The sequence below is a fragment of the Sediminibacillus terrae genome, from assembly GCF_009602435.1.
In the GTDB taxonomy this organism is placed as follows: domain Bacteria; phylum Bacillota; class Bacilli; order Bacillales; family Amphibacillaceae; genus Sediminibacillus; species Sediminibacillus terrae.
In genome coordinates, this window is sequence record NZ_VZDQ01000001.1 from 1 (window position 1) to 57,671 (window position 57,671).

Below are 57,671 nucleotides of genomic sequence, written 5' to 3' on the forward strand. Positions count from 1 at the left end.
CAGTGGTTGTTTATATTATTAACTACTTTCATCAAAGTGGCTCTCACCCCCGCACTTAATGGCTCAGTTGACCGCAAACAGTGGCTCAAATCTCCACACTAATGGCTCAATCTCTCCGCAATACTCAGTCAAATTTATTTAGCATGTTTGAAATAATCCGTACAATACCCACAAAAGTCCACAATGTCCTCATGTCTACTGTAGATTATCTTTTCGTTTTATCTTGGCCCAGTGCATGTTGTTAAGTCATCTTGAGTTGGTTTTATCCCACAGGTCAAACTTGGTGTCCATCAAACATGAAAATGAAAAGTTCCAAATCGCATTCAGGACACTCATATATTTAGCCACTTTTTATCAAGTACAACTTTCAAACTCGCTTCTTTAGGCACTATTTATGGTACGGTTCACCGTGGTGATTTAAGAGGCAAAAAAGAGACGAGAGTTGACTTTTCAACTCTCGTCTCTAAACTTTCTTTTACAAAAAAATAGTCCTTGGGCCAATTTGAATTCTACATTACTTATGATGTGTTCAACTAAGTTACAATACAAAAACTTTCTTCAGCTTTTCTGTACTTTAAACAGTAATATGGATGATAGGAATCGAACTATCCTTTATAATGCCGGAACACCTAGAATATACTTGAATCTTTTCAAATCAATACTAGATTCCAACCAAGCTAGTAGTATTCACTATTGCTTAACTTAATTTTGTAGTTTTTGTAAAACTTCATCTGCAACAGCTTCTTCTATTATCCCCTTTATATGTCTCATATTTGTTAATCCTTGTACATTATCAATAAGAAGACCCTGTAAATTCTCCCAATCAACCATTGAAGCATATTTTTCAAGGATTGTTTTTTTGATCCGCTCAATAGACCGTTTTATAATCAGTTCCTTTTCGTCATTATTAAAATCTTCATACTTTATTAAAGCATCAAAACGGCTTAATAAAGCATTATCTATATTTTTCTTCATGTCTTCTTCGGTCAAGAAATTAGAGGTACAAATGATAATTGATTTTCTCATATCAACACTATAGTTATTATCTTCATATATCCCTTCATCAAACATTTGAAGAAAGCTATCTTGTATATATGATGGTGAACGAGCAAATTCATCTAACAAAATTATATTAGAAGTTCTATTTATCAACTTTTTTGAGAATGAATGTTCTGAGTGATGTGTGGACTTAAAGTATTTCAGACTTTCTTCACCGTGTACCATAGACATTTGCTCTCTAATTATCTCACCCTCATTTAACTGTTTAGCTAAAAACTTTGCTGTCTCAGTTTTTCCAATCCCCGGATTTCCATATAGCATAAGCACAAGTGGTTTATCATTAGTTCTTATTAATAGTTTTAAAAGGTTTCTAATAATTTTTTTCTTTGCAGTGATTTGACCTATTATGAAATTATCAAATTCACTTTCGACCTTAACTATTTTCTCTTCAGATACACTTTGTAATAAATAGGGTTCATTTATTTCTAACTTTAAGGTGCTTTTTAGTGTTTTTAACGTCGTTTTGGTTGGATTATTAATATAAACGTGCCTAAAACCATAAATAACCTGTATGTGTTCAATTAGCCTTCCGATATTTTCCATAACATGATTATTAACACCAGACAATTCATTAGAACTAACGACAAATAAATCATAGTTATCTTCAAGATTAATAATATCTTTCCGCTCATTATCTTTAGCCCTTATATAGTCCCCAAAATAGAGAACACTTTCAAAGCTATTTAATCTTTCTATAAATACATTTTCAGGTTCAAAAAATACTGTTATTTCCACTTATATCCCCGCCACTATAACATCAATTATTTTATATCTATTTTCCTTATAATCTTGATCTGGTAACTTATTGTTATGATGTGAGCTTTGTCTTTGCATCTCTTCATAGCTCAATTGTTTTTGTTCAGTTTTTTCCTCTTGTAACATTTCATTCATCTCATTAATAAAATTTAAGTCTATACTCTTTGCCCAGCCTACTTCAATACCATATATACTTAAATTCATTTTAGTCAAATCATACAAACTATAATTATTCCTCATCCCATTGATGTTGAAACGTATTATTACTGTTTCATGTTCTTTATCATCTGATACTATTTCTCCTAAATATTCATAATACCCTCTAGCATCGTCAAAGATAGTGTCCAACTCTTGGTGATTGAGTCCTTTTAATTCTTCTGCATTTTCAAATTCTCCTGTGTCGTCAATCATCTTTATAAACGGCATAAGATTCCTAAAATAAGTTGCTGAATTCTTTACGATTTTAAGGTTTATATGTTTATACTTTTTTATCTCTTCTGCTTCTTTACTAAGTTCAATAAATTTATTATAAATAGTTCTTGTTACTTGCGTTTCTATTATGCTATTGTTTTTTTTGTTCATATTTCCTGATAAACCAAATTTAAAAAAACTAAAAAAACCCTTTCCGGCTTCCCCACTAAAACCCAGATCCTTGTTTTTTTCGGTTACTACTTTCATTATCTCTGAGGAGCTTCCCGATTCTTTTATTTCAAGAAAATCGACTGCTGCCTGCTCATCAAAATATGCTAATTTTAAAATATCCTTCATAACTCTGCCCCCACAATTTTAGTAATTCAAAGTTTAAGAAAAAAAGTAAAGATTGGTTATAAAAGGAACCCCTCTTTACTATTTAGTCTCAAGCATGATAATAAATTATCCAAATCTCCCGAGTTTTCTACACTATCTTAAAAATGTATAGTACCTTATTATACAAGTTTTGATAGATTATCATTCGCTTTCAATAAGGTCGTTTATAATTTCAAGCATCTTCTCATTGTTTGTTTGCCTTATATAAGAAACGCTAATTCCTTTTCCTCGCAACACATCACCTAGATCTTCGAATTTTGTTTGTCCTCCATACTCATCATTAGCTCCTACCTCTTTAACCATATCAAAGAGTTTATTAGCAGCTTCTATTTTATGATCTTCTGTACCTCTAAGATCTTGCTTTTTATTTACTCCTTTACTCTCAACAACTAGAGTAATTGTAGGCTTTCCTTCTTTATCCTTAATTACATACATAAAGTCCGGGCTATACGTGCTCCCATCAATGAAAGGTATTTGCATGGTGCGTTTTGGTATTTTTCCATATACCTCAACACTACTGATATTCTCGTTTATGTTATTTTCCTCAATTTCAGAATCAAATAAAATGGTGTCATACAAGTAATTATCCAATGGTGTACCTTTTCTCTCATTCACACCTAGATAAGCGGAGGTCTTTACGAAGTCTCTTGGATTACCATTTTCTTCAGTTAATTCTGTAGGATGTACTGTTGTGTTAGGTAATTTCTTATAGGAATAAATTTTTAGCAATTCATCATAAATCCGCTGTTTGAAATAAATAGAGAAACTTCTTACCGTATCCTTTGTAAAGAAGGCATTTTCTATCGTTTTCAATTTAGATGCTCTTACCATACCTGCATGAATTAAAGGAATAGAAATATTTGTGTTCTCAGCCACAGCCTTTAAAAATGTTCCGTAATTTAAAGTATCATCATCTGAACTATCAATTGAATCTAGGGTCACATTAAAAATTAGTTCTCCTTGTACCATTTCTGATGTTTCCCTTTTGGTTCGTCTGGCAGTTGTAGTTATCAAGTCCTCCGTGATTACATAAGAGACAATACCAATTAGTACATCATCAGCTATTGTGTCAAAATGTAAATAGTATTTTTCGTTTAACTTTTCCCATAGGTCCTTTAATTTCAAATAGTTTTCCTTGCGAATGGCTACCTTTTTATTTTTATCAATATTTCGGTCGCTGACTCTATTTTTATCAAGTTTCTTAAATATTTCAGGGTATTCGTTCATGAATTCTTGTAGCTTGTCCGTTTTTATTTCTCTATCAAAAGAAATAAAACCTTTACTCATTAGGTCTATAAGAACTTCTTCTTTACTTAATCCTTTATTTGTAGCTATCTGTTCAATTTGCTCAGGTGTAAGTTCCTTTTGATCAAAGGATGTTTCTCCATAAATTTCTTCTTCTAGCTTTTTCACAAAGTTCTTTTCCGTAAAGTCTACGATATAATTAAGCGTAAAGGTCTCATTTTCGATTCGATTTCCTGTTTCATCTACCGGTAAACGTAACCCACGTCCTATTTCTTGTAATTTACTGTTATCACTTCCACTTGAACGTAACTTCGCAATTGTAAAGATATTCGGATTGTCCCATCCTTCTTTTAACGTCCATTTTGAGAAGATAAAACGTGTTGTATTTACTTTACCGTTCTTATCTACTAAACTCAGAAGCCTTTCCTTATCAAAAAGAATTGTGTTCACTTCTTTTTCAATTTCTTCTTCAGTAGATACATTGTCTTGTGAGAAATACCCTGCATGTGTTTCTTTAATATTCGCAAGGGACTCTTCAAGAAACTCTCGATATTTTGATTCGAACATATCACAATTATTAATTTCTTTCTCTAGTTTTCTCCTTAATTCTTCTTCAAAGATATTCTTCAGATATGGTTCCTTTATGTCATTATCCCTGTAGGAATGAATGTCATCAATAAAGAATAAAGCTAGTGTTTTGATTTTGAACTTTCTCTTGAAGTTTTCCCGCTCTGTTTCAAAATGCCTTTTTAAAGCCAAACGTATGGATTCTCTGACATAAGAAGTTGCAAACACATCCGCAAAAAATACATCTCCTGTAAACTTTTCTTCCCCATTACTCAAATTGACTTTAGTAGCCAAAATACCATCTATCGTAATACCTGAAAATTTTGGGGATAGAAGACTCAATGAATCATGTAGTTTCAAATCTTTTGTTGTTTTTACTGTTTGATTTTGCTCATTTAGAGCTGTTTTTTGGAACCTAACGAACTCGCCCTTTTTCATTGTTAGGATTTTGAATACTTCTTCTTCACTATCTGGACTTTCAACATGCTCTTTTGCTACGCCTTTAATAAGATTTTGGTCGAAAGCCTTATGAATATTTAAGTCGTATATTAAGTTTTGGTAATCCTTTACTTCAACTCTATTTCTACCTCTACCAATGAATTTGCTAGGAAAGGTTGCACCAAAGCGTATAATCATTTGAGGTTTTACCTGTTCCTTAATAAATTTATACGTAGCATTCTCACGGTTAAAGCGGTGTGGTTCATCTATTAGCAGAATGGGTCTAGTGGCAGAAATTGCGTCAATCGGTCTATAGTAACCTTCAATATGGGAATCGTAATCATCACGTACCAAAACCCCACTTTTACTTTCCCTCAAGTGCTGCATGTTTACTAACAACACTTCTATCGTATTCCTTTGGAGATTTGAGGATGTTACGAAGTCACGAATACTGTTTGGGACATATTTCTTTGAACCTTTTCTTGTTTTAATACTTTCCACTGTTCTTAGCTTTATCTCCGTCTTATAGCCACATACATTTTTAAAATGGTTAATATTGCTTTGAATTTTCATAAAGTTTTCAGTTCCAGCCTTAATTGCCAAAGAAGGAACCGCAACAATGAACTTTTTAAAGCCGTACAATTTATTCATTTCATAAATAGCTTTAGTATACACATATGTTTTACCTGTACCAGTCTCCATTTTTATATCTACGTTCAAATAATCTGTTTCATCTTGACTGAGTTCTTGCATATTAGAAGGAAGACCTTCCTGAAGCCGATTTATGTTCTGATATAAATAAGGACTCTTTAAATCAATGATTGGATTTTCAATACTTTTCATTGGTTTTTGTATACCGACGTTTGAGAAGATTGAACAAAGCCTCTCAATCGGAATCGTTTGATGTGCTAAATTTCTTTTTAATACCAAATCCAACTTTGTTCACCTCAATATCGTTTAATTAAAGATACTTCGATACTTTTCTCTTCATTTCTCAATTGTTTTAAATTCGTTTCTAGTTGTGTCAATATGTTAAAATCTGTGAAGTTATAACCATAAATGACTACATTTGTGGGATTAAAGTTTTTATCTTCGATTATTTTGGATAAAAGGGTATCAACATTCTGTTGTGTCAATCCTTTGTCCAATAAATAAAGATAATCTTCCATATAATAACCTATATACCCACCTAAATTGACTTCCTCCAAGGAGCGGGTAAGACCATGGCCATCTTGATTCATCCAAGTCACCAGGATTGTCTCCTTATCGAACTCGACTTCTAATTCAGATGCTAATAGATTAGGATCAAATTCTTTAATTTGATCAATAATACTTTCATTCAATGCCTTCGCATAATAATGTTTAAAACCATAATCAATATCCGCATTTGTTTTCTCTTCAATCATTTGTGCTGCACGAATAATTCTTTCTCTGCCTATTTTATCTATTGTTTTAAAACCTAGCTTTTCAGCTTCTGAATCTTTTTTTACGGGCTCATTTAATTGAACAATAATGAATTTAAGATTTCTCTTCTTTTCAGCATTTAATTGCATAACTGCTTGTGCTGTTGTGCTGGAACCACCAAAAAAATCTAATACTATATCATCTTTTTGTGTTGTAAATTCAATCATCTGTTGAATCATGTTCAATGGTTTTGGATTTTCAAATACAGCTCCTCCAAACAAATTATTAATCAATCTAGTATCTGTGGAATTATCATAGTACCAAAAGTTGTCTACTACGGTTGGGCTATCGCTATTAATATAATCCTTTAGACCTGGGGGTGTACTTGGATCTCCATAGTAAATCATATCTTCTTGTTGGAATCTTAATAAATCATCCTTTGATTTCCCCCAACCTCTATTTGGCACTACACATTCTTCACCAGTTTCTGGGTTAATAATTGTATAATCTGTAGGTCCACCTGCTCTTGATAAATCTGAATCTTTAAATACACCCTTATCATCTACTTTGTTCCAACGGCTCAAATGACTATATTTTGGTCGTTTATACATTTCTTTTACTTCTTCAAGAATATCTTCATTTGAGTAACCATCATTTTTTAATCTTGTAAATAGACTATGAACATCCCTTGTTCCTTTTTTTTGCACTCTCCATTTTATATTTTCGAGAGCACTCAAGTTTTTTACATAACAAAAAACATATTCAGTTGAAACACCAATTAAATGTGTTTGGTTTTTATTTGAATTATTCTTATGAATATTCATAGCAATAAAGTTTTCTTCACCATAAATATCATCACAAAGCATTTTTAGTTGAGCTTGTTCATTGTCATCAATAGATATAAAAATTACCCCGTCATCTCTTAAAAGTTCTCTTCCTAAAAGCAATCTGGAATACATAAAGGTTAACCAAGCACTATGAGATGAAGAATTAGAAGAAGTCATATTCAAGATGCGTTTCGCTTCTTCTTCTTCTATATCAAGTAATTTCATTAAATCATTGATAGAGAATTTGAAACTATCATTGTATACGAAATCACCACTTCCAGTATTATATGGAGGATCTATATATAGCATTTTGATCTTACTCGAATATGATTTTCTTAGATGTTTCAGAGCATCTAAATTATCTCCAGTAATATAGACGTTATCTGATTTGTCATTTTCTAGCTTAGAGTTATGCTCTACATTTGGTACCAAAACTGTTTCTGTATCTATAGAATCCGCAATGTATTTTGCATAATTCTTACCTAGAAAGTTCATTTCATACCCTTCCGTAGAAAAATCTATATCTTGGTTTATCTCCCTTTTAAATTTCTCAATATCAAGAGTATCCCCTGAGAAACAATTAGGAAAGTTCTCCCTCAGTATCGAAATTTTCTTATCGTTAAGTTTTCCCTGTTCATTATTATCAAGCGTCTCTTTTATCATTTTTACTCCTCCGCTTTTTGATTGGTTTATGTAGTTTCAGTAATCTCTATTTCCCGTTTGATAGAGTAAATAGTATTTCTGGATAAACCCGTTTTACGATGAATATCCATTACACTCATATTTTCGTTTAAACATCTAACCACTTCATCATAAATAACTCTATCCCTACCTTTAGCATCCTTATGATACCTCTTTTTTCCTCCTTTAAATTTGCCAAATTTTTTAGCGATTGCTATACCCTCTTTTTGAGCAGTTCTTATACGTGTTCTTTCCTCTTCAACCATCCATGATAATAGAGTAAGCACAAGATCTGAAACTAACTGCCCCACACCCTCAAGTTCTTTATACTTTCGTGTATCCAAAATGGGCATGTTTAACACAACAATATCAATTTCTTCTTCAATAAGAGCTTCCCATTCATCTTTAATTTCTTGTTTATTTCTACCAAATCTACTTAAATCATGAACAACGAGTACATCACCAAATCGCATTTTCGAACGCATTTCTCTATATATTGGTCGATTAAAGTCTTTGCCCGATTGCTTATCTTCATATATCCGATCACAACCATACTCTTTTAACTCTTGTAACTGCCTTGACAAATTTTCGCTTTTTGAGCTTATTCTTACGTACCCAAAAATCAAATTTCTCACCTCTATGTAATGAACAAGTCTGTTTGAACAAATCTATATACCTATTTTACTACATTCTTATCAGTTTGCACAGATTGTACTTATTTTGAACAAAGAGTAAATACTATTTTTCTCTTTGTTGTAGATTGGAATAAATCAAATATCATTCATCTATAATATTTTATCTTACAAATAGAAAGGGGATGTGCATATGGATAAAGAAACTTTCTTTTCAATGCCACCAACAAAAAGAGTACAAGAAGTAAATAAACTGCTACAGGAGCATGATCAAAAGAAACTAAGTAAACTCCTCGGAATTCCTTCGAGTACATTCAGTAAGTATATGAGAGAAGGAGACTACTTGTATCATAAAGCTGACAAAAGGTATTATCCATTTGTTCGTTCAGAAAAGGAAAGGATATCCAATTCCGATACCGATTATAGTGATGAAACTACCTTTATCAAAAATAATGTAGATGCTCTGAAAAAGGTGATTCAGCACTTTGAAGAACATGGACTTTTACTCCTTGATAAACGCATTCACAGTAAGGAGGCCAAGTTCGTCAATAAAAGCATCAGAATGAATAGCGACATATACGAGGATTTCAGTGGTTTTTGCGAAGAATACTACCCACACCTTAAAACCCAGGACGTGATAGCACAAACATTGATTGATGCCATGAATAAGTATAAACCAGAAAGCAAACGAGAGCAGTAATAAGCTCTCGATTTTTTTTAACTCACCCTTTAAATAAGTGGCTATAACGTGGGAACCTAGCACTATAGAACACTTTGACTATACTTCTCCATTAAAAGTTGGAAAGTATGTTACCCAATGCCGATTCTCTCTTCGCACCTTAAAGTATATTCTTTACTCTTGAGGGAAAGTAACATGAAAAATGTGGACCTTTTAACTAAGAGGTTGAGAGAATTATATTCCTTACCTGTTTGGAGTTGTTTTCGTTTAAAGCCCAGAAAATAAATAAGCTCAAATTTTGAATGGATTTTTTAAGCAGTTCGGAAAGGCCTTATAGTTTTTGGTGACGAGGTTTTTCGGTATGAGGATGGGAGAGATTCCAAGACTTGTTAGGTCACGAATATATTGTCGGTAAGTGGGGAGAGACATATGTTTTTTGGGGGTATCTATACTTCCCTTGGAGATCATAACAAGGAATTCTCGCAGGCTTTCTTTTTTTCTTTTTGAGAATGAACTGTTTGTAATTATTTTTTCTGCTTCTGTAATCTTATAATAGTCTCCGGCATGGACGATGGGAAGTACATGCTTTTCCATATATTCTTTCCATAGCTGGTATGAAAAGTAGGTTTTCAGCATCTTTGTCCTCCCTCTTCCTCCTTTATCTTGCCTTTTCATACTGTTTAAATGATTGTTTTTTAATCTCAACTCATATCTAATTATATTTTCATCGTATGGTTGAATTTCTTCCGCATTAGCTATCCTTTCGTCCTCTTTACTATAGATTATCAATTCTGTGCTCTTACATTTGTGATACTGGGACGTTTCATATTTTTTTGGATTATCATTTTCATCCTTCCCCCATTTAATTTTCTCTTTATAAGCAAATTTCACCGTGTATTTCTCCAGTAAATGAAATAGCAACTCACGATCTTTTTTATCGGATAGCTCTATGTCCAATCTATAGTCAATTCTTGTGAGAGTATGGGAATCAAAGTAATCAGAATGGCCAAAATGTCGGGTAAGGAATTTACGAATATCTGACTCTACCAAATCATAGTCTTCTTCTTTGATTGTCCCTCTATTCAATAACTTTACTGCATCAATCTTCAATTGCAAATTCCAATCACCATTTGGTTGCTCCCAAGATCGTACAACAGCATAAGCAGGGAAAAACTTCTTTATTTTTCTGTTAAGCTCTTTTACGGCTGCACGGACGTAACGGAATTTGTTTAAATTTACATCGTACTTGAAACAGATATGTTGAAAATCTTCATAGCTTATGAATATCATCAATTCGAATGTGTGTATCAATGAAACCATCTCCTTTTTGTTAAGAGGAATAAGAAAACCCTTTTGTATCAAGCATTTTAAGAGGTTAACTTTTCCCGTCCCAAACTAATTTATAAGACTCCCCATCACATTGGTAGAATCCAATGTGATTTAGAAGTATTTCATGCTATGTAGTTGTAAGAGAAATATTCAATGGTGCACTGAAAAAGCAGTTCAACAACAGTACATATGTAAAGGAGAAGTACTTCCCTTATACATAAAGAAACAAGTGGTTAAAGTATTTACGATTTAACTGATTTACTTTAGTAATCGATATTATGAAAGACGCATTGCTTAACTCCCAGGTCCATAAGCCACTAAATGTTGAGTACACTTCACGCTTTGACAATCTGCAAACACAAGCACGTCCTTCCGTACATATTGCAAGTTTTCATGAAGTTTGGATTAATTCTCCCTGGCAATCTGCATTTTTTTAGATGTTTCATTTTGTCTAAAGGCAAAACGTGAACACATCCTTCCGTTATAAACTGCAACTTTAAACTTTGGATTGGTTATCTCTAATAATTTTCTTTTCTTCTCATTTTAGAGTTTTGCTTTTGTATAAAAGCAATACACTCGACATTCAAAAGGACTACTAGAATAGCTAGTAGTCCTTTAAGAAAATTAATCAAGTATCTTTCTCAATGTCTCTTTATTTTCAATCACTGTTCTTAAATACAGTTCTGCCTCTTTTTGCTTACCAAAACCGTTCAAAAGAATGTTTAATTTAGTTGTTAGCTCACAACCACGATAACCCTTAATGAGCCTATAAATATAACTTGGCGATAGATTTGTCTTATCCGACAGCTCTTGCAAGGTGTCTCCCCGCTCTTTCTTTAACAATTCCACTAATTCTCCAAAACGATCATCAATCATTCCTATGATGTCCATTCTCTCCTGATTAATCATTTATTTTCCTCCTAATAGTAACTGTTTATTATTACAGTGCCTTTGTTTTGTTTAGCCATATATACTAAGCAACTGTTTCATGAACTATTACTACCGCCATTAGATAAGAAAATTAAATTTATTGGATAAGATATGGGTAAGCAATTACAAATGATCCATTAGAGTAACAATTTACATTCATTTTATTAAATCTACTGACCCCCTTATGCCAAAATCAAAGTATTCAGTTGGTCCATAAGTATTTGTGGTTTTTTGGTTGAACTCAGATTCAGTATATGGCAATTGCAACTGTTGCCAAAACGGTTCTTCCATCTTCTCATTATTCTTTATAACTAATAATTCGTAACTTTCCATATTACTATTAATTAATTCACAGCTGCCTTCTCCATTCTTTAATGCTGCTATATATGTTTCTATCATCGTAAGCAATCCTTCGCTAGATACAACTAAAGTACTTGCAAATCCAGGCTGATCCTGTGCATAAATATTAGCAACTTTTCTATTATCGTTATTCAACTTACTTCTCCCCCTTAAACATGCTTCGTCTAATTTAGTAACTAAAATGTTTTCCATTACATGAATCAAATATTATCGAACAGTTCTTCCAGTTCTTCAATTTCTTCTTTAAGTAGTTTTCTTGGTTTTAGTTCCTCTTGTTTCACTTCTATAGACATTCATACTCACCTCCTTTAAAAATGAATAGTATTTATTTGAATATGAAACTTCTTTATATAATTATGCTATTGACTATAAACAATAGAGAATTAAAAAACTCGTATCCATTATTTAGATACGAGTTTTGAAAATTTATAAGTTTTATTATTGGTTAAATAAATTCTATTCATATTTTCCCTACTTTTACTTCTTTCATTTAATTTAAGGCAAAAGCACTTATATTTACATGACTTTAATCAATTTTTAGTTTACGCAAATAAAGTAGGATAGTCAAATGTGATTTTTTCCAAACATGATAAAGATTAAAATACTGAAATTATAAGGTTATTGAAAGCCAGAATGTTTAGTATGTACCTAGATACACTAACAATCTTTATAGCAATAAAGTATAATAATTATATAAAACACTAATAATAATCACTTCAGGTAGCGAAATTCAAAATTAAGGAGGAAAAAGAAATGCCTATTGGAGAAATCTTGAAAAGAAACCTAGCTAAAAACGCTAAAGAATTCCAAGATCTATACCAGCAATATGTTAAAAGTTTAGAAAGTTTCCAATTAAATAAGAGAGAAAAGGAATATCAACAAGATCAAGAAATATTAGAGCGATTAAGAAGAAGGGATTAACACCGATTCATATTGATAACATCCAGGCTAGGACCCTTTTATTGTTATAACTTATCATAAACTTTGGATTATCCTCCGTTATAAACTGCTCTTTTCTCCTACTTAATAATTTCCCTTGTTTTGACTAATGGCAAAACTGGTGACAACACTTCCGCTACATCTTGCAGTTTTTCATTAAACTTTGGATTGATTCACCGTTATAAATTGCATTTTTCCCCTATTTTATAATCCCACGTTTTGACTAATGACAAAACCGGGACAATTCCTTCCGCTACATCTTGCAACTTTTTCGTAAACTTTGGATTGATTCTCCGCTATAAACTGCAACTTTTTTGCCGAAAGTCAATAAAAGTATCATTAATTCGTGCTTTGTCTGTAAAATATTTGCCGAAAGTCAAAACTGGGGCAATTCCATCGTTATAAACTGCAACTTTTCATAAACTTTGGATTGGCTTTACGTTATAAACCCCAACTTCGGTCGGGATTTTCAATTGTAACTTTGACTCAATAAGCTACCCAGGCCCCTTTTTGTTATAGAACATTTGGAATCTTTCCTAGCAGCATGCTATATTATAAATAAGAAAACCCCATGCTACGAACATGGAGTAATCATATGTAGCTTGCTCGAAGTGAGAGGCTACTCTATTAAATAATTAAAAGAGAAATCACCCTTCAGCTTTTGGACGAGCGTTTCGGGGTGGTTTTTTCTTTAGATTTTTTACTAGAACCCTTTCTTAGCCACCCTCCATACCACTCTTACTCTCTATCTCCCCCTACACTTTCGGATTAACTTAAATAATCCAAATGGACCATACTCCATCCGGTTTAACTCCCTTACAATTCTTTCGTTTTTCTTCCTAAGTTTCCTCGAGCGATTACTTTCCATAATTTTTGGTAGCGTTACGTTTGCTCTTTTATATTTCTTTTTCGTACTATCAATTGTCATATTACTACAATCGTTACGTTGATGACTTTTTTGAATAAAACTTAACCACTTTTCTCCTTCCTTTTTCGCAACATCAGGTGAGTGTTTATTAAATTGTAAATTCATACTGGAATGAATCTGTTGAACTTGATCTAAGGAATAACCCAGTTGCTTGCAAGCCAAGAGCAAAAAGCCCAATGCTTGCTCTTCATCCATCCCTTTTTTAGTGGGTTCTTGGTCTGTCATACCCATCACCTTCCTTTTACCTTCTTCATATATAATTACAAATCTATTAACAAAGTATTGTCTTAACCAAGTCCTCATCCTTCTCTGTCACAGAATCGGTACCCTATTGTAACTTCATCGTGTCATACAGGTATAAAACAAGTGCCCTTCAAATTCCTTCTGTTATATCTTAAATTACAAGGAAATGCTTTTTTAGATGATTACAATTAGCTTATCTACTTCATACATGTATAGGGTTATGATTTGGTCATCCTGTTTTTAATTACATCTTTGTCAACTTCTCAACTTGTTCTAACTAGATTGATCACTAAGCACCGGTTAGCACATTACAAAAGAATTAATTTTAATTTCAATTTACAATCTATAATATATAAATGCTTTTCTCATCCGCTTCAGTTCTTGTTCCAGCCTTCTACTTATTTAGAGTCCAAACCTTAGATGGTTTTAGCTTTTTTATGCTGGATTTTCCCTTAAATTAATACCACTACCAGACTATTTTTAAAGGAACACTCAACACTTTTACCACTTTCTAAATGTGTTGATACCCTGTAAGCTAGATCCCTACTAAATCACGGTTTTTTGATGAAAAAGTATCACCACCCATATCTGAAAATAGCTATCTAGTTTTAAAGACGTGTTGACCACTAATGTTAGGATACTCATGAAATGTACAGTCTCCACTTTTTTACACACCCTAAAAAGGTTATATACTGTGATTATAAGATAAATAATCATACGATTCTTATGTAGTTAGGTTGAACACTACATAAATTCGTTTAATAATGTTCTGAATTAAAATCAAGGAGGATGCAGAATGACTATCGGACAAGAATTGAAAAGAAACCTATGCAAAAGTTATAGTAACAGTAAAGAGTTACATCAAATATTCTTAATGAATTTAGAGAGTTATCAACAATATGATAAGGAAAAAGAGTATCAGCAGTTACAAGCAAGTTTTGACAAGTTATTAAAACATCCATAACATCCTCATACTCATTATTGTGAAGCTAATCAGTTTAAATTAAAGTAAAGGTCAAAGATCCAGACAGGCAAAATAGGCAGTTCAATCATTTTCCTCTTCTGAAAAGGGAATGATTTCCCCATTAGGGTATTCTTTTACCCACTGTCCATTCTTAATATAAACTTCGTATCTTCCTTTCGCCTTAGCCTGTGCTCTAGCCATCTCTCCTGAGAGTTTTATCCACTTATCTAAATGAGCGTATTTTCGACCCGGGTTACTTATTTTTTTCGTTTTGAACGTTTTAGACGAATCATTATTATTATCTGTCACGTATATCCTCCTCTTTGTTTTCGAATTCTCTCCATATAAATAATTATAAGTCATCTGAAATTCACTTACATCAACCGACCTGGCTTACTATCACTCATGGATATCGCAGACTTAGCAATATATTCCCAACTAGATTTTTGGAGTTCTTTTTATTGTGATTTCCGATTCTTTCTCTTCCAATTTTTTGATCGCTTCTATTGCGACTAATATATGTTTCTCTTTAGGCTTTGAAGTAAAGAGGAGGTATTGTGCAGCTTTACCAATGACCACTACTATATCCCATGCTATTTTCGGTTTACACTTCCATAACTCATATCCAATACTCCAAGATAATAAAATCACCCATACTGAGTCACCAAATACCATCTGAAGCATTAAAAAACAGATAAAGATAGATGTAATAAAATTTGTACCACAATCTTTATGAGTCCTCGGTTGGTCTTTCTCTGTTTCTAACGTTAAATTCAGGTTCTTTGTATAAGCATGAGCACACATGTGTTCCGCTCCATGGAGCTTACCAATCGGTGTTATTTTTATGACAAGACTGACTAAAACTAAAAAACTGGATAAACCCAATAAGGAATTATTAGAGAAAACAGTTAAGAAAATAGAATTTGATTCCATGTTTAATACTTTTTCAAACAGAAATAAGATAATGAAGGTAGATAACAACTGCTTCCATCGATTAATTATTAATTCAATGAACAAAGAATAAGAACGAGCAAAGGGAATCCTCGAAAGAATATCAGTTATTTTCCCACCTTCTTTCTTAGGCTTGATGTATGTTGTGATCTCGTTATTCTTTATTTCTGAAACTGCATAGTATCTTTCTCCCGTAAAACTTACTGAATTAAAACCTGCCCTACCTCCGTATATTTCCATGTAATCTCCTCCTATACAATTACTCTCGGTATTTGGGTTTTCTATTGACTATAAACAATGGAAGCAATAAAAAAACCCGCATCCCTTATGGAATACGAGTTTTAAAAAATTCTATTCTAATTTCTGAATGAAAGCTATTTCTGTCCATTTATATCACCATTACTTTCATTATATATAACACCTTTAATTATAAAGAAACCAATTGTATTAATCAAAGTTTCTCAGAATCATTACACAAAATTTGGATAGCTTAATTATACAATTATGGTCAACTATCTATAAAGACTTCATCCGATCTTCTTATCAAACTTTTCCGTCTATTAGTCCAACTTGGTAATAGTTAAGAAAAATATTCGAAACCGCTGGATAATCTCCAGCTGCACAATACAGCTAAATATAACAGATATAGGATGGCGTTATATTCCGTGCTTTCAGATTAATTCCGATTTAATTCACTCGAAGTGAATAAACGCATGGTTGAGCTATTGCTCTTTCATTCAGTACTTCTAAGAAGTAGATTTATTAGAGAATAATTGAGCTAAATATAACACTTTTAGGATGAAATAGAGACTTGAAACGAAAGAAGTGTAGCAATTGTAGGATGGTGTTACAGTTAGGAAACAAACTGAATGGAGATTGGAAATCCTACGGACTTAGGCATTTTAAAGGCGATTGAAACCCTTATTGGTCAAAGGTATTGGACAGATACTGGGCCTAAGAAAAAGACTGGACCCGTATTGGACCCAACCTGAATTTGTATTGATTTTGCAATTGAATTATTAGGAAGAGCCGGGTTTATTTTAGCAGAAGAAAATTCTGTCTTTGAGAAATTGGGTATTTTGTTCAAAACGGAATTTATGACCCAATTGATATTGATGAATACTTATTGGCATTTGATCAGCCAGCTATGTTTTCTGTCACTTAACTGAAACGAAGAACCATATGTAGTATCTGCCAAGCCTGATGTACCAAATCGAAGAAGGAGTACAATAAGCCGTATCAGTATAAAGCATGAGAATTACTTTCTCGACTGTTTTTTGTAAATGCCTATATTTCTATGAGTCTATAAATATTAAAAATAATATGTACCAATTCACAACATTTTTTAACTCTTTTCGGATTTGTGACTTGTCAGGCAACCCTTTAGTACTTAGCTACAGATAAAATCGACTTATAGATATATTAACTTCCTTACATTTCAATCCAATAAAACTTGTAAAGGTAGAACCTAATTTTTTGGACAGTGATATAACAGTCTACTAAAATTATATATAGAGTGTAAATAGTCCAAACCAAATAACTATTAATTCCTCACCTCTAACTCCCAATCAAAAATTCTACGAAAGACAAACTCAACAAGAAAGGAAGCCCTCGTATGAAAACATCAATAAACATTGATTACAATGAAGAATTCGAAGAACAATTAATGACGGAAGAGGAAAAGGACAAAGTAAGAGCAAAGAAATTCATAAACTTGCTATCTGAAATGTTCTTAAAGTATGAGTCCGATATTGAAAAACAATTGATCAATAATCAAGGAGGTAATTAAAATGCCTAGAGCAATAGGATACGTGAGAATTAGCACAAATAAGCAACTAGGAAATACTTCCCTAGAAAAACAAAAAGCGGAAATAAAAAGATACTGTGAGGAAAATAATCTTAGTCTTGTTAAAATATATGATGAAGGAGCAAGATCAGGTGAAAATATGAAAGACAGACCTGTTTTTAAAGAAATGTATCACCATGCGTTTGATAAAGAAGAAAGAATTGATTACGTAGTTGTATTTAAGGCAGATCGTATTTCAAGAGACAACTTAGACGCCCTATATATATTTAAAAAATTGACTCAGGCTAATAAGACCCTAATCAGCATAGCGGATAATGTTGATACACGAGATCCACAAGCCAAACTACTTTATCATATTATGGCATTAGTATCTGAACTGGAAAAAGATCTAATTAGTTTTCGTACTACAACAGGTATGGAAAAAAATGCGGAAGACGGGAAATTCAATGGAGGAAAGATATACGGATATTATTCAGAAAACAAAGAGTTGAAATTAATCCATGAAGAAGCGAAAGTTGTACAATATATTTTCGAGAAATACACTTATGATCAATGGGGTTATCGTAAGATTGCCTCTAACCTTAACGACCAAGGTTTTAAAACAAAAAATAATAAACATTGGGGTATCACTGCAATAAAAACCATACTAAATAATCGCTTCTATAATGGAATGACTAAATGGAAAGGTCAGTACAAAAAAGGAAAACATGTAAAAATAATAGATGATGAACTTTGGTATCAAACACAAAAAATGCTAAAACTTCGAAGTAGTGAGCCAACAAAAGTTCACCCTGGTAACTATCCACTTTCTGGTCTGATGAAATGCCCTCAATGTGGCTCCCCGATGGTACAAGGAAATAGTAGCCCTAGATACAAATACTATCAATGCAGCAAAAATAAAAACGGCGGTAAGAGCGTCTGCTCCTCTAATCTCGTAAAAAAGGAATACGCTGAAGAATTCGTTTACAGTAAATTCTTTACCACATTAAAATCCCTCGATATTGCTACACCCATTATTTCAACAACCATCTCCTCTTTGCAAAGTGAAGTTGAACCTCTCAATGAGAAACTTAAATCCATGAAAAAAGAACTTAAAGAGATCACATTGGAAAAGAAAAACCTTTTTCTATTGAAACGTAAGAGCACAATCAATGATTTAACATTTGAGCAAGAGATGGCTGACGTCCAGAAAGAAGAAGGGCAATTGATACAGTTTATCAATGTTTTAGAAAGACAAATTGCACAACAAAAAAAGACAAATCTAAAAGAGTCAATCAAAATAACCTTTGAAAAGTTTGAACTATTCTTTAAGTTGATGTCAGATGAAGACAAGAAAACAGTTCTTCATACATTCATTAGAGAAATTCATATCTACCAAGGAAAAAAAACAAAAGATCGTACAATTAAGGAGGTGTTTTACGATTTCAATCTAAATAATATTTCAAAAATAGCGTAAAGAGAAGGGGCACATCCTTTCTCTTTTTTTACTTTCATATTAAACTATTACTGAAAGGAGAAGATATATGAATGAAATAAAACGTGTGGCTATATATTGTAGGGTTAGTACCGAAATGCAAACCGATGGATATAGTATCTCTGCACAGTTGCAAACATTGCGGCAATACACACAACTATATGGTTGGCGAATAGAAGAAGAATATGTTGATGAAGGAATCTCTGGAAAAAACATTACAGGACGACCTGCCATGAAAAGACTTATTGCTGATATTGAAAAGGAAAAATTTGAAGCTGTTCTAGTATGGAAAATTTCCCGGCTTTCTCGTAATATGTTGGATACCCTTACCTTGTTAGACAAATTTGATAAATACGGAGTACAATTTATATCTTACTCAGAAAATTTTGATACAGGTAATCCAATTGGTCGGTTAGTAGTACAACTTATGGCATCGATTGCTGAGATGGAACGAAATACACTATCAGAAAACGTTAAACTTGGAATGAAGCAAAGGGCATTAGAAGGCTCATGGAACGGCGGGATTGTTTTCGGCTATGATACTATTGAAAAGCAACTTATCATCAATCAAAAGGAAGCAAAAGTAGTACAACTAATTTACAAAATGTATGCGGACGGAAATGGTTTAAAAGCAATTGCAAATCACTTAAATAAAGCAGGATATAGAACAAAACGTAACCGTCACTTTTCAATTAATGGGGTAGCAACCATCTTAGATAATGTTATCTATAACGGTAAAATTAGTTGGTTAAAGGTTGAAAATTGGGATACAAAACGTAGAAGAGGTAAAAATCCTAACCCTATTCTCGTTGATGGACAACATGATGCCATTATCACAGACGAACTATGGAGCGTAGTTCAAGCAAGGAGAAAAAGCAAATCATTTAAACAGCGTCAATCTAATGAACCATTTTTACTGAGTAGCCTTTTACGTTGCCCTGATTGTGGTCATGGAATGGTTCCTTCAATTACTACATATACACGAAAAGATGGAACTAAACGAAAGCACCGTTATTATGTTTGTGGTATTTTCCACAATAAAGGATCCTCGGCATGTAGAGCAAACTCAATAAAAGCGTATGAAGCGGAAGATGCAGTGATCAACAAAATTGCTAATTTCCTTTCCAATAAGAAAAGGCTTTATAAAACGCTACAAGATATAAACTCAAATTCCGTTGATTCTATTAGTCAGCTCAATAAAAAGTTAGAACAGATAGAAAATCAACTGTCTGAGATAGAGTTATTGCAGAACCGATATTTGGAAGCATTCGAAAAAAATATTCTTCCTACAGCAATTCTACAGGAAAGGTTACAGAAGGTGGCTAATGAAAAAGGAGAGTTAGAGCAAAGGAAAAACGATATAACCACACAATTAGGTTCTACTGAAACAAAAATTATACAGCCAGAAATAATCGAAAAACTATTGGAGCGATTCCTCTTAATATATAAGAATACATCAAGAGACAATAAAAAACATTTGCTTCAACTTCTAATTAACCAAATTACGATTAAACAATTAAAGGAACGGTCACGAACGCTTAATAAGATTGAACTCGAATTTGACTTTACGGCGGTCAACATATCCAAGACCTTTACACTTATACACAAGCTGTATCGAGAAACGGATAATGAAGAAGATTATTCACTTTCAATACCCGCTTTCGACAACAAAATACCACCTTATTTACAACTTTTTTTGCCTCTATTTATGGTACGGTTCCCCCCGATTAATCCGAAACGCCCGATAAACCTGCTCCAACAACACCAACCTCATCACCTGGTGAGGAAACGTCATCTTCGAAAAACTAAGCGCATAATTACTCCGCTGCTGCACATCATTACTTAATCCCAGTGACCCGCCAATCACAAACACGAGCTTGCTGTTTCCATAGGTGGTCAGTTTATCGATTTTTGATGCGAGTTGTTCGGATGTAATCATTTCTCCCTTTATTTCCAGAGAGATAACATAGTCGTCGACGCCAATCTTTGCGAGTATGCGGTCGCCCTCTTTTTGCTTGACCATCTCCATATCGGCTGCACTTAGGTTTTCCGGTGCTTTTTCGTCAGGTACTTCGATTTCCTCGACTTTTGCATAAGCTCCTAGGCGTTTTACATATTCTGCGATGCCTTGCTTTAAGTATTTTTCTTTTAGTTTTCCTACAGAAATAATTGTTATTTTCATGGTTTCTTCCTTTTCTTTCGGTTAAATTGTTTGTTCTCTTTAGTATAACGAGAAAAAATGGAAAACGCATGGGTTTGCGGCAAACATTGCTTATAAGCAGCTATAATAGATGTGTTTGCTCACTAATAATCCCGGCGCGCATATACGCTGCCGGGATGTTTCTTTCATTACAGATCATCAAATCCGTTTAGGTCGCTTGTCTTGGTGTATTGGCGGGACTTCTGTTCGAAGAAATCGGATTTTGTGCCGTTGAAGTTATCGGCATAGGCCCGAATCCATTTCATCGGGTTCTCTTGATAGCCTTCGTAAATCTCGCTTAGACCGAGCATGCGAAGCATCTTGTTGGCTCGATATTTGATATAGCCTTCCATTGCATCGAGCTGAATTCCGTCAATGCCTTCGAGTACGTAGCGGCTCCACTTTGTTTCCTGTTCAACAGAATGGCGGAATTGGTCGTAAACCCATTCGATGAATTGCTCGTTATTGTACTCCGGATTTTCTGCCAGGGTGGCACGGAACAGTTCACTGATGAAGCGGCCATGGTACAGCTCGTCCCGATTGATGTAAGAAATCATCGTGGAGGTACCTACCATTTTCTGATTGCGTGCCAGGTTGTAGAAGAAAGCAAACCCGCTATAGAAGAATAATCCTTCCAATAAAGAAGAATACACCATTGCTTTTAACACCGTTTCAATAGTCGGATTGGCCGCAAATTCGTTGTAAATCTCGACAATCCGTTCATTGCGCTCCAGCAGAACGGGATCTGTACGTCCTTCATTAAAGGATGCAATTTGGTTATCGTAATTTGTCACCGACGCCAAAACGTATGTATAGCTGTGGTTATGCTCGCTTTCCTGGTCGGCGATCGTTGCAAGCAATGATTTGACGCTTGGATCCGTCGAATAGGCAGAAATCTTGGATGCGATATCCGTTTGCGGACCGTCCAATGTTGCAAGCAGTCCGATGATTTTAAGGAAGGCGGTTCGCTCCCGCTCGGCGAGTTTGCTGAATTGCTTCGTATCCGTCACCATGTTGACTTCGTTGGCTGTCCAGAACAGCCCTCGAATCGTTTTCCGCATATCGTAAAAATGCGGATACTTCACATTGTCCCAATGGAGGATTCCACTTGCTTCCCCGTTAAACAGTGCGGTAGCTTTATTCGGATTTGTCGGTTCCAGTACTTTTGCTTTGGTTAACTTAACCATGCTAATACTCCTTTCATCCAGTTCACGACTTCTTGTTCCTGTTCTCCTCTCGGAGATTGCTCCACCTTCAACGGCGGAAGCGGTGAATGATAGAATCTAGCCAGCTTTTCTGCTGCCAGGCAAAACATATCATCCCCGCCAAACTGTGTATCGCCGGTGCCGAAGACGAACACATTCTCCGGCTTATAGCCTAAATCGGCCACGAAATCCTTTACATCGAACGGTGTCTGGCCGTTATCCCAGGTGTAGCTGCCAATAAACATGGCATCGTAAGGCTGCACGTCCGGGATTGTTTCATTTCCCAAAATGTTATAGAGCTTTACCCTCCCGACATACCGCTCCAGTTCCTCGGCAAGCATTTGCGCCACCTCACGTGTGTTACCGCTGATCGATACATACACGATGATGACGGATAACGAAGAAAGCGCCCTGTCGTTCGAATGCTTTGTTTTCATGTTCAATCCTGTCATGGATATCAAACCAATCTTTTTTAGAGTAAACTGCTAAGCTGGCAAAATATCTATATATGTAACAATAAATTTTTAAATCTACTACATATAGTAACAATTCAACTGCACAAAGACAATGGCAAATATGTGTCGTTTTTTTGTTTGGAATAGAATGGACGTTTTCTCTTGCCGTGGGCGTCCTTTATGATGAGGGATTGTTCAAAGAATAACATGTCGGTCATTATTTCCGGGGAAATAAAATAGGATTCTGTCGAAATTTTGGGGAGGATGTATTCATCTTTTCTGTTTTAGATGGACCGTTGCACAGTCTAGGATATAAATCCAGTTTCCTCTACTTAACGGGAGAGCCAATGCTCTTTGCTACTTTACTATGTGTATATTAGTATATGTCTATTCTTGTAGGTCTACCTATAAAAGAAAGATCGTTACCATGAAAGAGATCTTTATATCGAAAGCAGCAAAAGAGATAACTAAAACAACTTTACCAATCTATTTCAAAATAAAGGGAATTACATGACTTGGGTCTGACATACATCTTCTGCAAACGAATGATTTATGACAATCAAGCAAAAGGCAGCCATCAAAGGCAATGCGACCACTATTTGGATTATAAAATCGATGAAGTATTTAGATATCATATTCAACTAACATTCAATAACTATATACATGGAGCTAGAGGGTTTATGGAGGAGTATCGTGAAGATTAGACTGTTTTCCCTAAAATTGTTATAAAAGCTACTCTTGTTTTTTGTTCATACTACCGATAATCGATGTTTAATTCACTGATGTCTCTGCTAAAAGTTCCTTCTGGACATTTTATAACGAATATGTTATTTTTATAACAAATAAGTTATAACATAAGTTTGAAAGGAGCATAATATGAACTACGAAGTAATCTTCTATGAAGATGATCGTGGTCGTGCTCCCGTAAAAGATTTTCTCGATGAATTACAACTAAAAGCCACAAACAACAAGAAAGACAAGCAATTACTGCGAAAGATTACTCTTTACATTGAGATCTTGGAAAAATTGGGAACGAGAGCAGGTTTACCTTATACAAAGAATATTGGAAACGGCATCTGGGAGTTACGCCCCAAAGACCACCGAGTTCTTTTCTTTGGTTGGAAAGGTAATCAAATTGTTTTGTTACATGCATTTAGGAAAGAAACAAAGAAAACTCCTATACGAGAAATTGAACAAGCAGAAAAGGAAATGAAGGATTGGCTATCCTACGGAGAAAATCGCATTACGGGTTAGTACCATGTATCATCAGGGAGGGATACCCCTCCCTGGCCAAATGGCTAGAAGATTGCTTACAGTAATATTTTTATTTAAGATCAGTTAAATAATTTTAGTAAGGAGGGAAATTGTGAAAAGGAGGCAAATTGCAAAAAACGTCCTCGTGCTCGACAAAAGGGAATTAGAACAAATTCATTTGTCGTATTAGTAATTCGTCTTAAGCATCTAAATGAAAATCTAATAATAAGAATTTAGTAATAAAAAAATTTAGTGATGATGAGAAGATTAAAACTGTTAAATGAATTTAGTAAGGAGGGAAAATAATGAAATGGGCGGATTATAAAAAAAACATCCATGCGCTCGACAGTGTGGAATTAGAACAAATACAACTAATCGCCCAATTAGTAGCTCGTCGTAAGCAACTAGGTATCACCCAAAAAGATTTAGCGAGAATGACCGGATTAAAACAGTCTGCTATTGCCAGAATAGAAAAAGAAGGATCTGTGCCGAGATTGGATACAATTGAAAAAATCAGTAATGCGTTGGGACTAAAGTTAACCTTAATGGAACAAGATGAAAATGCCGCCACCCTTGACAGATCTTTAACCAGTGTAAATTAGAATAGATAAAAAGATAGTGTAAGGTTAACGAGAAAGTGCTGGTGGAGTTAAATATCTCCATCCAGCACTTTTTTTTACTGATTTAATAATTAGTTATCAATTGTCTATTAAGAGTTATTAATATATAAAATTATAGCCTAAATTACAGCAAAAAAGCGTTCAAGATCGTAGAAATTAAGGCTGTGCGGGAAATACTGGGGGCCACAAAGTACTATTCTGCGGTTGCAGCATGGGTAGTATCAATACACAAGTTCACAGAACAGGCGAAAGAGTTGGCTTATAACTCCAATGTGTAACTGGTATATGAAAGGTCTAAAATCTTTGCTTTTAAAGATGAAGCCTAATGCTAAACAATACACCTAATAAATATTTAAGAGGATTCCGATTGTTGTGTATATTTATGTAATCCGCTGTATCTCCTCAGTATGTCTGACCAGACTAATCATATTCGCAAGTTTGTCCCCGTTCTTTAACGGGAAATGTTCACTGTAAGCTATTTGTACCTCTCGACTTTGGCAAGATCTCTATTCACTTGGAAGGAGAGATTTTCCCATGGATAAAATTCTTTTCGTACAGACCGGAACAGGTATCGACGTGCATGGCCAGAACATCACCAAGGCAGCCGTCCGGGCAGTGGAAGATGCGATACTTTCCAATTCGATGCCCGGTATTGAACAGAGCCTGCCGGAGCAATCGTTGGAAAACATGAAAGTCAATGTGCGTCTCGCTGTACCGTTGGACAGGCAACAGCTCGACAAGGAAGAAGTGAAAAAGGTGATCCCGTTTGGTTCCGCGAAGGTCGAATTGACAGATGGCGGAATGGCAACCTCCAGCGGCATTATCCTTGAAGAAGAGAACGATGAGAACGATTTGATGTATATCGTCAATGCCGCTGTCGAAGTCGGTTATTGATACTAGAAGCTCCCATCTATTTGGGAGCTTTTTTCTGAGTAATAAAGGATTTTTCTTAGGAACAGCAAATCGGTTTAGAAAAGGAGAATCTCTATATGGGATAATCCCTGTGTGACAGGGGTCAGTCCCTTGTCCTGATGGCTCTTGTTTGGATGCTGTGGGAGAAGGGAGGCGTTTAAACCATAAACGTGCAGGGGCGTGCGAGGGAAAGTAAGATAAGAAGAATCAATAAAGATAAATACATGTTGGAATATGGAGTAAGTGATGAAAAAAGTTCCTGTTACTAAATCAAAGATTCCTTCTTGGTTTTTTATAGTTCTCTCTTTCTTATTTCTTGAAAAACTTACAAGTCCAATCACTATGAAAATAATCCGGCACTTAAAAGAAATATTCCTTTTGTATCTTCATTTCCAGATAAAACATAGCAAAAACTAAGGTTACTGCAATTATTATCTTTATTTGTCCACATATCCGGCCACCTTTTTAATCGTTTCGAACGAACTGGCGGATGCCAAGTATTTATTTCAATTCCGAACAACGATATCTGCTTGCTCGAGTGGCGAAACGGTTTCCAAATAATAGTCTTCCGCTTTCCAATACCGCTTTTCAAACTTTTCTCTGTCACTTCTTGCTGAATTGCTTTCACGATGGAATCTCTTTTCTCTGGGGCTATCCAGATAAATCATAAAATCGTAATGATGTCTCCACTCTTTTCTTTGTAAAAATACCCCTTCGATGATAATCAGGCAGGTATCAGGAATGATGACTGTCTGTAATGATTGCGTATCGGAACAATCATCATATGTCCGTAACGGTAGTTCAGTTGTGTCTTTAAGTCTTTCGAATAGATACTTTTCAAGGTACTTTATGTCCCATTGCAAATAATAATACTCATACCACGCCTCATATCCAGTATGATAACGACTTTTTCGCTCGACAATGTAATCGTCTATGTGGAAAACACAAACCGGAATTTTTTTCTCTTGCATGTGCCGTTCAATGGATTGCACAAAGGTGGTTTTCCCGGCACGGCTTAATCCATCTATTCCGATGACAACTTTTTGATTTCGTTCCACTTCCGGAATCATTTTTACTACATTTGATATGTTCTCTTCCAAGCCCATCCCGCCCTAATGCTTATTGACGATCCTTCAGGTTTGTTTCCGGACCATCCTTCCTTCATTTTACCATGAAATTTCCCCATCCTTATCAGATATCAAAAGGATACATAAAAGTAAAAACAGGCCAAATCATTGCGATTTAGCCTGTTTTTCTCCTGGTGCCTGTTCCTTATGGATGGGAAACGATAAATGAAGCTTTCCCCGATAAATGATAGTGCTCGACAGTGGATGGCACGATAAAGTGGTCGCCTTTTTTCAAGGTGAAAGTGGTTCCTTCCACGGTTATTTCTCCTTCACCGTCCAGTACGCTCACCTGCAGGAAGTCCTCTTCTACAGCTTGGTCGACTTCTCCGTCCAGCTCCCAATGGTACACGGTGAAATACTCCTGCTGGACGAGACGGTTGGAGGTCAGACCGTCTTTGTTTGTTTGTTTTTGCTCGATCTCGACTGTTTCATGTGGAACGGTCGAAACGGCGATCGCTGAATCCAGGTGCAGCTCCCTTGTGTTGCCTTGATCGTCGGTCCGGTCGTAATCATATACCCGGTAGGTGATATCGGAGCTTTGCTGGGTTTCCAAAATCACGATGCCTTTTCCGATGGCATGGATGGTTCCGCTCGGTACATAGATGAAATCTCCGGCCTTCACTTTCACCTTGCGCAGCAAGTCATCCCACTGGCCGCTGTCGACCATTTGCTTGAATTCTTCGCGGCTGCCGGCATGGTGGCCGAAAATGATTTCCGCGTTTTCTTCTGCATCGATGACATACCAGCATTCCGTTTTGCCGTATGGTTCTCCTTCGACTTGTCTTGCATACGTGTCATCTGGGTGCACTTGGACGGATAAATCGTTGGCCGCGTCGAGGATCTTCACCAGCAAGGGGTAGTCTTCCCCGCCTTTGGCTGCTTCGCCGAACAATTCGCCGTGCTGTTCCCAGGCATCCTTCAATGTGCCGCCTTGCAAAGGGCCGTTGACGATCCGGCTCGGTCCGTTCGGATGGGCGGAAATCACCCAGGCCTCTCCGGTATGGTCATAGGGAATATCGTAGCCAAATTCCGTTTTCAATTTTTGGCCGCCCCAAATCCGCTCCTGAAAAACGGGCTCTAAAAAAATCGGTTCCTTGTACATGCTTTTCCTCCTTATGTATGTTTGTTTCCATGGTGTTCATGAAGCTAAAATCAGCCCTGCTGCTCCGACGACACCGGCATTTTGGTCCAATTGAGCCGGTACTACTTCTGTTTCCCGGCCGGCAGGGTTCAATGCATATTGGCTGACATAATCCCGCACTTTCGCAAACAATGGTTCCCCAACCTTGGAGACTCCGCCGCCGATCACGATTTTTTCCGGATCGAAGGTGTTGATCAATGTCACACAGGCGACACCGATCAAACGGAATACGTCTTCAATGTAAGGAACGATGTTGGCATCGCCTTGGTCGTATCGTTGGAACACTTCCTCGGTCGTGAGTGTTTCTCCCGCCAGCTCCGAACCGCGATTGGCGATGGCGGTTCCAGAGACGATGTACTCCAGACAGCCTTTCTGGCCGCACGGGCATTGGCCGTAAGACGGATCGACGACGGTGTGCCCGATATCGCCGGCATTGCCACGGGCTCCGCCCAATAACTTGCCGTCTGCAAACAACCCGGCTCCGACTCCGGTGCTGATGGTCATGTAAGCAAAATCCTGATTTTCCTGTGCGGCGCCTAACCATTTTTCTGCCATGGCCGCCGCGTTAGCATCGTTTTCCAGCACGACAGGAACCGGAAAATGTCCGCGAACCTGTTCCACTATCGGAACGTCCTTCCAGTTTTGCAAATTCGGTGGACAGGAGATGACCCCTGCCTTGCTGTTCAACGGACCCGGAGAGCCGATACCGATACCGGAAATCTGGTCGGATGCCAGTCCTTCCTCCTTCAACAGCTGTTCAATTGCTTCGATGATTCGCTGTATCATCACGCCAGGCTCAACGGATTTATCTGTTTTCAGTTTGCTCTGCCTGCTGATTTCGCCTTGTTCATTCACCAGTGCCAGGGCCACTTTTGTTCCCCCGATATCTACTCCTACTGCAACTCCCATATTATCACCTTTTCCCTGTTTGTCATTTCATTAACAGCTGCGGGTTGGAAAACAAATGATCCAGAATCACCGCCGCAGCTCCGACAAGCTGTGCCTCTTCCTTGAATTGCGACCGTTTGATAATCATCGAATTGTTTCCGTTGTACAAAATCCGGTCGTTGACGAGATACGAAATGGTTTCCATTGCAGCCGGATAACCGTGGACAATCGCTCCGCCGATGATGATTTCCTCTGGATTGAGGATATTTGCTGCGTTGGCGATACCTACGCCCAAGTAGTTCGCCGATTCTTCCAACAGCTGCATGGCAAGCGGCACCTCAGCCATCGCGGCTTGAAAAATTTTTTCAAGCGTGATCTGCTGCTTTTCTGAAGAAGGCGCTTCCCTCTGATTTTGCATCGTTTCCGCCTTTTTCGTCATTGCGATTCCGGAAGCCAGTGCCTCCAGACAGCCATAACTGCCGCAGCTGCACTTGGGTCCGTCCATATCGATGGTATGATGGCCGAGTTCTCCCGCTCCGTTTAAAAAACCGCGATACATTTTCCCCTGAAAAATAATGCCGCCGCCAATTCCCTGGTCGGCCAGTACGTAGAGCATGCTGCTTTTATTCTCGGAGGAACCGAACCAGTATTCCGCCAGGGCTGCTGCATTCGCATCCCGTTCCAGTACCACCGGCAGCCTATAGCGTTCCCGTAACAATGCGGCGACTTCCCACTGTTCGATTGCTTTGATGTTGGGAGGATGTAACATCGTTCCGCTATCCACATCGACAGGACCGGGAGCGGAAACACCGATTCCCAACGGCCTTGCTTGGTCTTCCGTGTTTTCCAGTAACTGATCGATCAGGTCGCACACCAATGCAGCCCACTCGTTTTGCCGGAGTTGTCCACATATGGATTTCTTTTCGACTTGTACGATATTCCCTTGGGGATTGATTTTGGCTGTTTGGATGTTATCCACATGGATGGCGACACTTATCACCCAGTTTTGCTCGTGCAGCTGATAGAGCGTCGGTTTCCTTCCGCCCTGTGACTCTCCGCTGCCTGTGGTTTCCACTAAATCGCATGCTTGCAATTCTTTGACGATGTTCGAAACCGACATTACCGATAGTCCGGTATGACGGGCCATCTCCGCATTGGATACAGGGCTTTCTTTCCGCAATACATGCAGAACCGACGACCTGTTCTGCCGTTTCATCACCTCGGCCCCGCCTGCGGTGGATATGGAATCCATATTCCTCCTCCCTTCCTGTTCAGTTATTAAAATGGTTTTAATAAGTATAGGTTATAATAAATTTTCGTAAAAATCAATTTAATTTTCAAAAGCATGGTACACGGTTATTCACCGTAACATCAAGTTATGCACAAGGTTGTCCACAATTATCACTGTCCCTTTTTATACACATGTTTTCCTAGCGTATAAACAGGTTATCCACGATAGTTGTCCACAAGTTTTTCAACCGTTCACTTTATTTGGTGCTAGAATGAATGTTCGCCACCAGATATGGAGAGTTATCCTCAATTCCATCCACAGCCTGTGCATAACTGTGGGAGTAACTGCAATTCCGTTGTCCTCATCCCCTAGAGTGAGTTTTAGTACAAAAAAAAAAAAACGAACGAACTCGAATGCTTTGCATTCGAATATCGCTCGGTTTTTGCTTTGGTTCCATGGTTTTGTCTCCACCTGTTGCCTTTATCAGTACTCCTGGGAGGCGAGGGTCACTGTCGTTTCTTGCTGTTCTCCGTCACGGTAGTAAGTCACCGTCATTTCCTCGCCGACCTGTTTTTCCTGATAGAGGTGCTTGCGCAATCCAATCACATCCTGGATCGGCTCGCCATCCAGCTTGGTGATGACATCAAGTTCTTTCAAGCCAGCTTGGTCTGCAGGAGACATCGGTTCGATGCTGCGCAAGTAGATGCCGCCTTCGACTTCTTCAGGCAGGTTCAGTCTCCGCTCCCACTCCACCTGGGCTACTTCCTCAAGGGAATATGCTTCAACACCTAAGTATGGTCTTGTGACCGTTCCTTCTGTCTCCAGCTGTTCGATGATCGGAGTCGCACTGTCGATCGGGATTGCGAAGCCGATTCCTTCTACCGAAGACTGGGCGATTTTCATCGAGTTGATTCCGATCAATTGCCCGCTCATATTGATCAACGCACCGCCGCTGTTCCCCGGATTGATGGCGGCATCCGTCTGGATGACTTCTGCCTGCCAGTCAGCCCGTCCGTCACCGTCAAAGTCCTGCGGAATGGCACGCTGCTTGCCGCTGATGATTCCCTGGGTCACCGATCCGGAGAACATCAACCCGAGCGGATTCCCGATGGCGATTGCCGGTTCGCCTACTTTGACACTATCCGAGCTGCCGATTTCGATCGTTTTGTCGACTTGATCGGCACTCATTTTCAAAACGGCCAAATCGGTGAACACATCGCTGCCGAGCAGCTCCGCGGATACGTGCGTTTCATCCGAAAGCACCACTTCGACTTCGTCGGCGCCCTCTATGACGTGATGATTGGTCACCACATAGGCGCTTCCGTCTTCCGTTTTATAAATGACGCCGGAACCGGTGCCGGCTTGTCCTGATTCCTCCTGCTGCCAGAAGTTCGTAGAGGATTGAATGTTGACCACACCGACTACAGCGGGGGTCACCTCGCCGACGATTTCGGTTATTTGCGTCGATACGTCGACATTGACATTGGAAGTAGGACCGGCTTGTGAGTTGTCGCCATTTCCCTGGGTAATTTCATTGGAACCTTGTTCAGCTGATTGGAATGGCAGCAAATCTGCTTCCTGCAAGGCTGGAAGTGCCACAATCACAATCAGCGCTCCGATGATTGCTCCGATAAGGGAAGGCAGAAACCAGTTCCTTTTTTTCTTAGTCGTCCTGTTTGTTTGATAATGATCATCATAATAGCCCATCGCACCCATCCTTTCTGACCTGGAAAAACATACATCTTGCCGTTTATAGTGTTTCCTTTCGCCAGTCCGGTTAAACTACTTCATAGAGGGGGGTCGGCGTCTTCGGGTCTGTATCATGCAGGTGCAGTTTGTCGCCGATGGTGAAACCATGGTCGTTCAAATAGTTTTGCACGGACATTCTGGCCAATTCTTTCATGTTGTTATCTTTGCTTAAATGGGCCAAATAAATACGCTTTGTTTGGTCTCCGATGATATCGCTCAATGCCAGGGCGCAATCGTCATTGGAAACGTGGCCGCTATCGCCGAGAATGCGTCGTTTGACATTCCACGGGTATCTGCCCATCTGCAGCATGGATACATCATGGTTGGCTTCGAAAATATAGGCATCGGCATTTTCTACGGTTTTTTTTATGCGTTCGGATACATAACCGAGATCGGTAACGAGAGCCACTTTTTTTCCTTCATGATGGAAGGTGAAAAACATCGGCTCCGCCGCATCGTGCGAGACGCCGAACGATTCCACGTCCAGGTCGCCGAAAGCCTTTGTTTCCTCCATATTGAACACAAATTTTTGGTCCAAATCGATTTTGCCGATTGATCCTTCCATCGCTTTCCATGTTTTTTCGTTGGCATAAATCGGCAGTCGATAACGTCGGGCCATGATGCCCAACCCTTTGATATGGTCACTGTGTTCATGGGTGACAAGCAGCTTGGTAAGACTGTGGGGATCGATATCCACTTCGCTCATCAGCCGTTCCATTTCCTTTCCGCTCAATCCCGCATCGACTAAGATTTTCTCTTTTTCTGTCGCTATATAAAAAGCATTTCCTGTACTTCCTGATGCAAGCACACTAAAGCTTAACGTCATTCCTCATCACTCACCCTTGTTGATTCCAATAACCTTTGGTACACATTTCGCAATTCTTCTGTTTTCTCGTCGGATAGCTTTGCGTCCCTCATACCATCCTGCGCTTTCCGGATCGTATTCCGGACAAACGTCGGATTGTCATGCTGGGAAAATTGTCCTTCATAACCCATTACCACATAATGCAGACTCTCATTGATGGCAAAGTGCCAGGAAGGTGCAAAAACCTGCTGCCCTTCATCGAGATCGACGAACGAATAATAACCTATTGTCGGAGTTTCCGCTATTTCTGGATCCATTGGCAACACACTTGCCTTGAATAGGCTATTCACCGCAGTTTTCGCTGTAATAATGCTTTTTGGCTCCGATCTTTCCACTTCATCAAGCGCGGACTGGAGGTAACTGGTAATTTCATTGTCCTCGTTGGTAAAGGCTACGATAAAGCTGCTCTGACTGTAATAAATCGGCTTGCTGTTGTTTGTCTGGAAAAAAATCAAGGCGCCGGAAACTTCATCCTGACCCCAATAGACGTATTCTCCTCCAGAAAGTACATGCTCGGATAGTGCCAATTCTTTGTCGGCGTTCGAGCTATCCGGGTCTATCGGCACCGGATCCTTGAATTCTGAATACAACAGGTTGCCGCCGCTGAGCCGGAAGACTTCCTGTTCGCTCATCGACTTGAGGGTTTCCACGTCTTCAGCGGTGAAGTTACGCGCTTTTACCGTTATATACGAATCCTTCACCTGCTCCTCTGGCAGCTTATCAAGTCCTTCCACGTTCCCCTCAAGTAGTTCATCTTCTTTCACTTCCGTTATATCGCCGGACGGCGATCTGGAATCCATTGTCTTCAAAAACTGCTGGAGCAGGAAAATGTCCAAAATAAGGAAGCATATGATGAATAGTGTTTTGATTTGTCCCCATTGCATGGCTTATCCCTCCCCCAAACCGGACATTTCGCTTAAATCCAGCTCGCTCCAGCCGGTACTGTCCTGCTTGAACCAGGCCGGCATCAGCCGGACCGATATGCCTTCATCGATCAATTTGTAACCGAGGGCGATATCCTTAATACTGCTGCTGCCTTTGGTATCTTCCAGATAATCCGCGATTTCCATACCGCTCGGTAAATCAGGCGGCTCTCCGTAATCAAACGCCTCGCCCAATTTGAACAACGGACGGTCATACTTGTAAGGCTGGTTGCGCCAGGTTATCTGTATGGTCGCCTGCTTATCGTTCTGACCGAAGACGGGATACTCGTTATAGACAAGCCGGTACGTCACTTCATTCCGCTGCACGTTCATATTGTAAAGCTGATATTCATCGTTGGCAGAGTTGGTCCAGCCTCTATGGGCATTGAGAAAATTGATTGTTTGGTTGACCAGTTCCGTGCCCTCGATCGTACGGTTTTCCGGCAGAGGATTGATATACTCCATATATTTCTCGTTTTCATAGGCCCGGAGCTCCCGGATGCCGTCCGAGTATGACTTACCGCCGCCCTCCATCGGGTTCGATGTCAACACTTCCCGGTCTGTAAACAAGTTGTTGAGCAGCGGATCCAGATCGGCGAAGGTCGTAAACGTATCGACCGAAAAAGTCAGATCGTTTATTTCCGGTTCCTCTTGCGGGATGTAAATCGGTGCCCCGGCATTTTCTGCATACTCGATATAAGTAATTTTATCGTCCATATCGACATATTGGGCCAGAACATCGGCCGCACCGGCACTCTGTACCTCTGCCTCCATGCTCATCTTTGCTTCCGTGTTGTAAAATACCAATTCGACGGTACCACGGTTGTTTTCCTTCAGAAAGATCCGGTCGAACGAACCCCGTTGTACTTGATTGACGGAGTTCTCTTCCAGTGAAAACAAATCCCTTATCGATCCAGCCGGCACTTCTAAAGGAAATATTAGCTGGGCGGTATACTCATCACTGTCAGGCAATTCCTGGTCGGTTTGGATGCCTTGATCAAAGCCGGCAAGCGACCATTCTTGCATCTCTTGATAAAAAGCTTCCTGGTCGTCCCGGTTTTCAAAGGAAGAGAACGTGCCATTCGTCTGGAAAATGACTTTCGACGGTTCTATGACACTCTTTTTGGCTTCCTCCTGGCCGGCTTCCAGTGGTTCATCGGTATAATTGCTTTCCACGTTTTCCGTCTCATCGTAATTCGGCTTGTAATTCCAAATCCCCAGGGTCAGCAGCAAGCTGGCCACAATCAATGCCGACAAGCCCAATGTCTTGATCATTTCGAGCCTCATCGTTTGTCACCTCCGCTTCTTTTGATAAGCGGCAATGTGAAATGGACGGTCGTCCCCTTGCCTTCCTTGCTTTCCGCCCATATGTGACCATGGTGGGCTTCGATGATTTCTTTGGCAATCGCCAGGCCGAGCCCTGTCCCGCCAAGGTTCCGGGAACGGGCCTTGTCAGCCCGGTAGAACCGGTCGAAGATTTTGTCCACCTTTTCCTGGGCGATTCCCATGCCCTGATCGGCGATCGACACTGTCAGTCTGTTGCGGTTGTTGTCCACCCGGAAGGTGATCCGGCCGCCGTCCGGTGAGTACTTAATCGCATTGGAAATGATGTTGTCGACCACCTGGGTCAATTTGTCTTTATCCATCCACACAAAAAATTCCTTATTCGGCAATCTGCGATCGAGAATGATTTCTTCGGCCTTGTTCATCTCGAACCGGTCGATGATATGATGGAAAAATGTAATGAAGTCAACCCGCTCCATGTAAAGATCGGTTGCCTTGTTATCCATTTTGGAAAGCTGCAGCAAGTCGTTGACCAGCCGGATCATCCGGTCTGTTTCGTTTTGCGTGACATCCAAAAACTTCGGAGCGATTTCTTTGTCCTCCCAGGCACCGTCCGTCAATGCTTCCAGGTAACTCCGCATCGTCGTCAACGGCGTCCGTAACTCGTGCGAAACGTTGGAAACGAACTCTCTTCTTTCCTGCTCGACTTTTTCCTGTTCCGTTACATCGCTGATGACGGTAATAAAGCCGCCGAAGTTCCCATCTTCATCTTGGATCACCGAGAAATTCGCTTTAATCAAGAAAAATTCCTCGTCATCGCTGAAATCGATGGTGACCGATCCAGTATCCGCCTGCATATCATCGTCGATTTCGTCTTCTAAGTGCAGCACCTCGATCAACGGCTGGCCTTTCACCTCTTCGAACTCTTTGCGAATCAGCTGGAGGGCCGGTTCGTTCATCAAGGAAACCTTTCCTTCTTTGTCTGTCGCGATGACTCCGTCCGACATGTTGGACAAGACGGAACTCAATTTGCGGCGTTCTCCCTCGGTCGTGTTATGGGCCTGCTTCAATTTGTCATTCATATCATTGAAGGTCATTGCCAGCTGACCGATTTCATCGGTGCCATATACGTTGACCGTTTGGGAAAAGTCTCCGGTGGACATGATTTTTGCCTGTTTACGCATTTCGGTGATCGGTTTGGTGATCGTACGCGCGACCAAGATTCCCAAGACGATGGAAATGGCGATGGCGATCACGGTCCCTTTGGCAAAAATATCGTTGATGTTTCCCATTTGGTCGTAAACGTCTTCCATCGACGCTTCCAAATAAAGAATCCCGTCCGGATCCTCTTCGCCTCCTATCGGTAAAACCCGCACCTTCATCCGCTTATTGGTCTCCGGGTCACGCATCGTGCTGTTTTCTTCCACACCGAAAATCAATGCCCGGGTGATTCGCGGATCTCCGGTCTTCCGGCTGCCGACAATATTGCTGGATATTTCATTTTTGGCGCCGAGCACCCGATACTGCCTGTCCAATACCTGTAGGGTGGAAAAAACACTGCTGTCGACCCGGTTGAGAATGTTTTGGACGTCCTCCTGCAAGGTCGGACCTTCTTCATCGTCGCTTCGTTCCTTCTGAAAAGCCTGTTCCAAATAATAACTTAACCCTTCGATCCGTTCTTCGATCGTATCGTTGAGATTCTTTTTTAAATTTTCTTCCAGCCGGATGGCAAAATAGGATCCAATCACTTGAATTGCCAATAACAACAGCAAAATATAGATAAGGACAATTTTAAATCGGATCGACTGGAAAAAACCGACCTTCTTCATATAGCATTACTCCTGTTCAGGGTTGCGCAGGTAATAGCCGACACCTCTTCTGGTCACGATCCAAACCGGCGTGCTCGGATTGTCTTCGATTTTTTCCCGCAGACGGCGCACTGTAACATCGACTGTGCGGACATCTCCGTAATAATCATAGCCCCATACCGTTTCCAACAGATGTTCACGGGTCATGACCTGGCCGATATGTCTTGCCAAGTAGTGAAGCAGTTCAAATTCACGGTGGGTCAATTCCACCTGGTCGCCGTCCCGCGTCACTGTATAAGCGTCCGGATGGATCACCAGGCTGCCAATCGCGATATCTTTATTGGCCCGGCTGTTGTCCTCCGGAACCACTTGCTGCCTGCGCAAATTCGCTTTGACTCTGGCAATTACTTCCCGGTTGCTGAAAGGCTTGGTCACATAATCGTCCGCACCCAGCTCGAGGCCGAGCACTTTGTCGATTTCGGCATCCTTGGCAGTAATCATGATAATCGGCATCGTATGGTTTTTGCGGACTTCCCGGCAGACTTCATTGCCATCCTTGTTCGGAAGCATGATATCGAGCAACAATAAATCCGGGTTTTCTTTGTTGGTCAGTTCGATGGCTTCGTCCCCATCATAGGCACATACGACCTGATAACCTTCTTTTTCCAGGTTGAACTTCAAAATATCTGCAATCGGTTTTTCGTCGTCTACCACTAGAATCTTTTGACTCATGACGCCACATCCTTTTCTCGTTTCTTTGTTAGGTTTATTTTAACGTACTTTGCATTGTCTGTCCTTTTTCCCGATGAAAGCGGGGAGTGCCCGGCCTGCCACATTCTATCCTGTACAAAAGCCCTTGTCATCATTTTGACAAGGGCCGCATTGTTTTGGTAAGTGGAAAATTTGTATTCTATTAAAAAAGATTGGCCGGGTTCTGCAATGCCCCGTTCTTATATACTTCAAAATGTAGATGGACTCCGGTGGAATCACCAGTCGAACCCATTACTCCTATTTTACTACCTTTCGCTACCGTTTGTCCAGTTTTCACGCTGACAGAAGCCAGGTGCGCATATACCGTCCGGTAGCCGTTACGATGGTCGATGACGACTTTGTTTCCATAGCCGCCATTGGTAAAGCCTGCCGAAACGACCATCCCGTTGTCAGCCGCCAGAATGGAACGATTGCTGACACCGGCGATGTCGATTCCTTTATGCTGCTTTCCCCAGCGCTGCCCCATTTGACTGGTGATCGCGCCGCCGACCGCCGGCCATTGCAAAGACCCGCTTCCACGGGAAGTTTCGACCTTGGTACCTTTCACGACGATTTCGTCCGTCGGTTCCTCTGTCGTAGTTTCTTCCAGGATTTTCTCCTCGGAAACTTGTCCGTTCACTTTCTTCACTGCATAACGGACTTGTTTGCTGCCTTCTTCGCCTTCTTGTTCGACTTCTGTTTCACCTTTGTAAAGCGAATCGGATTCTTTCACTTCTTTTTCATAAGGAATCGCTTCTTCTTTCTCTGTTTCCTCTGAAACAATTACCTGCAAATAAGGCTCGCGCTTGGCAACACGGATTTCCTGATCGATTTGCAGCAGCGATTCTTCTGTTAAATCCGGATTCAAATCGAGCAGTTCATCGGTGTCCATATCGTATTTTCCGGCGATTTCCCCGAGTACTTCCCCTTCTTTTACAGAATGGACAGAATCCTTGAGCGTCCCTTTTTCCAACTGTTCCAATCCTTGTTTCTGAGACAGCATGTCATCGGGTTCCGCTTTTGCTTCCGATACCTTTACATCTTTGGACAGTTCTACTCCTGTCACGGTCGTTTTGCCATCATCAACGGAAACACCGGATTCGCCTTTTTCCAGCTTTTCCAGCACTTCTGCATCGATAAACTTCTCTTTATAAGAGGAAAGGACCTGCTTTGCTTCTTGTTCGCTTTTGAAAAATCCAAGCTTTTCATCGCCGATCACCAATTGATAGGCATCGATATTGATGGTGATTTCGTCTTCCAAGGTTTTGGCGACCTGCTTTTCTTCCGTCACAGGCTCAAACACCTTCTCTGGAACGAAGGAAATATCTTCGCCGGGGGTCAACGAATAACCCTTGTAACCATCCTCATGCTCCGCCAGCACCTTGTCGACGGTTTCATCAACCGTTTGCTTATCCGCTACCGTTCCTACACTTTCCCCGTCCAGATAAACGTGATAAACGGTCTCTAATTCGTCATCCGCTGCCTGAACCACTTGAAAAGACAGGGCAAAACCTGCCAGAGCGGCAGCCGCTGTGGTGAACCATTTGTTCCGGCGTCGTTCCGTTTCTTTCTGAAAAGCTAGTATCTTCCTCATTTGCAGGGTCCTCCTAAATGTGTTTCCTGTACCGAATCTATTTTTCACTCTCTTAATCTACCATAGGAGTACGGGGGATGATACCGTTTCACCGGGATGTAAAGAAACTGTATAAAAGCTGGTAATTTCCGCCTATAACAGAGTGATTATAGGCGTTTTTGTGTAAAATTTCCCTTTTTCACGCCATTTAATTGGTTATTTCTGGATATATTTTTGCTGTTTTGTTACAAAAGCGAGTAATATGTCGGCAATTATTGGCACCGTTGGTTTAATTTTTAGGTGATTCGGGAATAAACTCATTTATTTTGCATAAATCTGTCCTGCCTGTCGATACTTGGCAGGATTGAAAACGGGCCATTTAGGTTAGCGGGACATCGAAGCGATATCACCAGCGTCACCACAACAAAAAATCACCAGCGTTTTTTCACACTGGTGATTTTATAGAGGGAAATTCTCAGAGAGATTCCCTCCTGCTTTATTTCATGAACAGTCAGCTGTACACACTGCGGACCACGTTGGTCTGTGTCCGATCCGGACCTACCGAGAATACGGACAATGGAATTCCGGTCAACTGGGAAATCCGCTCCAAGTAATGCCGGGCATTTTCCGGAAGCTCATGTAAACTTCTTACCCCGGTAATATCCTCTGTCCAGCCTGGGAGTTCTTCGTAAACAGGTTCACACTCCGCCAAATCCTTCAGGCTTGCCGGGAACTCATGGATGGTTTCGCCTTTATATTTGTAAGCCGTGCAAATTTTAAGCGTTTCAATGCCCGTCAACACATCCAGTGAATTCAGGGACAAGTCGGTAATACCGCTGACACGGCGGGCATGACGGACAACGACGCTGTCAAACCACCCGACACGGCGCGGACGGCCAGTGGTCGTGCCATACTCTCTTCCCGTTTCGCGAATTTGATCGCCGATTTCATCGTGCAATTCGGTCGGAAAAGGACCGTCACCGACACGGGTTGTATAAGCTTTGGAAACACCGACCACGTGATTGATTTTAGTCGGACCGACACCAGAGCCGATCGTAACGCCTCCCGCAATCGGGTTGGAAGAGGTGACGAATGGATAGGTTCCCTGGTCGATATCGAGCATGACCCCTTGCGCCCCTTCAAAAAGCACACGACGTCCTTCGTCCAACGCTTCATTCAAGACAACCGATGTGTCACAAACATATTTTTTAACCTGTTGGCCATATTCATAGTATTCATCCAGGATGTCTTCCACAGCGATGGATTCTGTTTCATACACCTTTTCGAACAATCGGTTCTTCTCCCTCAGGTTTTGTTCGAGCTTTTCTTTAAACGCTTCTTTATCAAGTAAATCGGCAACCCGGATACCGACACGGGCTGCTTTGTCCATGTAAGCAGGACCGATGCCTTTTTTGGTCGTTCCGATTTTGTTGGCGCCTTTTTCTTCCTCCTGCAGGGCATCCAGCTTCAAGTGATACGGCAGGATGACATGCGCCCGATTGCTGATGCGCAGATTATCGGTAGATACGCCCTTATCATGCAAGTATTGCAGCTCTTCGACTAACGCCTTCGGATCGATGACCATGCCGTTGCCAAGCACGCAAATTTTATCGTCGAAGAAAATCCCCGAAGGAATCAAATGCAACTTATACGTGATTTCGTCAAACTTGATTGTATGTCCAGCATTGTTGCCGCCTTGATATCTGGCCACAACCTCTGCATTTTGTGATAGAAAATCTGTAATTTTACCTTTACCCTCATCGCCCCATTGGGTTCCGACTACAACTACTGAGGACATATAGGCACCTCCGCCAATTGAATTATAATTACTATGTGCATAACACAGTAAGTTTATCAATCCCCATTTACAATGTCAATGAAATATACGAACATTATTAACAAAAACAACGATTTCGTTCGTAAAATTTGGGGTCAATCCCCACCTCCATGCTAAAACGATGGGGACTGACCCCTCTTCCTCCGTGCTTTGCTTTTCGGAAGGCTAGTGTCTTGCCGCACTGTGGGATAAAAGCATGGCAACCAAAGCAAAAAACCGAGCGAATTTGAAATGCAAATCAAATTCGCTCGGTTTTTATTTGTGTGTTCGATAAGCTTGCTTTTCACCTGTTGATTGATGTGCGCTTCTTAGCGCTATGCTTTTTGCTCTGATTTCCACAGAAAACAAGATGAGTAGAATCGTTCGGCTTATATTTTGGTAACGAAGCTTTTCTCCCAGGCTTCTTCTGTCTTAGCCGCCGGCTGCGCCGACTGGCGGTATGTCGCTTTCCTGGTAACGATGATCCAAGTCGACGAATTTGTTATACTCTTTCACAAACGCGAGCTCTACGGTTCCCACGGGACCGTTACGCTGTTTGGCCAGAATGATTTCAATGATGTTTTGTTTTTCTGATTCCTGGTCATAATAGTCATCACGATAAAGGAAACCGACAATATCGGCATCCTGCTCGATACTTCCGGATTCCCGCAAGTCAGACATCATCGGTCGCTTGTCCTGACGGGATTCTACGCCACGGGAAAGCTGGGACAAGGCAATCAGCGGTACGTTCAATTCCCGTGCCAATCCTTTCAAGGAACGGGAAATTTCCGATACTTCCTGCTGTCTATTCTCCTTGGAATTGGCGTTTCCCTGAATCAGCTGCAGATAGTCAATCAGGATCATGCCTAGCCCGTGTTCCTGCTTCAACCTTCTGCATTTACTGCGGATTTCACTGACGCGGATACCCGGTGTATCGTCGATGTAGATGCCGGCATTGGAAAGACTGCCCATTGCCATGGTCAGTTTGCTCCAATCTTCGGCCTCCATTTTCCCTGTACGGAGCCGCTGGGCATCGATGTTTCCTTCGGCGCAAAGCATACGGGAAACCAGTTGATCCGCCCCCATCTCCAAACTGAAGATAGCGACATTTTCGCTCGCATGAATGGCGACGTTCTGGGCAATGTTCAAAGCGAATGCCGTTTTACCCACCGATGGACGCGCTGCAATGATGATCAAATCATTCCGCTGAAATCCTGAGGTTATCTGATCCAGGTCCCGGTACCCGGTAGGTATTCCGGTTACAGATCCATCATTTTGCTGGAGCTGTTCAATATTGTCATAGACATCGATCAGAACATCCTTGATATTTTTGAAGGCACCTGAATTGTTTCGCTGGGAAACCTCCAAAATGCTTTTTTCCGCGTCATTCAAGACATCGGCGACTTCGTCTTCCTTGGAAAAACTATCGGTGACGATATCTGTCGCAGTCCGGATCAGTCTCCGCAAAAGCGCCTTTTCTTCTACGATTCTACTATAATACTCGATATTGGCGGCAGTAGGTACAGAGTTTGCCAAATCACTTAAATACGAGACCCCGCCTACTTCATCCAAAATTTTCGCATTGGACAAAGCCGTAGTGACCGTAACCAGATCAATTGGTTCTCCTTTATCAGACAGGCTGGTCATCACTCCGAATATCCGCTGGTGGCCCGCACGGTAAAAATCATCCGGGAGCAAAATTTCCGCAGCCCTTGATAACGCCTCTGGCTCTAAAAAAACCGCCCCAAGAACGGCTTGTTCAGCTTCGATGTTGTGCGGCGGCGTCCGATCGGTCCATTGTTCATTCATACAGCATCTTTTCCTCCTTTAAATGGAAAAGGAAGCGAGCTGCCGCCTTACCCGGCGGACAGCCCCTTCTTTGGTGACTATTCATGGTGCGGTTGATTCGATGCGGCAAAAGGTTTTCAGGCTTCTTTCACGTGTACTTTAACGGTTCCGGATACTTCCGGATGCACTTTCACCGGTACGTTGGTATAGCCTAGCGCCCGAATCGGTTCATCCAATTCGATTTTCCGCTTATCGATCTTGATTTGATGACTTTTTTTCAATTCTTCGGCAATTTGCTTACTGGTGATCGAGCCGAATAGACGTCCGCCTTCTCCTGATTTCGCCGTCAATTCCACGGTCAGATTTTCCAGCTTTTGCTTCAATTGTTTAGCTTCTTCTATTTCGTTCTGTTCTTTTTCTTTCTCTTTATTCTTTTTCGCTTCCAATGCTTTCATATTTCCGGTGGTCGCTTCGACCGCGAGATTGTTTTTCAACAGGTAGTTGCGGGCATATCCGTCCGAAACATTCTTCACTTCGCCTTCTTTTCCTTTTCCTTTAACATCTTTCAAGAAAATTACTTTCATTCTTCAGCTCCCCCTTCAAAATATTCATCTATAATTGCTTTCAGCTGTTCTGTTGCATCCTCGACAGAGGAATCATCCAGCTGGGTAGCAGCGTTGGTGAGATGGCCGCCGCCATTCATCCGTTCCATGATCACCTGAACGTTGACGTCACCAAGCGATCTGGCACTGATGCCGATCCGTTTATCCTCCCGTTCAGAAATGACGAACGAGGCGACAATTCCACTCATCGTCAGTAACGTATCGGCAGCCTGGGCAATCACGACAGGCCCGAAGGTTTCCCCCGGATCTCCTGTAGAGATGGCGATGCCGTTGCGATAGATTTGCGTATGCTCTATCAAACGACTGCGCTTGACGTAAATATCCAAGTCTTCTTTCATGAACTTCTGCACCAATACGGTGTCCGCTCCCTTTGAGCGCAAGTAGGAAGCAGCATCAAACGTACGGGATCCCGTCCTCAAGGTAAAGCTTTTCGTATCGACAATGATTCCTGCCAGCAATGCTGTCGATTCCAGCATACTCAGCTTGAGATTTTTCGGCTGGTATTCCAGCAATTCCGTCACTAACTCTGCCGTAGAAGAGGCATATGGTTCCATATAGACGAGTGTCGGATGGTTGATAAATTCCTCCGCCCGGCGGTGGTGATCGATAACGACGACATGCTCCGTTTTGCTGAGCAGTTTTTCTTCAGCCACCATGGATGGTTTGTGCGTATCGACGATGACGAGCAGCGTGTTTTTCGTCACCGTGTCCAACGCCGTATCGGGATCCATGAAGTAGGACCGGAGTTCTTCGTTTCCGTTGATTTCCTCGACCATCCGCTGTACTCCCGTATTGACATCATCCGGATCCATGACGATCCTGCCTTCCACATCACTTGCCTGGGCGATCTTCAAGATACCGATCGCTGCCCCGATTGAGTCCATATCCGGCGCTTTATGCCCCATGATCAGTACTTTGTCGCTTTCCCGGACGAGTTCTGTCATCGCATGGGAAATCACCCTGGCGCGGACTCTGGTCCGTTTCTCCATCGGATTGGTTTTTCCGCCATAGAAGCGGACCTTCCCATTTTCATCTTTGATCGTGACCTGGTCGCCGCCGCGTCCAAGAGCAAGATCAAGGCTCGATTGTGCGAGTTCGCCGAGTGCCGGCAAGGACACACCGCCGAGCCCCACTCCGATACTCAGTGTCAGCGGAACGTTTTTATCGGAAATCAACTCGCGTACCTCATCCAGTATTTCAAACTTGGTTTTTTCCAGCTGGTTGAGAATCTGCTGGTTCATCACAGCCAAGAAACGTTCTTGGGAAATTCTTTTCAGATAGATGCCATAATCGTTCGACCATTCGTTCAAAATCGACGTTACTTTTGAATTGATTTGGCTTTTGGCCGTATCATCCATTGCCTGTGTGATTTCTTCGTAATTGTCCAGAAAGATAATACCCAGGACGGATTGTTCATTATGGTAAAGGTTTTGGATTTCGGTCTGTCTCGTCTGGTCAAAAAAGTACAGCAGCCGCTCTTCTTTTTTGATCATTATTTGAAACTTGTAATCACCCATCGACAACCAGATTTCGTTATTGTCTTCCTTCACCTTTAATATGAGGTCATCGGATAGCTCATTCAACGACTTCCCGACAAGGGAGTCTTCCTCCTTCAGCCTGTTCATGTATGGATTGGTCCATTCAATGGTGAAATCTTCACTATATAGCACAATACCGATCGGCATCTCGAGAAGGGCTTCTTCGCCTACCTTCTTGACACGGTAGGAAAGCGTCGAGATATATTCTTCTGTTTCGTTGATCATCATCTGTTCCTGTCTGTAACTGTAGTACAGCGAAGCAGCCAGGAATACTGTCATAATCAAGCCGAGCATCCATTGGTAATACCAAAGCATCCCCAAAAACACCAGGGACAAAATGTATATGAACCATAAATGACTGCCTATTGTCGGCTTTTTAAATAATTCTGGCATGAAAGTCAGCTCCTAAACCCTTTTCTGAGCTTATTTTTTATCAAAATTGATCCGGTTCCTCAACGAGAAGCCTAAATCAATTATACCTAAGATTCGCAGAAGATACAGTCCTATGAAAGGAAAAAGAACGGTTAAGACGATAACAATAATTGGTACTGCCACCGACATTCCCTTATGGTGAACGTAAAAGAAAACCAAAGACAGCCCCTGCAAAGCAACCAGCAGTCCGGCAAGATTGGTGACATTGACAGCGCCTATATGCCAGATGCTGTCCGGATCACCGCTCACCCACGTGACGACCAGGGCGGCGAAGTAGATCCATACCAGGCCGACCGGGAGCTGGAACTGCCTGAATGGCGGAAAACGCAGTTTCGTTTTATCCAGCCGCCCGATGATCCTGTAGCCGATCCATTGACTGGCTAATCCTAATACCAGCGCCATCACCACTAAAATCACCGGCAGCAAATTGACGATTTGACGCATTTGCTCCAGCAATGCATCGACATCTTCCTGATTGAAGGCCATACCCAAGTCTTTCAGCATTGCCTGGCTTTGGGCAATCGAGTCATTGATCGCCTGGTTCATTTCCTGGACGATATTGATTTGAAACATGCCTTGGACCGCCAAAAAAGTCAGCAAGAGACCTATCACGAATCCGACGGTTCCCCTTGCCCATGTTTCATAGGCAGTGAGCCGTTGATGGATCGCAATCCCGGTCATCAATCCGCCGATTCCTGTGAGAAGCACAAGCGGAAGTGAATAGTAGGTCAAAAACAGAAACGAAGCTAGTGCCAGGAGTACGAATAAACCGGCAGCCCGTTTTCCCCCGAATCGCGCAGCAAATACTAATACTGGAACGGGGAGTAGAAACAAGGTCACAATTTCGATGATTGGCACGAAAAGTGTAAGAAACATTAACAGTAAATAAAGGACAGCTGCGATAGCTCCCTCTTTTATGACGTTTTGCGATGTCATGGCGGCACCTCTAATCCTAATTCGGTTATTCTTCCATGATAACACGGCTGTACAGAGGGCGCTGAAACCAGCTTCTGTTCACCTTTGTAAGAAAAAGCACAGCTCAAGCGCTGTGCTTTTCTGTCTTATCAGGAACGGGTTCGCTTTCCGCTTTTAGACCGGAAAACACCGTTTCATTCATAATTCCACTAACTGATTATAAACGAAAAATGGGTGTTTTTACAAATTAAACTACCTCTTCGCCATGGTTGATGACAAGTGGCGCCTACTTTCTTTTTTTCTACTACTAGTTTACTTCCGGCAATATTCACTGTAAGCTGTTTTTAATACACGCTGTTTTCTTTAAGGCTTGTTTTTTTACGTGAAGCATATGAACTGTGGCATGAAATCAAAAAACTTCCTATCATTCTTCTCATTCTTCACTCGTTGAGCTGGAATGCGGCGCTGCGGAAATACCCTGCGCTTTCCGCGGGCGGCTGTTGAGCTTCCTCGAGCTAGCGCTCTGCGGGATCTCACTCTAAGGCCTTTTCTCCCGCAGGAGTCTCCGGGTATTTCCTTCGCTATTGTACAGTTTCCTATTCAGAAACAGACGGTACTAACTCTCATTCCAATCTGAAATACAACATCGAGTGGGAAAGGAACTGTCTGAAGCCCGCACCAGTGGGTCTTTCTGTTAAGCTTTGTAGCTGGCTTTCTCGCTTCGCTACAAGGGAGCAAAGGAGTTGGTTCAGGTAGTACCTTGGCTGAAGCGTTCCCCACGGAATGCAAATGTTTTTCCTTACCTCCGGGTTAGCACTCATTCTATATAGCATGAGATCAAGCTGCGCAAACATTGTGCATTTTCCATAAAGAATATAAAGAACTAAACGCAACGCAGTCTGTGAAAAGAGGCTTAATAAAACATGACAGGGGGAGAAACGAATGTTGAAAGCAATCATGTTTGATTTGGACGATACGCTGCTTTGGGACAAAAGAAGTGTGGAAGAAGCATTCAGAGCAACCTGTCTCACGGCCGCAAAGAAGTATGGCGTCGATCCAGACCTTCTGGAAGAAAAAGTTCGCGAGCAGGCGAGCGAGCTTTATGCAGGATATGAAACCTATTCTTTCACGAAAACAATCGGCATCAACCCGTTTGAAGGACTATGGGGTGAATTTACCGAGGATGATAAAAACTTCCGGAAGATGAATAAACTGATGCCGACTTACCGGAAGCAGGCATGGACGAAAGGATTGGAAGCGGTCGGAATCCATGATCCCCAGCTGGGTGCTGAATTGGCTGAGCAATTCCCGCGGGAAAGGAAAAACAGCCCCTTTACATACGAAGAAACATTTCGCGTCCTCGACCGATTAAAAGGAAGGTATCGGTTACTGCTGCTCACCAATGGTTCACCGGATTTGCAACAGTCCAAACTTGATTTGACGCCGGAAATCGCCCCGTATTTTGACCATATCGTCATTTCTGGCCAATTTGGGAGCGGAAAACCTGATCCGGCGATTTTCGAACATGCGCTGGGACTGCTTTCCCTGACGAAAGATGAAGCCATCATGGTTGGCGATAATTTACGGACCGACATTCTCGGCGCTTCCCGTGCCGGGATTAAATCCGTCTGGATCAACCGACTCGGGAAAAAGACCGACGAGGTCGTACCAGACTATGAAATTTCCCACCTCGACGAGCTTGGCGATGTTTTGGCCAAACTCAAACAGACCTTGTAAAAAAACAGGCGCAAAAGCAGTTTACCTGCCTTGCGCCGTTTTTTTATAAATCGATGGCTGTCACATCATGGATATCTGCCAGTCCGGTTAATTGATTCAGGCCTTCTTTTTCCAAATGTTTGTCGATGGTAAGCATCATGATGGCATCCCCGCCGACATTGGACCTCCCCACCTGCATGGTCGCGATATTGATGTCCTGCTCTGCCAACAGGCTGCCGACTCTTCCGATTGCACCTGGCTGGTCTTTATGGTGGATGACGACCATGTGTCCCTGCGGGATGACATCGACGCTGTAATTGTCGACCTTGACTATCCTGGCACCAAGACCATTCAGCAATGTTCCGGATACTTGGCGGGTTCCCGACTTGGTCTTCACTTCAACCGTCAACAGATTGGTAAAACCTTTTGTCGAGGATGTTTTGTGTTCATTTACGGCAATCCCCTTGCGCTCCGCAAAGTATGTTGCGTTCACATCGTTGACATGATCACCCAAGTGGCGCTTCAGTAAACCTTTGACCGTATTTCTCGTCAGCGGAGCCACTTCGACTTCGGTCAAATCACCAGAATAATAGATATGCACCTCTTCCGTCACTTCCTCTGTCAAATCGGTCAAAAACACTCCCAGTTTTTCCGACAATTCGAAGTATGGAGCGATTTTATTCATGATTTCTTTTGGCACGGATGGCAAATTGACTGGATTTTTAGCCAAACCGCCATTCAGGAACTGGACGACGTCGTGGCTGACGTCGATTGCCACGTTCTCCTGCGCCTCTACGGTGCTGGCACCAAGATGGGGAGTGGCTATGACTTGTGGCAGCTCCAGCAGCTTATGGTCGGTGGCCGGCTCCTCTTCAAAAACATCCAACGCAGCCCCTGCCACTTTTCCTTCACATATCGCTTCATACAAAGCTTCCTCGTCGATGATGCCGCCCCGCGCACAATTGATGATCTGCACACCGGTTTTCATTTTCTGGAATGCTTCCCGATTGATCAAGTGCCTGGTTTCCTTGAGAAGCGGGGTATGGACCGTAATAAAGTCGGCCGCTTGCAGCACTTCTGGAAGCGTTCCGTATCCGATTCCCATTTTGTCTGCTTTTTCCTCGGTCAGAAACGGATCGTAAGCCATGATATTCATTCGCTGTCCCTTCGCTCGTGCCGCTACTTCCGCTCCGATTCTCCCGAGACCGACGATACCGAGTGTCTTGTTTTTCAATTCGACACCTACATATTTTTTGCGTTCCCACTGTTTATGCTTTAACGCATAATATGCCTGAGGAATATTGCGGGCCAGGGACATCAGCATCGCGATCGTATGCTCCGCCGCAGAGTTCGTGTTGCCATCGGGAGCATTGACCACGATGACACCATGCTCGGTGGCCGCCTCTAAATCAATATTGTCGACACCCACACCGGCCCGCCCGATTATTTTCAGATTGTCAGCCTTCTTGATGATTTCCCTTGTCACCTGTGTCTGGCTTCTTACCAAAAGGGCATCGTAGCCGCCGATTTTATCAGACAACGTCTCGGCGGAAAGGTCGGTGTCGACGGTCACCTCGATGTTTTCTGCCTCTCTCAATGGTTGGATACCTTCTTCACTTAATGGATCACTGATTAAAACGTGAAATGCCATCCTTATTGGACCCCCTGTTCTTTTTTCTTCATCCTTAAGCAATACTACTTGTGTTTCTCCAAATACACCTGCTGCGCTGCCCTTGTCCCGATACCCAATTCGATATCTTTGCCGATCTGCCGCAGGCCGATTTCCATCGTACCGACGATTTGCAGCACATCAGCCGGGGAGCAGTATCCCATATGACCAACCCTGAAAATCTTCCCTTGCAGATGCTGCTGTCCACCTGCCACCGATAAATTGAAGCTCTGTTTTACGGTTTTCCGCAAATCCTCGGGCGCAAAATCCCCCGGTTTTACAGCGGTGACGGTCGGCGAAGCAGCTTCATCATTTGTCAGCAATGGAATTCCCAATGCCCGAAACGCTTCCCTGGTCATTTTCATCATCAGTCGGTGCCTGGCATAGACATTTTTCAATCCTTCTTCTTCGAAAAGATTCAGTACCTGATTCAACCCAAACAAAAGGGACAGTCCGGGGGTAAACGGAGTCGCATTTTTCTCCAGGTTATCCCGATATTTGCGCAAATCCAGGTAAAAGCGCGGCTGTTTGTTGGATTCGATGACCTGCCAGGCCCTTTCGCTGGCCGCAATGAAAGTCAATCCTGCCGGCAGCATCATAGCTTTCTGGGAACCGGTGACCAATACATCGATCCCCCAATCATCCATCCTGGTTTGCACTCCCCCGACACAGGAAACGCCATCGACAATCACGAGTGCATCAGACGAAGCATGAACCGCTCTGGCTATTTCCCTTATCGGGTTGAGTACACCGGTGGATGTCTCACAATAAGTAGCAAACACCGCTTTTATGCCAGGATGGGTTTCGAGGAACTGTTTTACTTCCTCCGGATCGACTGCACTTCCCCATTCCACTTCAAACCGATGGGTTCTCATTTGATAGGTTTCACAAATCTTGGCAAATCGGTCGCCAAAAGCACCGGTGATCACCACCAACACTTCATCTCCTGGTTCGACGGTGTTCACTACAGCCGTTTCCAAGCCCGACGTGCCACTTCCAGTAATGATCATGACGTCCTGTTCCGTTCCAAACACCGGCTTCAGCCTTGGGCGGATTGTCGCGAGCAATTCCTTGGTTTCCTGTCCCCGATGTCCAATCATCGGTTGGGCCATCGCCCTCTCTACACTCGGCGGTATGGGACTTGGTCCAGGGATTCTTAATAAATGCTGATCTGGTAACATGCTACGTCTCCTCTCTTTTCTTCTCGTTAGCAGGAAATTTTTCCATTAAAAAAACTTCCCGCCCCCTACGATTTTGGTAAGGGGCGAAAAGTTATCACTCACGCGGTACCACCCTTTTTCACTGTCTTCCAACAGTCTTCATTGGCGCCATGCGTAACGGGCATGAAGCGGGCAGACCTACTAATGTTTCAGCTTGCCTATTCCGAAGTGCTATTCCATAACAGCAGCACTGGTTTCCACCGACCACCAGCTCTCTGAAGTCTGCCATTTATCGAACTTGTCTCCATCACCATATTTATGTAACAACTTGAATTTTTATTTATCATAGCAAATTTGTTGTTATTGTCAATATATTTCGTCAATTTTGTTTTGTTGCACCTGTATTCCAGAATTGTCTTGTAAACGCTTTATGCGCTGCTATTGTTGTACTTATTCCTGTAAAATTTTCTTACAAAAAAGTTGCATAAATAATCATGTTGATTATTCAAAAAAGCACTTCAATCCGGGTACTCCAAATTGAAGTGCTTGCATCTTGCTTAGTCAATGTCGATTTGGTTGCTCGTCTTGGCCTCTTTTGGTCCCCTGATGGTGAGCACGCCATTTCTGTAAGCAGCCTTGGTTCTATTTTTCTTGATTGTGTACGGCAGCTGAACAATCCGTTCGACACCTTCAATCATCCGCTCCCTGCGGTAATAATTGTTGACGTCGTTCGTCTCTTCTGCCTCGCGATCGTCGATCACCGCGATTTTCAAACGGTCTCCCATCGGTTCGATTTTGATATTTTCCTTGCTGACTCCCGGAATTTCCGCCTCTATCACCCACTCATTCGGGGTTTCATACAGATCGACCGCGATGGACGTTTTTTTGAACATCGGCTGTTGAAAAAGCGAATCGATGGAGCTTAACAATCCGTTGTAGGGAGCATTTTTGAAATACTCTTCCATTTGGCTGAGCGGACTGTTTTTCTTTGGCTGCCGTCGATTTTCTTCTCCCACATCAACTCCCCCTTCCCACTGCTGATTTCTTTATGGTTAGGATATGGAAAATGGCTCAAGTTGGTATGGACGAATGTCACGGGTATAACAGCCTTTGTACGTTTACTATTCTGCTTAGATAATCACTCTTCTAAGGACTTTTGAAATCGGTCCACATCCGTTTTTGGCGGTAAACCGAATAATCTTGCATATTCACGGTTAAATTGTGTAGGACTCTCGTAACCAACTTGAAAACCTGCATCAGCAGCCGCAGTAGTTTCCGCCAATAATAAATTGCGCGCTTCCTGCAGTCTTAATATTTTTTGGTATTGCAGCGGAGTCATGGCCGTCACATTCTTAAAGTGCTGATGAAAGGAGGACGTGCTCATGTGTACCTGTTCAGCAAGCTCCTCTACTCTCAATGGTTCTTTAAAATCACGGTAAATCATTTGAATTGTCTCAGCGATGCGGTTTACGTTGGACCCGTTCTTGGCAAACTTAACGATGTGGCCGCCTTGCTTACTCTTAACTACTCGATACAGAATTTCTCTGAGTACAAGGGGAGATAAGGGCTCGATATCTTCCGGGGTATCCAACAGCCCTACCAGGCGGGTTATCGCTTCCAACAACTGCGGTGTCGTTTCATTCAATACCAGGCCACTAGGAGCTGCTGTTTTAGTCGGGTGCTGAACCGGTGTAGTATTTAACAAATTGATTATCTCTTCAAGTTGAAAGCTGATTTGGATACATAGAAAGGGCCTTTCGGTTTCTGCTTGAATAACCTGTCCGATGATTGGCAGATGGACTGAGGCAATTAAATATGACGTTGCATCGAACGGAAAACGATTGCCGGCCAATGTGGCCATCTTCGCTCCCTGGACAATGACACAGATGGATGGTTCGTAAACAGTATGGATTGGTTCTCCCGCAGCCGACTGACGGATAATGTTCAGTGAAGGAATCCTGGTAGGATGATCACCATCCACTACTATCTGTTCATTAATCAATGAAATCAATTGCTCTTGATATTGGACAATACTATTCAGCGCTTTCGCTTCCCTTCCTACTTAGATATGAGTAGCTTACCAAATAGTTGGAGAATTAGGCAATGATTTGCGAGTAACAGGCTACAGGTTTTAGTCGGCTTTTTATTAAAATGAATATCAGACATACAATAAGGAGTGAACATTTATGGCATTATCATTGACTGGAAAAGTAGCTTTAATTACGGGAGGTTCACGTGGAATAGGAGAAAAAACGGCTGTAAAGTTAGCTGCAGAAGGGGCAACAGTTGCGGTCAACTATGTTTCCAATAAAAATAAGGCGGAAGCAGTAGTTGAGCGAATCACTGCTCAAGGAGGAAAGGCAATAGCAGTACAAGGAGATATTGCCAACGTCGAAGATATCAAGCGAATTTTCTCGACAACATTAGAGGCATTTGGAAGGATTGATATCTTGATCAATAATGCCGGGGCAATGGTTACCAAACCTATTGATCAAATTACCGAAGAGGATTTTGACAGACTATTCGCCATTAATGTAAAAGGTACCTACTTTGCGATCAAAGAGGCATACCGATATCTAGAAGAAGATGGCCGCATCATCAACCTTTCCACCTCTGTTAACGGGAACATGTTTCCAACTTATAGTTTATATGCGGGAACAAAAGGGGCAGTCGAACAATTCACACGCCAACTGGCAAAGGAATTCGGTCCAAAGAATATCACCATCAATACTATTGCGCCCGGACCAATTGCCACAGAGTTATTTTTTGCAGATAAAACGGAGGAACAAATAGAAACATTCAAAAATAACAATGCCTTCCATCGCCTTGGAACTCCGGAAGATATTGGAGGTGCCATCAGTTTGCTGTTAAGCCGGGAAGCATCATGGATTACCGGTCAAACACTGCGGGTAAATGGGGGATTCATTTAAAAACAATTAAGCGGTCAGGCATCATGGGTTATCCATGATGCCTATGTTTAAGTGTTAATCATCCACCAAGTGGTCATCATCAAGGTTGCCACTGAATAAAAAGGGGAGGACATCACCGTCTTCCAAAGTAATTGCCAGCTGTGTTTTAAAGGAATCCAGGTATATTTCGTTGAAATGGATTCCCGCCTTAAGTTCATTAGTGCCTGCCGGTATCTCGATATAGCCAGGACCATTTGAATTTTTCTCTGCTTCCCCGTCTTCCGTACCATCCACCGTTTTGGGGCCTTCATAGCCGCTGAGTGGATATACGTTTCCTTCTCCGTCCTCCAAATAAGTCGAATGTGAATCATTCTCTTGTTTATCTGTATTTATTATCACATCTTCGTCTGTGTGGTTACTGATTTCATAATAGATAGTGGTCATTTCATATTTCTGTCCTTGAAATTCTTCGACACGATCAAGTGTTACTTCTATCCCTTGCTTTTCTTTTGTGTCCGAATAAGCAAACGTTCCTGGAGAATCAGAGTTGCAAGCGCTCGATATGCCAATGATTAAGAGCATCATCCATAACATTGATTTCCGAATAACAATTCCCCCTTGTAATGTTCTTATATATTGTGAGGATTTTATTAGCAACAAGGGCTGATTCAGAACTTATTTTCTTTTATATTTCATTTATTTTAATATTTAAAGTTTGAGGATAAGACGGGCATGATTGCCTTCCTGACTTTATAACTTTATAACTTCATTTGAGCTTATCGTGGAGAGTTAATAGTGGTGGTTATAGTTTGCTACTTATCGCCCTTATTTCCAGATTTATTATAGAATAATATATATATATACTTTTCAAAATCTCATGCAACAAAAAGAGTCCTATGGATTCCTCCATAGGACTCTTTCGCATTACTCGGTCACGTATGGCAATAGAGCCATTTGACGAGCACGCTTGATAGCTTTAGTCAATTTACGTTGATATTTTGCAGAAGTTCCAGTCACACGACGAGGAAGAATTTTTCCACGCTCAGAAACGAAACGTCTCAGCAAATCAACATCTTTATAGTCAATGTGTGTAATGCCGTTAGCTGTGAAGTAACACACCTTACGACGCTTTGCACGACCACGACGAGCTGCCATAGGTATTACCTCCTTTTATCTTGAGTTTAAAAGTATCGCACTTTCAAGCTCTTTAGAATGGTAAATCATCATCTGATATATCGATCGGTTCCCCATTATTGCTGAATGGGTCCTCTTCATTTTGTCTGGAAAAATCGTTGTTGTTCGATTGGTTCTGATTCTGTTGATATCCTGGTGAGCCTTGTCCTCCACCTTGGGAAGATCCTTTTGTTTCCAGGAATTGTACAGTATCGGCCACTATTTCGGTGACGAATACCCTTTTTCCGTCCTGACCTTCAAAGTTGCGTGTCTGTACACGTCCGTCCACGCCGACCAGGCTTCCTTTACTCATAAAGTTGGCCAGGTTTTCGGCGGCACGTCTCCATACCACACAGTTGATAAAATCAGCTTCCCTGTTTCCTTGCTGGTTAGAAAAAGGTCGATTGACAGCTAATGTGAAATTAGCCACTGCTACTCCATTTGGTGTATAGCGTAAGTCCGGATCCTTCGTCAACCTGCCGACAAGTACGACACGATTTAACATCAGAACCACTCCTTATTGGTCGTCTTCGCGAACTGCAATATGACGAATAATGTCATCAGAGTACTTCGCTTGACGGTCGAATTCATTAATGGCGGTTTCATCGCCTTTAAAGTTGATTAGCACGTAGAAGCCATCGCGATAGTTATTGATTTCATAAGCAAGACGTTTCTTGCCTTTTTCATCAACTTTATCGATTTCCGCACCATTATCTGTAAGGATTTTGTTGAAACGCTCGATCAAAGCCGTTTGCGCTTCCTCTTCGATATCCGGGCGGACGATGTACATGATTTCATAATTTCTCATCCGTTTGCACCTCCTTTTGGACTTAACGGCCCCTTTTTTTGCAAAGGAGCAAGGAGTAATCATTAATTACTCACAATGTTGAATTATACCAAAGTCCTTAGTATTGTGCAAGTACCTACCCTAACCTGCACTGCAACACAAAGAATGACGAATTCCCCTGCTTACACATTGAAACGGAAATGAATGATATCTCCGTCTTTCACCAAATAGTCTTTTCCTTCCAATCGAACCTTCCCTTTTTCCTTTGCTCCATTCATGGAACCAGCTTCCATTAAATCATCATACGAAACAGTTTCAGCCCTGATAAAACCTCTTTCAAAGTCAGTATGGATGATTCCTGCTGCCTGTGGTGCCTTAATACCTTCTGTAAAAGTCCAGGCACGTACTTCCTGTTCACCTGCTGTGAAATAAGTCGCCAGTCCGAGCAGATTGTAAGTGGCTTTGATCAGTTGATCCAACCCGGATTCTTCAATGCCCAGTTCTTCAAGGAACATTTCCTTTTCCTCGCCTTCCAGCTCGGCAATTTCCGATTCGACTTTGGCGCTGATGACAATGACTTCCGCATTTTCCGTTGCGGCAAACTCGCGGACAAGCTTCACGTTTTCATTATCGTCAGCATCCAACAATTCATCTTCTCCGACGTTTGCCACGTAAAGAATGGGCTTGCTGGTCAACAAATGCAGCCCTTTCACCAGTTTTTGCTGTTCATCGGTGAATTCAACTGCGCGAGCAGGCTTTTCTTCCTCCAGTGCGTCTTTCAGCTTGCTTAACACTTCAAACTCGGCAACTGCTTCCTTGTCTTTTTGTCTTGCCATTTTTTCCACACGTTGCAAACGCTTTGTCACTGACTCCAAATCTGCCAGAATCAGTTCCAAATTGATTGTCTCGATATCGGAAATCGGATCTACTGTTCCGGAAACATGGGTGATGTTTTCATCTTGGAAGCAGCGGACCACATGACAAATGGCGTCCACTTGACGAATATGTGACAAGAATTGGTTTCCAAGTCCTTCCCCTTTACTTGCCCCTTTGACGATCCCGGCAATATCGGTGAACTCAAAAGCCGTTGGAATCGTCTTCTTCGGTTTTACCAATTCTGTTAGCTTCGTCAACCGATAATCAGGGACTTCCACTATTCCTACGTTTGGATCTATTGTACAAAATGGGTAATTTGCCGATTCTGCCCCTGCCTGTGTGATTGCATTAAACAACGTAGACTTTCCTACGTTGGGCAAACCGACAATTCCTGCTGTCAATGCCATAAAAACTTCCACTCCTTAAGGATACCGCTCATATGAACGTTTCAGTCATACCAATTATAGATAGACTTGGCCGAAATGACAAGTTATCAAAATGACAAAACAAGGGAAACATCTCCCCTTGTTTTCCAAACTTAGGTACGTGATATTCAGTTTTGTTATCGTGCAGATAAATATTTTCAGAAATCATGTTTTTTGGAAGCTCTTTTTACACGTTATCACTCTATAACTGGACAGTTAATAGAAACAGCGCATTAACTGTAATGGGAAGTGTCCTTGCCTATTCAAAAAGCGTGCTAACCACCGCTTCGGTAGATACTTCGCTTTCCGCGGGCACGGCTTCAGCTAACTTGATAAAGAAAACCGCTTTACCAAGTGGATCTTCAGCTCGTGCTGTTCCCGCAGGAGTCTGCGCATGCTACCTGCGCTAAAAAGCATGCTGATTTTCGCAAGCGTAGAGAATTTTTCATTGAGACCCAACAAGCCATCTTAAAAACGGTTGTCAGGAAATAAGTACGTCTTTTCATAAAAAACTGTTGGAGTTCCGTCTTTTCTCTTGTACTTGAACTTTCTACTTGTTTTCCTAGCTATTTCTTTTGATAAAACGGTACATGGAGTACCGAAAAATAAAAAATGTCTAGTACACGCATTTTTAAACAGGAATCTGTTCCTAGCGAAGAAAATACCCGGAGACTCCTCGAAAATACAAAACAATTTTCTTCGTGCGATGCATCGCTGCCGCAGCCTTCCTTGTCCTGCGGGAGGAAAGGCCTCGGTGAGATCCCGCAGAGCGTTAGCTCGAGGAAGCTCACCAGCCGCCCGTGGAAGACGCACCCAAACTATGTCGTAGTTTATAGGTT

General features: G+C 41.2%; 50 protein-coding genes, 1 pseudogene and 1 other annotated feature. Of the genes and pseudogenes, 12 read left to right on the forward strand and 39 right to left on the reverse strand.

Annotated features, from left to right (window positions below; all coding sequences use genetic code 11):
- Window positions 1-702 precede the first annotated feature (702 nt).
- From F6X55_RS00005 to F6X55_RS00025, 5 genes are all read right to left on the reverse strand, one after another.
- Window positions 703-1,794: an AAA family ATPase gene (locus tag F6X55_RS00005; RefSeq protein ID WP_153461393.1), complete on the reverse strand. Its 1,092-nt coding sequence runs from the start codon at window positions 1,792-1,794 to the stop codon at window positions 703-705.
- Window positions 1,795-2,583: a DUF6414 family protein gene (locus tag F6X55_RS00010; protein WP_153461395.1), complete on the reverse strand. Its 789-nt coding sequence runs from the start codon at window positions 2,581-2,583 to the stop codon at window positions 1,795-1,797.
- 180 nt (window positions 2,584-2,763) lie between these two features.
- The gene (locus F6X55_RS00015) at window positions 2,764-5,808 is read right to left on the reverse strand and encodes a type III restriction-modification system endonuclease (RefSeq protein WP_153461397.1); all 3,045 of its coding nucleotides are present in this window, start codon (window positions 5,806-5,808) and stop codon (window positions 2,764-2,766) included.
- 11 nt (window positions 5,809-5,819) lie between these two features.
- On the reverse strand, window positions 5,820-7,766 hold the full coding sequence (locus tag F6X55_RS00020; RefSeq protein ID WP_153461399.1) for a site-specific DNA-methyltransferase: 1,947 nt from the start codon (window positions 7,764-7,766) through the stop codon (window positions 5,820-5,822).
- Between the two features lie 26 nt (window positions 7,767-7,792).
- Window positions 7,793-8,410: a recombinase family protein gene (locus F6X55_RS00025; protein WP_153461401.1), complete on the reverse strand. Its 618-nt coding sequence runs from the start codon at window positions 8,408-8,410 to the stop codon at window positions 7,793-7,795.
- 199 nt (window positions 8,411-8,609) lie between these two features.
- On the opposite strand from F6X55_RS00025, the gene F6X55_RS00030 reads away from it, so the two are divergent.
- Window positions 8,610-9,116, forward strand: a complete 507-nt coding sequence (locus F6X55_RS00030; RefSeq protein WP_153461403.1) for a hypothetical protein — start codon at window positions 8,610-8,612, stop codon at window positions 9,114-9,116.
- A 270-nt stretch (window positions 9,117-9,386) separates the two neighbouring features.
- Here F6X55_RS00030 and F6X55_RS00035 read toward each other — a convergent pair whose 3' ends face one another.
- The 3 genes from F6X55_RS00035 to F6X55_RS00045 all read right to left on the reverse strand — a co-directional run bounded on the left by F6X55_RS00035 (window position 9,387) and on the right by F6X55_RS00045 (window position 11,849).
- Window positions 9,387-10,406, reverse strand: coding sequence for a hypothetical protein (locus F6X55_RS00035; protein WP_153461405.1), 1,020 nt, complete (start codon window positions 10,404-10,406; stop codon window positions 9,387-9,389).
- 642 nt (window positions 10,407-11,048) lie between these two features.
- Window positions 11,049-11,333, reverse strand: coding sequence for a helix-turn-helix domain-containing protein (locus F6X55_RS00040; RefSeq protein ID WP_153461407.1), 285 nt, complete (start codon window positions 11,331-11,333; stop codon window positions 11,049-11,051).
- Between the two features lie 177 nt (window positions 11,334-11,510).
- On the reverse strand, window positions 11,511-11,849 hold the full coding sequence (locus F6X55_RS00045; RefSeq protein ID WP_153461409.1) for a hypothetical protein: 339 nt from the start codon (window positions 11,847-11,849) through the stop codon (window positions 11,511-11,513).
- A 618-nt stretch (window positions 11,850-12,467) separates the two neighbouring features.
- Between F6X55_RS00045 and F6X55_RS00050 the strand changes: the two genes are divergently transcribed.
- Window positions 12,468-12,635, forward strand: a complete 168-nt coding sequence (locus F6X55_RS00050; RefSeq protein WP_153461411.1) for a hypothetical protein — start codon at window positions 12,468-12,470, stop codon at window positions 12,633-12,635.
- A 763-nt stretch (window positions 12,636-13,398) separates the two neighbouring features.
- On the opposite strand, the gene F6X55_RS00055 is transcribed toward F6X55_RS00050, so the two are convergent.
- Window positions 13,399-13,806 carry a hypothetical protein gene (locus tag F6X55_RS00055; protein ID WP_153461413.1) on the reverse strand — a complete coding sequence of 136 codons (408 nt, stop codon included), beginning with the start codon at window positions 13,804-13,806 and terminating at the stop codon, window positions 13,399-13,401.
- Window positions 13,807-14,620: 814 nt separating this feature from the next.
- Between F6X55_RS00055 and F6X55_RS00060 the strand changes: the two genes are divergently transcribed.
- The gene (locus F6X55_RS00060; RefSeq protein WP_153461415.1) at window positions 14,621-14,788 is read left to right on the forward strand and encodes a hypothetical protein; all 168 of its coding nucleotides are present in this window, start codon (window positions 14,621-14,623) and stop codon (window positions 14,786-14,788) included.
- 81 nt (window positions 14,789-14,869) lie between these two features.
- Here the strand turns inward: F6X55_RS00060 and F6X55_RS00065 are convergent, their stop codons facing one another.
- Together F6X55_RS00065 and F6X55_RS00070 are read right to left on the reverse strand one after the other, a co-directional pair.
- Entirely contained in the window at window positions 14,870-15,097 is a 228-nt protein-coding gene (locus F6X55_RS00065) for a hypothetical protein (protein ID WP_202616100.1), read from the reverse strand.
- A gap of 129 nt (window positions 15,098-15,226) precedes the next feature.
- Window positions 15,227-15,979: a DUF1385 domain-containing protein gene (locus tag F6X55_RS00070; RefSeq protein WP_153461417.1), complete on the reverse strand. Its 753-nt coding sequence runs from the start codon at window positions 15,977-15,979 to the stop codon at window positions 15,227-15,229.
- A 1,375-nt stretch (window positions 15,980-17,354) separates the two neighbouring features.
- Between F6X55_RS00070 and F6X55_RS00075 the strand changes: the two genes are divergently transcribed.
- The 3 genes and pseudogenes from F6X55_RS00075 to F6X55_RS00085 all read left to right on the forward strand — a co-directional run.
- Window positions 17,355-17,528, forward strand: a complete 174-nt coding sequence (locus F6X55_RS00075; RefSeq protein WP_153461419.1) for a hypothetical protein — start codon at window positions 17,355-17,357, stop codon at window positions 17,526-17,528.
- A 1-nt stretch (window position 17,529) separates the two neighbouring features.
- Window positions 17,530-19,002, forward strand: coding sequence for a recombinase family protein (locus F6X55_RS00080; RefSeq protein WP_153461421.1), 1,473 nt, complete (start codon window positions 17,530-17,532; stop codon window positions 19,000-19,002).
- Window positions 19,003-19,069: 67 nt separating this feature from the next.
- Window positions 19,070-20,119 (forward strand): annotated as a pseudogene (locus F6X55_RS00085) (recombinase family protein); the annotation flags it as partial.
- 603 nt (window positions 20,120-20,722) lie between these two features.
- On the opposite strand, the gene rlmH reads toward F6X55_RS00085, so the two are convergent.
- The 3 genes from rlmH to F6X55_RS00100 all read right to left on the reverse strand — a co-directional run bounded on the left by rlmH (window position 20,723) and on the right by F6X55_RS00100 (window position 22,862).
- Window positions 20,723-21,202 carry a 23S rRNA (pseudouridine(1915)-N(3))-methyltransferase RlmH gene (rlmH, locus tag F6X55_RS00090; protein WP_153461423.1) on the reverse strand — a complete coding sequence of 160 codons (480 nt, stop codon included), beginning with the start codon at window positions 21,200-21,202 and terminating at the stop codon, window positions 20,723-20,725.
- 167 nt (window positions 21,203-21,369) lie between these two features.
- Entirely contained in the window at window positions 21,370-22,413 is a 1,044-nt protein-coding gene (locus F6X55_RS00095) for a ribonucleotide-diphosphate reductase subunit beta (RefSeq protein WP_153461425.1), read from the reverse strand.
- On the reverse strand, window positions 22,395-22,862 hold the full coding sequence (locus F6X55_RS00100; RefSeq protein WP_153461427.1) for a flavodoxin: 468 nt from the start codon (window positions 22,860-22,862) through the stop codon (window positions 22,395-22,397). Before F6X55_RS00100 ends, F6X55_RS00095 begins: the two co-directional genes overlap by 19 nt.
- Before the next feature lie 894 nt (window positions 22,863-23,756).
- Between F6X55_RS00100 and F6X55_RS00105 the strand changes: the two genes are divergently transcribed.
- The 4 genes from F6X55_RS00105 to F6X55_RS00120 all read left to right on the forward strand — a co-directional run bounded on the left by F6X55_RS00105 (window position 23,757) and on the right by F6X55_RS00120 (window position 25,648).
- A complete protein-coding gene (locus F6X55_RS00105) occupies window positions 23,757-24,134 on the forward strand; it encodes a type II toxin-antitoxin system RelE/ParE family toxin (RefSeq protein WP_153461429.1) in 378 nt (125 codons plus the stop codon).
- Between the two features lie 305 nt (window positions 24,135-24,439).
- Window positions 24,440-24,736: a helix-turn-helix domain-containing protein gene (locus tag F6X55_RS00110; RefSeq protein WP_153461431.1), complete on the forward strand. Its 297-nt coding sequence runs from the start codon at window positions 24,440-24,442 to the stop codon at window positions 24,734-24,736.
- A 173-nt stretch (window positions 24,737-24,909) separates the two neighbouring features.
- A complete protein-coding gene (locus tag F6X55_RS20375) occupies window positions 24,910-25,032 on the forward strand; it encodes a restriction endonuclease (protein WP_419866444.1) in 123 nt (40 codons plus the stop codon).
- Window positions 25,033-25,288: 256 nt separating this feature from the next.
- Window positions 25,289-25,648: a Lin0512 family protein gene (locus F6X55_RS00120; protein ID WP_026568878.1), complete on the forward strand. Its 360-nt coding sequence runs from the start codon at window positions 25,289-25,291 to the stop codon at window positions 25,646-25,648.
- Between the two features lie 524 nt (window positions 25,649-26,172).
- Here the strand turns inward: F6X55_RS00120 and F6X55_RS00125 are convergent.
- The 16 genes from F6X55_RS00125 to F6X55_RS00200 form a co-directional block, all read right to left on the reverse strand.
- Entirely contained in the window at window positions 26,173-26,772 is a 600-nt protein-coding gene (locus F6X55_RS00125) for a kinase (protein WP_153461433.1), read from the reverse strand.
- Between the two features lie 166 nt (window positions 26,773-26,938).
- The gene (manA, locus tag F6X55_RS00130; RefSeq protein ID WP_153461435.1) at window positions 26,939-27,895 is read right to left on the reverse strand and encodes a mannose-6-phosphate isomerase, class I; all 957 of its coding nucleotides are present in this window, start codon (window positions 27,893-27,895) and stop codon (window positions 26,939-26,941) included.
- Window positions 27,896-27,931: 36 nt separating this feature from the next.
- On the reverse strand, window positions 27,932-28,843 hold the full coding sequence (locus tag F6X55_RS00135; protein ID WP_153461437.1) for an ROK family protein: 912 nt from the start codon (window positions 28,841-28,843) through the stop codon (window positions 27,932-27,934).
- Between the two features lie 22 nt (window positions 28,844-28,865).
- Complete coding sequence (locus F6X55_RS00140) at window positions 28,866-30,074, reverse strand: ROK family transcriptional regulator (protein WP_153461439.1); 1,209 nt, start codon at window positions 30,072-30,074, stop codon at window positions 28,866-28,868.
- Window positions 30,075-30,536: 462 nt separating this feature from the next.
- Window positions 30,537-31,760 carry a S1C family serine protease gene (locus F6X55_RS00145; RefSeq protein WP_026568883.1) on the reverse strand — a complete coding sequence of 408 codons (1,224 nt, stop codon included), beginning with the start codon at window positions 31,758-31,760 and terminating at the stop codon, window positions 30,537-30,539.
- Between the two features lie 70 nt (window positions 31,761-31,830).
- Window positions 31,831-32,628, reverse strand: coding sequence for an MBL fold metallo-hydrolase (locus F6X55_RS00150; protein WP_026568884.1), 798 nt, complete (start codon window positions 32,626-32,628; stop codon window positions 31,831-31,833).
- On the reverse strand, window positions 32,625-33,551 hold the full coding sequence (locus tag F6X55_RS00155; RefSeq protein WP_026568885.1) for a two-component system regulatory protein YycI: 927 nt from the start codon (window positions 33,549-33,551) through the stop codon (window positions 32,625-32,627). The genes F6X55_RS00150 and F6X55_RS00155 overlap by 4 nt, the downstream gene beginning before the upstream one ends.
- Before the next feature lie 3 nt (window positions 33,552-33,554).
- Window positions 33,555-34,877: a YycH family regulatory protein gene (locus F6X55_RS00160; RefSeq protein WP_026772069.1), complete on the reverse strand. Its 1,323-nt coding sequence runs from the start codon at window positions 34,875-34,877 to the stop codon at window positions 33,555-33,557.
- Window positions 34,874-36,703 (reverse strand): cell wall metabolism sensor histidine kinase WalK, encoded by a 1,830-nt coding sequence (gene walK / locus F6X55_RS00165; protein WP_026772070.1) that lies wholly within the window; start codon window positions 36,701-36,703, stop codon window positions 34,874-34,876. The genes F6X55_RS00160 and walK overlap by 4 nt, the downstream gene beginning before the upstream one ends.
- A gap of 6 nt (window positions 36,704-36,709) precedes the next feature.
- Window positions 36,710-37,414 (reverse strand): response regulator YycF, encoded by a 705-nt coding sequence (yycF, locus tag F6X55_RS00170; protein ID WP_026568888.1) that lies wholly within the window; start codon window positions 37,412-37,414, stop codon window positions 36,710-36,712.
- Window positions 37,415-37,595: 181 nt separating this feature from the next.
- Window positions 37,596-39,026 (reverse strand): M23 family metallopeptidase, encoded by a 1,431-nt coding sequence (locus F6X55_RS00175; RefSeq protein WP_153461441.1) that lies wholly within the window; start codon window positions 39,024-39,026, stop codon window positions 37,596-37,598.
- A gap of 490 nt (window positions 39,027-39,516) precedes the next feature.
- Window positions 39,517-40,803, reverse strand: coding sequence for an adenylosuccinate synthase (locus F6X55_RS00180; protein WP_026568889.1), 1,287 nt, complete (start codon window positions 40,801-40,803; stop codon window positions 39,517-39,519).
- A 450-nt stretch (window positions 40,804-41,253) separates the two neighbouring features.
- Window positions 41,254-42,630 (reverse strand): replicative DNA helicase, encoded by a 1,377-nt coding sequence (gene dnaB / locus F6X55_RS00185; RefSeq protein ID WP_026568890.1) that lies wholly within the window; start codon window positions 42,628-42,630, stop codon window positions 41,254-41,256.
- Window positions 42,631-42,746: 116 nt separating this feature from the next.
- On the reverse strand, window positions 42,747-43,193 hold the full coding sequence (gene rplI / locus F6X55_RS00190) for a 50S ribosomal protein L9 (RefSeq protein WP_026772071.1): 447 nt from the start codon (window positions 43,191-43,193) through the stop codon (window positions 42,747-42,749).
- Entirely contained in the window at window positions 43,190-45,163 is a 1,974-nt protein-coding gene (locus F6X55_RS00195; protein ID WP_153461443.1) for a DHH family phosphoesterase, read from the reverse strand. Before F6X55_RS00195 ends, rplI begins: the two co-directional genes overlap by 4 nt.
- A gap of 30 nt (window positions 45,164-45,193) precedes the next feature.
- Window positions 45,194-46,138: a YybS family protein gene (locus F6X55_RS00200; protein ID WP_153461445.1), complete on the reverse strand. Its 945-nt coding sequence runs from the start codon at window positions 46,136-46,138 to the stop codon at window positions 45,194-45,196.
- Between the two features lie 921 nt (window positions 46,139-47,059).
- Between F6X55_RS00200 and F6X55_RS00205 the strand changes: the two genes are divergently transcribed.
- A complete protein-coding gene (locus F6X55_RS00205; protein ID WP_026568895.1) occupies window positions 47,060-47,854 on the forward strand; it encodes an HAD family hydrolase in 795 nt (264 codons plus the stop codon).
- Between the two features lie 43 nt (window positions 47,855-47,897).
- On the opposite strand, the gene serA is transcribed toward F6X55_RS00205, so the two are convergent.
- From serA to F6X55_RS00225, 4 genes are all read right to left on the reverse strand, one after another.
- Entirely contained in the window at window positions 47,898-49,484 is a 1,587-nt protein-coding gene (serA, locus tag F6X55_RS00210; RefSeq protein WP_153461447.1) for a phosphoglycerate dehydrogenase, read from the reverse strand.
- A gap of 44 nt (window positions 49,485-49,528) precedes the next feature.
- On the reverse strand, window positions 49,529-50,683 hold the full coding sequence (locus F6X55_RS00215) for a pyridoxal-phosphate-dependent aminotransferase family protein (RefSeq protein ID WP_153461449.1): 1,155 nt from the start codon (window positions 50,681-50,683) through the stop codon (window positions 49,529-49,531).
- Between the two features lie 76 nt (window positions 50,684-50,759).
- Window positions 50,760-50,982: a binding site (T-box leader), on the reverse strand.
- 237 nt (window positions 50,983-51,219) lie between these two features.
- Window positions 51,220-51,678 carry an Hsp20/alpha crystallin family protein gene (locus tag F6X55_RS00220; RefSeq protein WP_026568898.1) on the reverse strand — a complete coding sequence of 153 codons (459 nt, stop codon included), beginning with the start codon at window positions 51,676-51,678 and terminating at the stop codon, window positions 51,220-51,222.
- Window positions 51,679-51,800: 122 nt separating this feature from the next.
- Entirely contained in the window at window positions 51,801-52,664 is an 864-nt protein-coding gene (locus tag F6X55_RS00225; RefSeq protein WP_202616099.1) for an AraC family transcriptional regulator, read from the reverse strand.
- Window positions 52,665-52,848: 184 nt separating this feature from the next.
- On the opposite strand from F6X55_RS00225, the gene F6X55_RS00230 reads away from it, so the two are divergent.
- Complete coding sequence (locus F6X55_RS00230; RefSeq protein ID WP_153461453.1) at window positions 52,849-53,592, forward strand: SDR family oxidoreductase; 744 nt, start codon at window positions 52,849-52,851, stop codon at window positions 53,590-53,592.
- Between the two features lie 54 nt (window positions 53,593-53,646).
- Here F6X55_RS00230 and F6X55_RS00235 read toward each other — a convergent pair whose 3' ends face one another.
- The 5 genes from F6X55_RS00235 to ychF form a co-directional block, all read right to left on the reverse strand.
- A complete protein-coding gene (locus F6X55_RS00235; protein WP_153461455.1) occupies window positions 53,647-54,153 on the reverse strand; it encodes a hypothetical protein in 507 nt (168 codons plus the stop codon).
- A gap of 342 nt (window positions 54,154-54,495) precedes the next feature.
- Window positions 54,496-54,726, reverse strand: coding sequence for a 30S ribosomal protein S18 (gene rpsR, locus F6X55_RS00240; RefSeq protein WP_026568902.1), 231 nt, complete (start codon window positions 54,724-54,726; stop codon window positions 54,496-54,498).
- A 52-nt stretch (window positions 54,727-54,778) separates the two neighbouring features.
- Window positions 54,779-55,249, reverse strand: a complete 471-nt coding sequence (ssb, locus tag F6X55_RS00245) for a single-stranded DNA-binding protein (RefSeq protein ID WP_026568903.1) — start codon at window positions 55,247-55,249, stop codon at window positions 54,779-54,781.
- A 12-nt stretch (window positions 55,250-55,261) separates the two neighbouring features.
- Window positions 55,262-55,552 carry a 30S ribosomal protein S6 gene (rpsF, locus tag F6X55_RS00250; RefSeq protein WP_026568904.1) on the reverse strand — a complete coding sequence of 97 codons (291 nt, stop codon included), beginning with the start codon at window positions 55,550-55,552 and terminating at the stop codon, window positions 55,262-55,264.
- Window positions 55,553-55,713: 161 nt separating this feature from the next.
- Window positions 55,714-56,814, reverse strand: a complete 1,101-nt coding sequence (ychF, locus tag F6X55_RS00255) for a redox-regulated ATPase YchF (RefSeq protein WP_026568905.1) — start codon at window positions 56,812-56,814, stop codon at window positions 55,714-55,716.
- Between the last annotated feature and the right edge of the window lie 857 nt (window positions 56,815-57,671).

Coding starts and splice junctions, on each gene's coding strand:
- F6X55_RS00010 (WP_153461395.1), bottom strand. CDS start 2,583: ATGAAGGATATTTTAAAATTAGCATATTTTGATGAGCAGGCAGCAGTC.
- F6X55_RS00020 (WP_153461399.1), bottom strand. CDS start 7,766: ATGATAAAAGAGACGCTTGATAATAATGAACAGGGAAAACTTAACGAT.
- F6X55_RS00030 (WP_153461403.1), top strand. CDS start 8,610: ATGGATAAAGAAACTTTCTTTTCAATGCCACCAACAAAAAGAGTACAA.
- F6X55_RS00040 (WP_153461407.1), bottom strand. CDS start 11,333: ATGATTAATCAGGAGAGAATGGACATCATAGGAATGATTGATGATCGT.
- F6X55_RS00050 (WP_153461411.1), top strand. CDS start 12,468: ATGCCTATTGGAGAAATCTTGAAAAGAAACCTAGCTAAAAACGCTAAA.
- F6X55_RS00055 (WP_153461413.1), bottom strand. CDS start 13,806: ATGACAGACCAAGAACCCACTAAAAAAGGGATGGATGAAGAGCAAGCA.
- F6X55_RS00060 (WP_153461415.1), top strand. CDS start 14,621: ATGACTATCGGACAAGAATTGAAAAGAAACCTATGCAAAAGTTATAGT.
- F6X55_RS00070 (WP_153461417.1), bottom strand. CDS start 15,979: ATGGAAATATACGGAGGTAGGGCAGGTTTTAATTCAGTAAGTTTTACG.
- F6X55_RS00075 (WP_153461419.1), top strand. CDS start 17,355: ATGAAAACATCAATAAACATTGATTACAATGAAGAATTCGAAGAACAA.
- F6X55_RS00080 (WP_153461421.1), top strand. CDS start 17,530: ATGCCTAGAGCAATAGGATACGTGAGAATTAGCACAAATAAGCAACTA.
- rlmH (WP_153461423.1), bottom strand. CDS start 21,202: ATGAAAATAACAATTATTTCTGTAGGAAAACTAAAAGAAAAATACTTA.
- F6X55_RS00100 (WP_153461427.1), bottom strand. CDS start 22,862: ATGAAAACAAAGCATTCGAACGACAGGGCGCTTTCTTCGTTATCCGTC.
- F6X55_RS00105 (WP_153461429.1), top strand. CDS start 23,757: ATGAACTACGAAGTAATCTTCTATGAAGATGATCGTGGTCGTGCTCCC.
- F6X55_RS00110 (WP_153461431.1), top strand. CDS start 24,440: ATGAAATGGGCGGATTATAAAAAAAACATCCATGCGCTCGACAGTGTG.
- F6X55_RS00120 (WP_026568878.1), top strand. CDS start 25,289: ATGGATAAAATTCTTTTCGTACAGACCGGAACAGGTATCGACGTGCAT.
- F6X55_RS00125 (WP_153461433.1), bottom strand. CDS start 26,772: ATGGGCTTGGAAGAGAACATATCAAATGTAGTAAAAATGATTCCGGAA.
- manA (WP_153461435.1), bottom strand. CDS start 27,895: ATGTACAAGGAACCGATTTTTTTAGAGCCCGTTTTTCAGGAGCGGATT.
- F6X55_RS00135 (WP_153461437.1), bottom strand. CDS start 28,843: ATGGGAGTTGCAGTAGGAGTAGATATCGGGGGAACAAAAGTGGCCCTG.
- F6X55_RS00140 (WP_153461439.1), bottom strand. CDS start 30,074: ATGGATTCCATATCCACCGCAGGCGGGGCCGAGGTGATGAAACGGCAG.
- F6X55_RS00145 (WP_026568883.1), bottom strand. CDS start 31,760: ATGGGCTATTATGATGATCATTATCAAACAAACAGGACGACTAAGAAA.
- F6X55_RS00150 (WP_026568884.1), bottom strand. CDS start 32,628: ATGACGTTAAGCTTTAGTGTGCTTGCATCAGGAAGTACAGGAAATGCT.
- F6X55_RS00155 (WP_026568885.1), bottom strand. CDS start 33,551: ATGCAATGGGGACAAATCAAAACACTATTCATCATATGCTTCCTTATT.
- F6X55_RS00160 (WP_026772069.1), bottom strand. CDS start 34,877: ATGAGGCTCGAAATGATCAAGACATTGGGCTTGTCGGCATTGATTGTG.
- walK (WP_026772070.1), bottom strand. CDS start 36,703: ATGAAGAAGGTCGGTTTTTTCCAGTCGATCCGATTTAAAATTGTCCTT.
- yycF (WP_026568888.1), bottom strand. CDS start 37,414: ATGAGTCAAAAGATTCTAGTGGTAGACGACGAAAAACCGATTGCAGAT.
- F6X55_RS00175 (WP_153461441.1), bottom strand. CDS start 39,026: ATGAGGAAGATACTAGCTTTTCAGAAAGAAACGGAACGACGCCGGAAC.
- F6X55_RS00180 (WP_026568889.1), bottom strand. CDS start 40,803: ATGTCCTCAGTAGTTGTAGTCGGAACCCAATGGGGCGATGAGGGTAAA.
- dnaB (WP_026568890.1), bottom strand. CDS start 42,630: ATGAATGAACAATGGACCGATCGGACGCCGCCGCACAACATCGAAGCT.
- rplI (WP_026772071.1), bottom strand. CDS start 43,193: ATGAAAGTAATTTTCTTGAAAGATGTTAAAGGAAAAGGAAAAGAAGGC.
- F6X55_RS00195 (WP_153461443.1), bottom strand. CDS start 45,163: ATGCCAGAATTATTTAAAAAGCCGACAATAGGCAGTCATTTATGGTTC.
- F6X55_RS00200 (WP_153461445.1), bottom strand. CDS start 46,138: ATGACATCGCAAAACGTCATAAAAGAGGGAGCTATCGCAGCTGTCCTT.
- F6X55_RS00205 (WP_026568895.1), top strand. CDS start 47,060: ATGTTGAAAGCAATCATGTTTGATTTGGACGATACGCTGCTTTGGGAC.
- serA (WP_153461447.1), bottom strand. CDS start 49,484: ATGGCATTTCACGTTTTAATCAGTGATCCATTAAGTGAAGAAGGTATC.
- F6X55_RS00215 (WP_153461449.1), bottom strand. CDS start 50,683: ATGTTACCAGATCAGCATTTATTAAGAATCCCTGGACCAAGTCCCATA.
- F6X55_RS00230 (WP_153461453.1), top strand. CDS start 52,849: ATGGCATTATCATTGACTGGAAAAGTAGCTTTAATTACGGGAGGTTCA.
- F6X55_RS00235 (WP_153461455.1), bottom strand. CDS start 54,153: ATGCTCTTAATCATTGGCATATCGAGCGCTTGCAACTCTGATTCTCCA.
- rpsR (WP_026568902.1), bottom strand. CDS start 54,726: ATGGCAGCTCGTCGTGGTCGTGCAAAGCGTCGTAAGGTGTGTTACTTC.
- ssb (WP_026568903.1), bottom strand. CDS start 55,249: ATGTTAAATCGTGTCGTACTTGTCGGCAGGTTGACGAAGGATCCGGAC.
- rpsF (WP_026568904.1), bottom strand. CDS start 55,552: ATGAGAAATTATGAAATCATGTACATCGTCCGCCCGGATATCGAAGAG.
- ychF (WP_026568905.1), bottom strand. CDS start 56,814: ATGGCATTGACAGCAGGAATTGTCGGTTTGCCCAACGTAGGAAAGTCT.